Origin of the sequence: Stenotrophomonas sp. NPDC077420, assembly GCF_044543385.1 — a bacterium.
In the GTDB taxonomy this organism is placed as follows: domain Bacteria; phylum Pseudomonadota; class Gammaproteobacteria; order Xanthomonadales; family Xanthomonadaceae; genus Stenotrophomonas.
The window spans coordinates 224,080-279,034 of the sequence record NZ_JBITVZ010000005.1 but is presented as its reverse complement, the minus strand read 5'-3'; the positions used below and the strand labels follow the sequence as shown (position 1 = coordinate 279,034).

55 protein-coding genes and 2 tRNA genes (1 of these 57 cut by a window edge) are annotated in these 54,955 nt (G+C 66.7%); 31 read left to right on the top strand and 26 right to left on the bottom strand.

The genetic code is table 11. The features are described 5' to 3' along the window. Positions 1-179 precede the first annotated feature (179 nt). The 4 genes from ACIGII_RS07730 to ACIGII_RS07715 all read left to right on the top strand — a co-directional run bounded on the left by ACIGII_RS07730 (position 180) and on the right by ACIGII_RS07715 (position 4,747). Entirely contained in the window at positions 180-1,058 is an 879-nt protein-coding gene (locus ACIGII_RS07730) for a tryptophan 2,3-dioxygenase (protein WP_399636349.1), read from the top strand. A gap of 243 nt (positions 1,059-1,301) precedes the next feature. Next, positions 1,302-2,804 (top strand): peptide MFS transporter, encoded by a 1,503-nt coding sequence (locus ACIGII_RS07725; RefSeq protein WP_399636347.1) that lies wholly within the window; start codon positions 1,302-1,304, stop codon positions 2,802-2,804. Between the two features lie 8 nt (positions 2,805-2,812). Further along, positions 2,813-3,418 (top strand): thioredoxin family protein, encoded by a 606-nt coding sequence (locus ACIGII_RS07720; RefSeq protein WP_399636344.1) that lies wholly within the window; start codon positions 2,813-2,815, stop codon positions 3,416-3,418. Positions 3,419-3,625: 207 nt separating this feature from the next. Continuing rightward, entirely contained in the window at positions 3,626-4,747 is a 1,122-nt protein-coding gene (locus ACIGII_RS07715) for a hypothetical protein (RefSeq protein WP_399636342.1), read from the top strand. Between the two features lie 303 nt (positions 4,748-5,050). On the opposite strand, the gene ACIGII_RS07710 is transcribed toward ACIGII_RS07715, so the two are convergent. Continuing rightward, positions 5,051-5,548, bottom strand: coding sequence for a MarR family winged helix-turn-helix transcriptional regulator (locus ACIGII_RS07710; RefSeq protein ID WP_399636340.1), 498 nt, complete (start codon positions 5,546-5,548; stop codon positions 5,051-5,053). A 130-nt stretch (positions 5,549-5,678) separates the two neighbouring features. Between ACIGII_RS07710 and hppD the strand changes: the two genes are divergently transcribed. Together hppD and hmgA are read left to right on the top strand one after the other, a co-directional pair. Next, the gene (gene hppD / locus ACIGII_RS07705) at positions 5,679-6,794 is read left to right on the top strand and encodes a 4-hydroxyphenylpyruvate dioxygenase (protein ID WP_399636337.1); all 1,116 of its coding nucleotides are present in this window, start codon (positions 5,679-5,681) and stop codon (positions 6,792-6,794) included. Positions 6,795-6,817: 23 nt separating this feature from the next. Next, the gene (gene hmgA / locus ACIGII_RS07700) at positions 6,818-8,119 is read left to right on the top strand and encodes a homogentisate 1,2-dioxygenase (RefSeq protein ID WP_399636334.1); all 1,302 of its coding nucleotides are present in this window, start codon (positions 6,818-6,820) and stop codon (positions 8,117-8,119) included. 21 nt (positions 8,120-8,140) lie between these two features. On the opposite strand, the gene ACIGII_RS07695 is transcribed toward hmgA, so the two are convergent. Further along, positions 8,141-8,683, bottom strand: a complete 543-nt coding sequence (locus ACIGII_RS07695; protein WP_399636331.1) for a hypothetical protein — start codon at positions 8,681-8,683, stop codon at positions 8,141-8,143. Positions 8,684-8,814: 131 nt separating this feature from the next. Between ACIGII_RS07695 and ACIGII_RS07690 the strand changes: the two genes are divergently transcribed. Together ACIGII_RS07690 and ACIGII_RS07685 are read left to right on the top strand one after the other, a co-directional pair. After that, complete coding sequence (locus tag ACIGII_RS07690) at positions 8,815-9,438, top strand: hypothetical protein (protein ID WP_399636329.1); 624 nt, start codon at positions 8,815-8,817, stop codon at positions 9,436-9,438. A 77-nt stretch (positions 9,439-9,515) separates the two neighbouring features. Continuing rightward, positions 9,516-10,466, top strand: coding sequence for a sodium:calcium antiporter (locus tag ACIGII_RS07685; RefSeq protein ID WP_399636326.1), 951 nt, complete (start codon positions 9,516-9,518; stop codon positions 10,464-10,466). 52 nt (positions 10,467-10,518) lie between these two features. Here ACIGII_RS07685 and ACIGII_RS07680 read toward each other — a convergent pair whose 3' ends face one another. From ACIGII_RS07680 to ACIGII_RS07645, 8 genes are all read right to left on the bottom strand, one after another. After that, positions 10,519-10,953, bottom strand: a complete 435-nt coding sequence (locus tag ACIGII_RS07680; protein WP_399636325.1) for a Na+/H+ antiporter subunit G — start codon at positions 10,951-10,953, stop codon at positions 10,519-10,521. Next, on the bottom strand, positions 10,950-11,234 hold the full coding sequence (locus tag ACIGII_RS07675) for a K+/H+ antiporter subunit F (protein ID WP_399636322.1): 285 nt from the start codon (positions 11,232-11,234) through the stop codon (positions 10,950-10,952). Before ACIGII_RS07675 ends, ACIGII_RS07680 begins: the two co-directional genes overlap by 4 nt. Beyond that, positions 11,231-11,737 (bottom strand): Na+/H+ antiporter subunit E, encoded by a 507-nt coding sequence (locus ACIGII_RS07670; RefSeq protein ID WP_399636321.1) that lies wholly within the window; start codon positions 11,735-11,737, stop codon positions 11,231-11,233. Before ACIGII_RS07670 ends, ACIGII_RS07675 begins: the two co-directional genes overlap by 4 nt. Further along, entirely contained in the window at positions 11,734-13,269 is a 1,536-nt protein-coding gene (locus tag ACIGII_RS07665) for a monovalent cation/H+ antiporter subunit D (protein WP_399636318.1), read from the bottom strand. Before ACIGII_RS07665 ends, ACIGII_RS07670 begins: the two co-directional genes overlap by 4 nt. After that, on the bottom strand, positions 13,266-13,652 hold the full coding sequence (locus ACIGII_RS07660) for a Na+/H+ antiporter subunit C (protein ID WP_399636315.1): 387 nt from the start codon (positions 13,650-13,652) through the stop codon (positions 13,266-13,268). The genes ACIGII_RS07665 and ACIGII_RS07660 overlap by 4 nt, the downstream gene beginning before the upstream one ends. Continuing rightward, the gene (locus ACIGII_RS07655) at positions 13,652-16,480 is read right to left on the bottom strand and encodes a monovalent cation/H+ antiporter subunit A (RefSeq protein ID WP_399636312.1); all 2,829 of its coding nucleotides are present in this window, start codon (positions 16,478-16,480) and stop codon (positions 13,652-13,654) included. The genes ACIGII_RS07660 and ACIGII_RS07655 overlap by 1 nt, the downstream gene beginning before the upstream one ends. A 387-nt stretch (positions 16,481-16,867) precedes the next feature. Then, positions 16,868-17,353, bottom strand: coding sequence for a DUF962 domain-containing protein (locus ACIGII_RS07650; protein WP_399636309.1), 486 nt, complete (start codon positions 17,351-17,353; stop codon positions 16,868-16,870). Between the two features lie 248 nt (positions 17,354-17,601). Further along, positions 17,602-18,528: a phosphoribosylaminoimidazolesuccinocarboxamide synthase gene (locus ACIGII_RS07645; protein ID WP_399636306.1), complete on the bottom strand. Its 927-nt coding sequence runs from the start codon at positions 18,526-18,528 to the stop codon at positions 17,602-17,604. Positions 18,529-18,671: 143 nt separating this feature from the next. Between ACIGII_RS07645 and ACIGII_RS07640 the strand changes: the two genes are divergently transcribed. The 4 genes from ACIGII_RS07640 to yegS all read left to right on the top strand — a co-directional run bounded on the left by ACIGII_RS07640 (position 18,672) and on the right by yegS (position 21,573). Then, on the top strand, positions 18,672-19,001 hold the full coding sequence (locus tag ACIGII_RS07640) for a DnaJ family molecular chaperone (protein ID WP_399636304.1): 330 nt from the start codon (positions 18,672-18,674) through the stop codon (positions 18,999-19,001). 39 nt (positions 19,002-19,040) lie between these two features. After that, the gene (gene rpe, locus ACIGII_RS07635; protein ID WP_068854293.1) at positions 19,041-19,718 is read left to right on the top strand and encodes a ribulose-phosphate 3-epimerase; all 678 of its coding nucleotides are present in this window, start codon (positions 19,041-19,043) and stop codon (positions 19,716-19,718) included. Positions 19,719-19,720: 2 nt separating this feature from the next. Continuing rightward, positions 19,721-20,212, top strand: coding sequence for a GNAT family N-acetyltransferase (locus ACIGII_RS07630; RefSeq protein ID WP_399636303.1), 492 nt, complete (start codon positions 19,721-19,723; stop codon positions 20,210-20,212). A gap of 434 nt (positions 20,213-20,646) precedes the next feature. Beyond that, a complete protein-coding gene (gene yegS, locus ACIGII_RS07625) occupies positions 20,647-21,573 on the top strand; it encodes a lipid kinase YegS (RefSeq protein ID WP_399636301.1) in 927 nt (308 codons plus the stop codon). A gap of 46 nt (positions 21,574-21,619) precedes the next feature. Here the strand turns inward: yegS and ACIGII_RS07620 are convergent, their stop codons facing one another. Genes ACIGII_RS07620 through ACIGII_RS07605 form a run of 4 tightly spaced genes read right to left on the bottom strand, consistent with a single transcriptional unit; the run spans position 21,620 to position 25,230 of the window. Beyond that, positions 21,620-22,501, bottom strand: a complete 882-nt coding sequence (locus ACIGII_RS07620; protein WP_399636299.1) for an ankyrin repeat domain-containing protein — start codon at positions 22,499-22,501, stop codon at positions 21,620-21,622. Between the two features lie 36 nt (positions 22,502-22,537). After that, positions 22,538-23,416 carry an ankyrin repeat domain-containing protein gene (locus ACIGII_RS07615; protein ID WP_399636296.1) on the bottom strand — a complete coding sequence of 293 codons (879 nt, stop codon included), beginning with the start codon at positions 23,414-23,416 and terminating at the stop codon, positions 22,538-22,540. 35 nt (positions 23,417-23,451) lie between these two features. Continuing rightward, entirely contained in the window at positions 23,452-24,333 is an 882-nt protein-coding gene (locus ACIGII_RS07610; RefSeq protein WP_399636294.1) for an ankyrin repeat domain-containing protein, read from the bottom strand. Between the two features lie 36 nt (positions 24,334-24,369). Further along, positions 24,370-25,230: an ankyrin repeat domain-containing protein gene (locus ACIGII_RS07605; RefSeq protein WP_399636291.1), complete on the bottom strand. Its 861-nt coding sequence runs from the start codon at positions 25,228-25,230 to the stop codon at positions 24,370-24,372. A gap of 113 nt (positions 25,231-25,343) precedes the next feature. Between ACIGII_RS07605 and ACIGII_RS07600 the strand changes: the two genes are divergently transcribed. The 6 genes from ACIGII_RS07600 to ACIGII_RS07575 all read left to right on the top strand — a co-directional run bounded on the left by ACIGII_RS07600 (position 25,344) and on the right by ACIGII_RS07575 (position 32,928). After that, entirely contained in the window at positions 25,344-27,749 is a 2,406-nt protein-coding gene (locus tag ACIGII_RS07600) for an XVIPCD domain-containing protein (protein ID WP_399636288.1), read from the top strand. Positions 27,750-28,157: 408 nt separating this feature from the next. Then, positions 28,158-29,633, top strand: a complete 1,476-nt coding sequence (gene trpE, locus ACIGII_RS07595; protein WP_399636285.1) for an anthranilate synthase component I — start codon at positions 28,158-28,160, stop codon at positions 29,631-29,633. Between the two features lie 70 nt (positions 29,634-29,703). Continuing rightward, positions 29,704-30,282, top strand: a complete 579-nt coding sequence (locus ACIGII_RS07590; RefSeq protein WP_399636284.1) for an anthranilate synthase component II — start codon at positions 29,704-29,706, stop codon at positions 30,280-30,282. A 31-nt stretch (positions 30,283-30,313) separates the two neighbouring features. Next, the gene (trpD, locus tag ACIGII_RS07585; protein WP_399636281.1) at positions 30,314-31,351 is read left to right on the top strand and encodes an anthranilate phosphoribosyltransferase; all 1,038 of its coding nucleotides are present in this window, start codon (positions 30,314-30,316) and stop codon (positions 31,349-31,351) included. Positions 31,352-31,414: 63 nt separating this feature from the next. Further along, positions 31,415-32,218: an indole-3-glycerol phosphate synthase TrpC gene (gene trpC / locus ACIGII_RS07580; protein WP_399636280.1), complete on the top strand. Its 804-nt coding sequence runs from the start codon at positions 31,415-31,417 to the stop codon at positions 32,216-32,218. After that, the gene (locus tag ACIGII_RS07575) at positions 32,215-32,928 is read left to right on the top strand and encodes a haloacid dehalogenase-like hydrolase (RefSeq protein WP_399636278.1); all 714 of its coding nucleotides are present in this window, start codon (positions 32,215-32,217) and stop codon (positions 32,926-32,928) included. Before trpC ends, ACIGII_RS07575 begins: the two co-directional genes overlap by 4 nt. 185 nt (positions 32,929-33,113) lie before the next feature. Here ACIGII_RS07575 and ACIGII_RS07570 read toward each other — a convergent pair whose 3' ends face one another. Both ACIGII_RS07570 and crp read right to left on the bottom strand, forming a co-directional pair. Further along, a complete protein-coding gene (locus ACIGII_RS07570) occupies positions 33,114-33,875 on the bottom strand; it encodes a sulfite exporter TauE/SafE family protein (RefSeq protein WP_399636276.1) in 762 nt (253 codons plus the stop codon). A 77-nt stretch (positions 33,876-33,952) separates the two neighbouring features. After that, on the bottom strand, positions 33,953-34,618 hold the full coding sequence (crp, locus tag ACIGII_RS07565) for a cAMP-activated global transcriptional regulator CRP (RefSeq protein ID WP_399636274.1): 666 nt from the start codon (positions 34,616-34,618) through the stop codon (positions 33,953-33,955). Positions 34,619-34,789: 171 nt separating this feature from the next. Between crp and speD the strand changes: the two genes are divergently transcribed. After that, positions 34,790-35,584: an adenosylmethionine decarboxylase gene (speD, locus tag ACIGII_RS07560; RefSeq protein ID WP_017354544.1), complete on the top strand. Its 795-nt coding sequence runs from the start codon at positions 34,790-34,792 to the stop codon at positions 35,582-35,584. Positions 35,585-35,751: 167 nt separating this feature from the next. Beyond that, positions 35,752-36,069 carry a DMT family transporter gene (locus tag ACIGII_RS07555; RefSeq protein WP_399636271.1) on the top strand — a complete coding sequence of 106 codons (318 nt, stop codon included), beginning with the start codon at positions 35,752-35,754 and terminating at the stop codon, positions 36,067-36,069. Positions 36,070-36,329: 260 nt separating this feature from the next. Here the strand turns inward: ACIGII_RS07555 and coq7 are convergent, their stop codons facing one another. Further along, complete coding sequence (coq7, locus tag ACIGII_RS07550) at positions 36,330-36,974, bottom strand: 2-polyprenyl-3-methyl-6-methoxy-1,4-benzoquinone monooxygenase (RefSeq protein WP_399636270.1); 645 nt, start codon at positions 36,972-36,974, stop codon at positions 36,330-36,332. A gap of 181 nt (positions 36,975-37,155) precedes the next feature. Here coq7 and rplM point away from each other — a divergent pair, with 181 nt between their 5' ends. Further along, on the top strand, positions 37,156-37,584 hold the full coding sequence (rplM, locus tag ACIGII_RS07545) for a 50S ribosomal protein L13 (RefSeq protein WP_017354548.1): 429 nt from the start codon (positions 37,156-37,158) through the stop codon (positions 37,582-37,584). A 2-nt stretch (positions 37,585-37,586) separates the two neighbouring features. Continuing rightward, complete coding sequence (gene rpsI / locus ACIGII_RS07540; protein ID WP_399636267.1) at positions 37,587-37,979, top strand: 30S ribosomal protein S9; 393 nt, start codon at positions 37,587-37,589, stop codon at positions 37,977-37,979. A gap of 100 nt (positions 37,980-38,079) precedes the next feature. Here the strand turns inward: rpsI and ACIGII_RS07535 are convergent, their stop codons facing one another. Further along, the gene (locus tag ACIGII_RS07535; RefSeq protein WP_145478928.1) at positions 38,080-38,715 is read right to left on the bottom strand and encodes an RNA pyrophosphohydrolase; all 636 of its coding nucleotides are present in this window, start codon (positions 38,713-38,715) and stop codon (positions 38,080-38,082) included. A gap of 120 nt (positions 38,716-38,835) precedes the next feature. Here ACIGII_RS07535 and ACIGII_RS07530 point away from each other — a divergent pair. From ACIGII_RS07530 to bfr, 4 genes are all read left to right on the top strand, one after another. Beyond that, a tRNA-Met gene (locus ACIGII_RS07530) sits at positions 38,836-38,912 on the top strand. Between the two features lie 49 nt (positions 38,913-38,961). Next, positions 38,962-39,036 (top strand) — tRNA-Gln (locus tag ACIGII_RS07525). A 159-nt stretch (positions 39,037-39,195) separates the two neighbouring features. Next, positions 39,196-39,399 carry a bacterioferritin-associated ferredoxin gene (locus tag ACIGII_RS07520; protein WP_399636264.1) on the top strand — a complete coding sequence of 68 codons (204 nt, stop codon included), beginning with the start codon at positions 39,196-39,198 and terminating at the stop codon, positions 39,397-39,399. 165 nt (positions 39,400-39,564) lie between these two features. Continuing rightward, positions 39,565-40,035 (top strand): bacterioferritin, encoded by a 471-nt coding sequence (gene bfr, locus ACIGII_RS07515; RefSeq protein ID WP_399636261.1) that lies wholly within the window; start codon positions 39,565-39,567, stop codon positions 40,033-40,035. A 1-nt stretch (position 40,036) separates the two neighbouring features. Here bfr and ACIGII_RS07510 read toward each other — a convergent pair whose 3' ends face one another. Genes ACIGII_RS07510 through ACIGII_RS07500 form a run of 3 tightly spaced genes read right to left on the bottom strand, consistent with a single transcriptional unit; the run spans position 40,037 to position 44,883 of the window. Continuing rightward, a complete protein-coding gene (locus ACIGII_RS07510; RefSeq protein ID WP_399636371.1) occupies positions 40,037-42,325 on the bottom strand; it encodes an ATP-binding protein in 2,289 nt (762 codons plus the stop codon). 38 nt (positions 42,326-42,363) lie between these two features. After that, positions 42,364-44,265 (bottom strand): EAL domain-containing protein, encoded by a 1,902-nt coding sequence (locus tag ACIGII_RS07505; RefSeq protein WP_399636259.1) that lies wholly within the window; start codon positions 44,263-44,265, stop codon positions 42,364-42,366. Beyond that, on the bottom strand, positions 44,266-44,883 hold the full coding sequence (locus tag ACIGII_RS07500; RefSeq protein WP_399636257.1) for a DUF4126 domain-containing protein: 618 nt from the start codon (positions 44,881-44,883) through the stop codon (positions 44,266-44,268). It lies immediately after the preceding gene. Between the two features lie 181 nt (positions 44,884-45,064). Here ACIGII_RS07500 and ACIGII_RS07495 point away from each other — a divergent pair, with 181 nt between their 5' ends. The 5 genes from ACIGII_RS07495 to ampE all read left to right on the top strand — a co-directional run bounded on the left by ACIGII_RS07495 (position 45,065) and on the right by ampE (position 48,698). Beyond that, entirely contained in the window at positions 45,065-45,820 is a 756-nt protein-coding gene (locus ACIGII_RS07495) for a DUF6776 family protein (protein WP_399636254.1), read from the top strand. 4 nt (positions 45,821-45,824) lie between these two features. Next, a complete protein-coding gene (locus tag ACIGII_RS07490) occupies positions 45,825-46,286 on the top strand; it encodes a polymer-forming cytoskeletal protein (protein WP_399636252.1) in 462 nt (153 codons plus the stop codon). Between the two features lie 46 nt (positions 46,287-46,332). Then, positions 46,333-46,722, top strand: coding sequence for an iron-sulfur cluster insertion protein ErpA (gene erpA, locus ACIGII_RS07485; RefSeq protein WP_399636250.1), 390 nt, complete (start codon positions 46,333-46,335; stop codon positions 46,720-46,722). A gap of 63 nt (positions 46,723-46,785) precedes the next feature. After that, positions 46,786-47,691 carry an NAD(+) diphosphatase gene (nudC, locus tag ACIGII_RS07480; RefSeq protein WP_399636247.1) on the top strand — a complete coding sequence of 302 codons (906 nt, stop codon included), beginning with the start codon at positions 46,786-46,788 and terminating at the stop codon, positions 47,689-47,691. A gap of 113 nt (positions 47,692-47,804) precedes the next feature. Continuing rightward, on the top strand, positions 47,805-48,698 hold the full coding sequence (gene ampE, locus ACIGII_RS07475; RefSeq protein ID WP_399636244.1) for a regulatory signaling modulator protein AmpE: 894 nt from the start codon (positions 47,805-47,807) through the stop codon (positions 48,696-48,698). Here ampE and ACIGII_RS07470 read toward each other — a convergent pair. The 5 genes from ACIGII_RS07470 to ACIGII_RS07450 form a co-directional block, all read right to left on the bottom strand. Then, complete coding sequence (locus tag ACIGII_RS07470) at positions 48,695-49,108, bottom strand: DUF2752 domain-containing protein (protein ID WP_399636242.1); 414 nt, start codon at positions 49,106-49,108, stop codon at positions 48,695-48,697. The genes ampE and ACIGII_RS07470 overlap by 4 nt on opposite strands. 70 nt (positions 49,109-49,178) lie before the next feature. Continuing rightward, positions 49,179-49,457 carry a CD225/dispanin family protein gene (locus tag ACIGII_RS07465; protein WP_399636239.1) on the bottom strand — a complete coding sequence of 93 codons (279 nt, stop codon included), beginning with the start codon at positions 49,455-49,457 and terminating at the stop codon, positions 49,179-49,181. Between the two features lie 344 nt (positions 49,458-49,801). After that, on the bottom strand, positions 49,802-51,691 hold the full coding sequence (locus ACIGII_RS07460) for an MFS transporter (protein WP_399636236.1): 1,890 nt from the start codon (positions 51,689-51,691) through the stop codon (positions 49,802-49,804). A 52-nt stretch (positions 51,692-51,743) separates the two neighbouring features. Beyond that, positions 51,744-53,945 (bottom strand): YccS family putative transporter, encoded by a 2,202-nt coding sequence (yccS, locus tag ACIGII_RS07455; RefSeq protein ID WP_399636234.1) that lies wholly within the window; start codon positions 53,943-53,945, stop codon positions 51,744-51,746. Between the two features lie 64 nt (positions 53,946-54,009). Next, positions 54,010-54,955, bottom strand: the 3' portion of a protein-coding gene (locus ACIGII_RS07450; RefSeq protein ID WP_399636232.1) for a TonB-dependent siderophore receptor. The gene runs 1,112 nt beyond the window's last position; 946 of the gene's 2,058 nt are visible here — the last part of the coding sequence; its start codon lies off the right edge, out of view — the gene reads right to left on this strand; it ends in the stop codon at positions 54,010-54,012.

The window sequence follows — 54,955 nt, the reverse complement described above, 5'->3', positions numbered from 1 at the left end:
TTCAGTTGCATCAACGGTGCATGAGCGCCGTCCTGCGAGGGCTCGGGCACAGGCCTGCAGGTCGCCACTCCCGCGCTGAACACGGGTCTGCCCCGTGCTCCACACCCTGGCGTAGGGTGGATCCTGCGCAGGGCCCCAGCCACTGCGCTACGCTTTCACCCCCTCAAGCGGTCCCCGCCATGTCTGTCGACAAGAACCAACGCGATCTGGAAGCCGGCATCCACACCGACCTGGAAGGCCGCCTCACCTATGGCGGCTACCTGCGGCTGGACCAGCTGCTGTCGGCCCAGCAGCCGCTGTCCAACCCCCCGCACCACGATGAGATGCTCTTCATCATCCAGCACCAGACCTCGGAGCTGTGGCTGAAGCTGCTGGGGCATGAGCTGCGTGCGGCGATAGGCTTCCTGCAGCGCGACCAGGTCTGGCAGTGCCAGAAGGTGCTGGCGCGCAGCAAGCTGGTGCTGCGCCAGTTGACCGAACAGTGGTCGGTGCTGGAAACGCTGACCCCGTCCGAGTACATGGGCTTCCGCGACGTGCTGGGCCCGTCGTCGGGCTTCCAGTCGCTGCAGTACCGCTACATCGAGTTCCTGCTGGGCAACAAGAACGCGCAGATGCTGCAGGTGTTCTCGCACGACCCGGACGGCCAGGCGCAGCTGCAGCAGGTGCTGGACGCGCCCAGCCTGTACGAGGAATTCCTGCGCTACCTGGCCCGCTTCGGCCACGCCATCCCGGCCGGGTACCTGGACCGCGACTGGCGGCAGCCGCACGTGGCCGACGATGCGCTGCACCCGGTGTTCGAGCGCATCTACCAGAACACCGACCGCTACTGGCGCGAATACGCGTTGTGCGAGGACCTGGTGGACCTGGAGACGGCCTTCCAGCTGTGGAGGTTCCGCCATATGCGCACGGTGATGCGGGTGATCGGGTTCAAGCGCGGCACCGGCGGCTCCAGCGGGGTGGGATTCCTGCGCCAGGCGCTGGAGCTGACCTTCTTCCCGGAACTGTTCCAGGTGCGCACCACGATCCGCAATGACGACCCGATGCCGCCGGACGCCTGAGCGGACCCCGGCCCTCGATAAGCCTATTCATGTTTGCCGGCCGCGATGCCCTTACGGTGCGGCAGGCCCCGCCGTTGCTGCGCTGGCGGTCCGGTTCCGGTAGTTGCAGGTGCAAGTTCAGCGACCGTGCCGCCAGCTGCACACATCGGTGTGTATTTGACGTGAACGCCGTTGTTCTGGGATTCTCCCGCGTTGTCTCGCACATCGGACGTGCATGTCTTCCACCGAACCCAGGAATCCCGCATGAGCGTAGACGCCGCCGCGACATCCGTTCCCGAACCGGCGCTGCCGGAGTTCAAGACCACCCTCGGCCATCCACGCCCGTTGTGGATGCTGTTCATGACCGAGTTCTGGGAGCGCTTCGCGTTCTACGGAATCCGCTGGGCGCTGGTGCTGTATATCGTGGCCCAGTTCTTCGACGGCGACTCCGCCGGCCAGGCCGCCGCCAGCCGTACCTACGGCGCCTACCTGGCCCTGGTGTATGCCGCGGCCATCTTCGGTGGCTACGTCGCCGACCGGGTGCTGGGGTACCAGCGCTCGATCCTGACCGGCGCGGTGATCATGGCCGCCGGCCTGTTCATGGTGGCCATGCCCAACAAGGAAGTGTTCGAGTTCGGCCTGGCCACGATCATCATCGGCAACGGCCTGTTCAAGCCGAACATCTCCACCATGGTCGGCAAGCTGTATGGCCTGAAGGATGAGCGCCGCGATTCGGGCTTCACCATCTTCTACATGGGCATCAACGTCGGCGCGATGATCGCCCCGGTGCTGACCCAGTTCCTGGCCGAGAAGGTCTTCGGTACCGAAGCGATGCCGTCCTACAAGATGGTGTTCATCGCCTCGGGCATCGGCATGCTGCTCAGCCTGGTGTGGTTCTACGTCGGCCGCGCCGGCCTGAAGGGGATCGGTGCGCCGCCGGTCGGTGCCGAAGGCATGGGCCGCGTGGTGATGGTGTTCATCGGTTCGCTGGTCGCCATTCCGGTGGCCTACTTCCTGCTGTCCACCGGCGCCACCGCGCTGGCCTGGATCCTGGGCGTGCTGTTCGTGGCGCTGGGCGTGCTGCTGCTGGTGGAAGGCATCCGTGAGGGCAAGGTGCAGCGCGACCGTGTGATCGCCATGCTGATCATCTTCGCCTTCAACGTGATGTTCTGGATGTTCTTCGAACAGGCGGGCAGCTCCTTCACCTTCCTGGCCGACAACATCGTCAACCGCAACCTGGGCGGCTGGACCTTCCCGACCGCGTGGTTCCAGTCGGTCAATTCGGTGGCGATCATCACCCTGGCGCCGGTGATTGCCTGGATCTGGATCAAGCTGGGCCGCGCCAATCCGTCCATCCCGCGCAAGTTCGGCCTGGGCCTGCTGTTCAACGGCGCGGCCTTCGCGCTGCTGATGCTGGCGCTGTCGAGCATGGTGGTGGACGGCAAGATCCCGTTCTGGACGCTGTTCATGGTCTACGTCATCCAGTCGGTCGGTGAGCTGTGCCTGTCGCCGATCGGCCTGTCGATGGTGACCAAGCTGGCCCCGGTACGCCTGGTCGGCTTCGGCATGGGCGGCTGGTTCCTGTCCACCGGCATCGGCAACAACCTGTCGGGTATCTTCGCCGGTGCGGTCAGCGGCGAAGGCGGCATGACCGTCGAGTCCGCACTCACCGGCTACACCTTCGGCTTCTGGGCGTTGATGGGTTCGGGCGTGCTGTTGTTCCTGATCGCCCCGCTGATCAACAAGCTGATGCACGGCGTCAAGTGAGGTCTGCAATGCGCACGCACGCGTGGGGGTTGCCGTTGATCATGGCCGGCCTGCTGGCTGCCTGTTCGCCGTCGGCGCCCACCGCCGCCCCTGCGCAGCCACTGGACACCACCGAACAGTCGCCACCGGCAGCCGATCCCAGCCGGCCGGTGGCCTCGGGAAACACCCCGGCCGCGGCGGATGTCGCCGCGGTCGCCGGGCTCAACGCACAGTTCGACCCGGCCCGCGACCCGGTCGCGGACCTGGCCACGGCCAAGGTCGAGGCCCAGCGGGGCGGCAAGCGCATCGTGCTGGACGTGGGCGGCGAGTGGTGCTCGTGGTGCCACCTGCTGGATGCCTTCGTCGAAGGCGACGCGGAGATCCGCAGCTTCCGCGATGCCAACTATGTGTGGATGAAGGTCAACTACAGCGAAGACAACGAGAACGCGGCGTTCCTGTCGCAGTTCCCGGCGATCAAGGGCTACCCGCACCTGTTCGTGCTCGACGCGGAGGGCACGCTGCTGCACTCGCAGTTCACCGGCGAGCTGGAAGCTGACAAGGGCCAGCCGAAGGGCTACAACCGCGAACGCTTCTTCGCCTTCATGAAGGAATGGGCGCCGCCGAAGGCGCCTTGACCGGATGGAAAAATGCCGCGGCCTCCGCGGCATTTTTTTTGGGGGGATGCCACTCCGACCCACCCAGCCGCAGACCCCACCGGTAGAGCGGACTGTCAGTCCGCTGCTCCTGGCGCGCGGGTGAATCAACGGCAGCGGACCAACGGTCCGCTCTACAGTTGCCCGGTCTCCTGCCGCTATTTCCAAGGACCTCATGGATCGACGCGCATGCAGCCTGGAACTTCCGATAGCACCGTGGACGCACCGACCGGCGTGAGCCTGCCGCCAGCGGAGGTGCTGCTGGACGATGCGTCGGCCCATGCCGGCGAATCCGACATCCCGGACGTTGCCACCACCCTGTACCGCCTGCCGCTGGTATCGGTGCCGGACAACGTGCTGTTGAGCGCCGCCGTACAGAAGCTGGTCGAGCAGAAAGCCCAGCTGGACCAGCTGGCGCGCACCCCGGCGCTGGCCGGCCTGTTGCCAGCGGAGTGGCAGGGCAGCGGTTCGCGCGGCGTCGACCTGCAGGCCTTCGTGTTGTCGGTACTGCCCTACCTGCACAACGCGACCAAGGCAGAAACCGCGCCCGCGCGCCTGCCGCTCAAGCATGTGCTGGGCGACAGCGGTCGCTGGGACCACCGGGATGTGGCCGAGCCCAGGTCGCTGGCGTTCTTCCTGGCCAGCGACGACCGGGCCAGTGCCGGGGTGAAAGACCCGGCAGAAGCCTATCTGGTCGCGCCGCTGGGCCTGGCCTGGGCCCACGAGGGACGCACCCGCCCGGGCTTCCTGCGCCACATGGGCTACCCCAGCATGGCGGCACGGGTCCATGTGCTGCCGTACCCGGAGCCGGGCCAACTGGCGTTGTACGGCGTGGTTGCCAACGGCGTGCCGCAGACCTGGTGCGTGCTGGACCGGCGCAAGCTGCGCCCGCTGCTGGCGCCGTGGCTGAGCGTCCCGCTGCTGACCGCCTATGGCGTGGCCGCGCCCAGCGCGTGGCCCGCGTCCTACCCGGCGATCGACGAGGTGGCGCGCGCGCTGGCCGTGGCGCGCACCGGCAGGGGACCGGTGGAAGTGGACCTGGTCAAGGTGGCTGCCAAGGTCGCCGAGGATGCGTCAGGGGAAACCTGGATGCCGGTGAGCCTGCTCCAGGTCGGTACCTGGGCACCGCGCTGGCGCTATTTCCTGGCCACCTTCATTGCGCTGCCGGCGGCGCTGCTGGTGATCGCCGCCCTGGCCCTGCCCGGCGCGCTGGAAGCGGCGGCGGTGGCCGCGTCGCTGGGCCTTGCCGCCGGCGCCATTGGCGCGCTGGCCGCGCCGTGGGTGCATGCGCGGCGCAAGCACCTGAGTTGAAAGCGTGACGACCAACGGTCGTCACCTACCGGTCAGCGATCAAACGTCCCGGGGGGGGACCGACCGTTGCCCGGCAAATCCCGGCGGGTACCGACCGATGGTCGGCAAATCCCGGCGGGTACGGACCGATGGTCGGCAAATCCCGGCGGGTACGGACCGATGGTCGGCATATCCCGGCGGGTACGGACCGATGGTCGGCAAATCCCGGCGGGTACGGACCGATGGTCGGCATATCCCGGCGGGCACCGACCGATGGTCGGCATATCCCGGTAGGTACCGACCGTTGGTCGGTACGTGCTTCGGTCAACCTTCATCCATCCGCTGCAGCCCATCCCCGGCCAGGCGCAGGATCAGCGTCTCCAGCATCTGCTCTTCTTCCTCGCTCAGCACCGACATCAGCTTGCGGGTGATCTCGATCACCAGCGGGGCGATGGTCTCGTACACCTCGAAGCCGGCCGCCGACAGCGCCAGCACCGAACGGCGGCGGTCGTCCCCGTGGGTTTCACGCTTGATGAAGCCGCGCTCAAGCAGTCTGGCCACGGCGCGGCTCACCGCCACCTTGTCCATCGCCGTGCGGTCGGACACCTCGCTGGCCGACGACCCCGGGTACAGCGCCAGGATCGTGATCACCCGCCACTCGGGAATGGCCAGGCCGTACCGGTCCCCATACAGCTTGGCGATGTTGCCACTGACCCGGTTGGACAGGACGCTCAGCCGATAGGGCAGGAACTGCTCCAGGTCGAGCAGGGCGTGCGTGGCGCGGATGCTGTTGCTGCTGCTGCTGGGGTCGGCTGGGCTCATGCTGCGGTGCACCTTGCTGGTGGTTTCATGTGAAACTATAACCTTGTTTCCGGACTCCGCATTCTCGCGGGTCTGCCTTCCGCCCGCACCTGGTTTTTTTCCGGGGGTGGGCCGCTTTGGAGCCAGTGTCATGAGCAGCCAGCCCGCTACCGCCTCGCACGCCCCCAACCCCGGCATGCAGGTCACCACCTTCGAGAACCCGATGGGCATCGACGGGTTCGAGTTCGTCGAATTTGCCGCGCCTGCCGGTCGTGGTGCCGAACTGCACGACTACTTCCGCAAGATGGGTTTCACCGCCGTGCTGCGTCACAAGCAGCGCGCCATCACCGTATACCGCCAGGGCGATGTCAACTTCCTGGTCAACGAAGAACCCGATTCGTTCGCGTCGGATTTCGCCGAGAAGCACGGCCCGTGCGCCTGCGGGTTTGCCATCCGCTTCCAGAAGCCGGGCGACGAGGTGCTGCGCATGGCACTGGGCAATGGCGCCGAAGTGGTCGACTTCAAGCCGGACACCCGCGCCGTGCCGGCGCCGGTGATCAAGGGCATCGGCGACTGCATGCTGTACCTGGTGGACCGTTACGGCGCCGCCGGCAGCATGTTCGACACCGATTACGCGCCGATCGACGGCGCCGACCAGCGCCCGACCGGGTTCGGCCTGACCTTCATCGACCACCTGACCCACAACCTGTATTTCGGCAACATGCAGCAGTGGTCGGACTACTACGAGCGCCTGTTCAACTTCCGCGAGATCCGCTATTTCGACATCAAGGGCCTGAAGACCGGCCTGGTGTCCAAGGCGATGACCGCGCCGGACGGCATCGTGCGCATTCCGCTCAATGAGTCGTCCGATCCGAAGAGCCAGATCAACGAGTACCTGGACGCCTACAAGGGCGAGGGCATCCAGCACATCGCCTGCTTCACCGAGAACATCTACGAGACGGTCGAAGCGATGCGCGCGCAGGGCGTGGAGTTCCTGGACACGCCCGACACCTATTTCGACGTGATCGACATGCGCGTACCGGGCCATGGCGAAGACGTGCCGCGGCTGGCGAAGAACAAGATCCTGATCGACGCCGATCCGGAAACCAAACAGCGCAAGCTGCTGCAGATCTTCACCACCAACTGCATCGGCCCGATCTTCTTCGAGATCATCCAGCGCAAGGGCAATGAAGGGTTTGGCGAAGGCAACTTCACCGCGCTGTTCGAAAGCATCGAGCGCGACCAGATCAAGCGCGGCGTGCTGTAATCCACGAAAACGGACCTCCGACCATGCCCACCTCCCTCGAATCGCGCGGCTACCAGACCGGTTTCGGCAACGAATTCGCCAGTGAAGCGGTTCCCGGCGCGCTGCCGGTAGGCCGCAACTCGCCGCAGCGGGTGGCGCATGGCCTGTACGCCGAACAGCTGTCGGGCACGGCGTTCACCGCGCCCCGCGGCAGCAATCGCCGCAGCTGGGTGTACCGGATCCGCCCGGCGGTCACGCATGGGGAGTTCCAGCCCTATGCGCAGCCGCACCTGCACAGCGATTTCGCGCAGGGGGCGGTGTCGCCCAACCAGCTGCGCTGGGACCCGCTGCCGTTGCCGACCACGCCGACCGACTTCGTCGACGGCCTGTACACCATGGGCGGGAATGGCTCGCCCGACGCGCATGGTGGCGTCGGCATCCACCTGTATGCCGCCACTGCGGATATGCAGGGGCGCTACTTCTACGACGCCGATGGCGAACTGCTGATCGTGCCGGAACGGGGACGCCTGCGATTGCTGACCGAGCTGGGCGTGATCGAGATCGAACCGCAGCAGATCGCCGTGATCCCTCGCGGGGCGCGCTTCCGCGTGGAACTGCCGGATGGGCAGGCGCGCGGTTACGTCTGCGAAAACTTCGGTGCGCTGCTGAAACTGCCGGACCTCGGCCCGATCGGGTCGAACGGACTGGCCAACCCGCGCGATTTCGAAACGCCGCACGCGGCGTACGAAGACGTCGAGGGCGCCTTCGAGTTGATCGCCAAGTTCCAGGGCCAGCTGTGGCGTGCGGACATCGATCACTCACCGCTGGATGTGGTGGCCTGGCACGGCAACTACGCGCCCTACCGCTATGACCTGCGCCGCTTCAACACCATCGGCTCGATCAGCCACGACCATCCGGACCCGTCGATCTTCCTGGTGCTGCATTCGCCCAGCGACACCCCGGGCACCAGCAACATGGACTTCGCGATCTTCCCGCCGCGCTGGCTGGTGGCCCAGGACACCTTCCGGCCGCCGTGGTTCCACCGCAACATCGCCAGCGAGTTCATGGGGCTGATCCACGGCGCCTACGACGCCAAGGCCGAAGGTTTCGTGCCCGGTGGCGCCTCCCTGCATAACAGCATGAGCGGCCACGGCCCGGATGCTGCCACGTTCGAGAAAGCGTCCGCTGCCGACCTGAGCCGGCCCGACGTGATCAAGGACACCATGGCCTTCATGTTCGAAACGCGTGGCGTGATTCGGCCCACCGCGCAGGCCATGGACGCGGCGCACCGCCAGCGTGGCTATCAGCATTGCTGGCAGGGGTTGAAGAAGAACTTCCAGGCGTAATCACGTACGCGACGGCGGCGATCAGCTGGCGACCGCGCCGGGCTGCTCCAGCTGTGCCAGATGTGCCTCCGGCAGCACCTCGAACAGGCGCTGGCGTACGCGCTCGCAATAGCCTGCGGAGGTCAGCCCGGGCAGCGCGTCGAGGGCACTGCCCAGCGCGGCCACCACCTGCTCGTCGCTGCGCGCCTGCTGCAGGGTGTGCAACAACGCGGCGGCCTGCGGGTGCCGCTGCAGTTCGAGAATGCCCAGCAGGTAGATGCGCGCGGCCACCAGCGAGCGGCGGCGCTCGGTGACGGGCGCAGCACTGGCCGGCGCCGGGCCGGCAGCGGTCGGTGCAACCGGCACCGGCGCTGGCGTGGGCTCGGCCGGCGCGGCGGACACCAGATAGCCTGCCTGGATCAGCTGGATCACCATGGCCGATGCTTCCGGGCCGATCATCGCGGTGAGCTGGGACAGGTCGCGCTGCCCATCGCACAGGATCAGCAGGCGCCGCTGGCGCATGTCCAGGGGCGCGCGGTGGGCCTGCAGGGCGTCACGGGCGAGGTCGGTCTTGCGCGGTTGCATGGGCGTGGGTCGAAGCGGTGCAGGCCGAGCCTGAACGCCACAGGTGTAACGGTGATGACAAGCACGATATGTATGCACGCGCTGCACGTCCCCCACGCTAGCCTGCGAGCCACTGACAGGAGGGCGTGCAGATGAAGCAGCTGGCAAGCGTGTTGGCATTCGGTATGGCAATTGCGTTGGCGGGCTGCGACCGCCATCCAGAGCCCCCGTCGGCCGACGCCGACGCAGCGGTGGTGGAGCCGGCCGCAGACGCGAAGGCAGCTGCGGCACCCGCCACCACCGCCACTGCACCCGCCGCAGATGCTGCGGCGCAGGGTCCTGCGCGCCTGGATGGGTATGGCCCCCTGACCCTGGGTGCGACCCTCGATGAGGTCCGCACGGCCTGGAAGGAGCCCCTGCAGGGCGATGTCCCCGATGACTATTGCCACGCACTGCGCCCGCAGGGCAGCCAGGCCGATGACGTGATCCTGATGATCGAGGGCAAGCGGCTGGTGCGCTACGACGTGCGCAACGACCGCATCGTGGCGCCGGGCGGCGGCAAGGTCGGCATGTCGCTGGGCCAGCTGCAGACGCTGTACCCCGATCGCGGCGACCTGACCCCGCACAAGTACGACGAGAAGGGCCATAACCTGCGCGTGCGCCCGGCCACCGAGGGCGGGGCGATCGTCAACTTCGAGATCAACGGCGACGGCACCGTCACCGCCTGGCGGGTTGGCAAGACCCCGCAGGTGGATTACGTGGAAGGCTGCTCCTGAGCCACGGCACGGGGCCGGGTTGTACGCCGCGCCATGACTGGCCCTAGAATCGGGCCACGCCACCTGGGGATGCACTGATGATCGCTGCCACTGCCTGGTTCCTGTTGGGCCTGCTGCTGCTTGCACTCGGGGGCGACTCCATCGTCAAGGCCGCCTCCGGGCTCGCCCAGCGCTTCGGTGCTTCTCCGTTCGTGGCGGGGTTGCTGCTGGTGACCTTTGGTACTTCCCTGCCCGAGCTGGTGGTCAACGCCCGCGCGTTCGTGGTTGGCGCCGAGGAGCTGGCGCTGGGCAACGCGGTGGGCAGCAACATCGTCAATGTGGGCCTGACCCTGGCGCTGGCGGCACTTGCCGCGCCGCTGCTGGTGCGGGCACGCCTGCTCTCGCCGTTGCTGGTGCTGCTGGCGGTGGCCAGCCTGGCGGTGATCGTCTTCGGGTTGGACGGGGTGATCGCGCGCTGGGAAGGCGGCCTGCTGCTGCTGGGCTTCGTTGGGCTGCTGGCCTTCGTGCTGCGGTACGGTCGGCGCGAATCCGAGCCGGTACGCGACGCGATTGCCAGCTATGCGATGACCCGCACCGGCTTGTTCCTCAATGTGCTGCGGGTGGTGTTCGCCGCGGTGTGTCTCTACTACGGCGCGCGCTGGGTCGTGGGTGCCGCGCCGGTGATGGGCGCCAGCCTGGGCTGGTCGCCGCTGCTGGTGGGCCTGTTGCCGGTGGCGATCGGTACCGCGCTGCCGGAAGTCGCTGCCGCGATCATCGCCGCGCGCCGTGGCCAGGGGGACATGGTGCTGGGCCACGTGATCGGCTCCAGCCTGTTCAACCTGCTGGTCGTGGTCGGCGGCATGGCCGCGCTGCGCCCGCTGGCGCTGCCCGAATCGTTCGTGAAGCTGGAGTTGCCGGCAGCGATCGCCTTCGTGCTGGTGCTGTACCCGATGCTCAAGGGCGACCTGACCATCAGCCGGCGCGAGGGCGGCATCCTGCTGGTGGCGTTCGTCGCGTGGATCGCGCTGGAGCTTGCGCTGATCGGGTAGGGACACGCCGCGCGTGTCCGTCCATCACCGCGCGGACACGCATGGGGTGTCCCTACGTCTCCGGGGGCGCGACAGGATCCGTGCGCGTGGCGCCGCGTTCGTCGTCATCGCGCCCGTCTGGCACGTCGCGCGGCAACGGCGGCGGCAACTGCTCCCCCTTCGCGGTCTCATGCCCCGGCAGGCTCGGTCGCTTTTCCATCATCAGCGACAGTGCGGCCTTGGCCATCATGTGCGCGCTGATCGGTGCGGTGATGAACAGGAACACGGTGATCAGCAGCTCGCGTGGCTGCGGGTCCTCGCCCAGGAAGATGTGGTACAGCACCGAGCCGAGCAGCACGCAGCCCACCCCCAGCGTGCTGGCCTTGGTCGGCGCATGCAGGCGCTTGAAGAACGTGTCCAGCTTCACCAGGCCCAGTGCACCGACCAGGATGAAGAAGCAGCCAAACAACAGCAGCAGCGACAGCGCGACCTGGATGAAGGTGATCATTCGACGATGTCCCGGCGCAGCACGAACTTGCTCAGCACCACGGTACTGCCGAAGCCGAGCATGGCGATCACCAGTGCGGCCTCGAAGTACACCGCTGAATTCAGGTACATGCCGAACAGCATCAGTTCGGCGATGGCCGTCACCGAGAGCGTGTCCAGTGCCAGGATCCGGTCGGGCACGGTCGGCCCGCGCAGCAGCCGCCAGGTGGCCAGCAGCATGGCCAGCCCGACGACGTGCATGCACACCACGATGGTGGTCTGGATGAAGGTGAAACCGGTCATGGGAAGATCTCCATCAGCGGGGCTTCGTAACGCGACTTGATCTGCTGGATGAGCGCATCCGGGTCGTCCAGGTGCAGTACGTGCACCAGCAGGTAGCGACGATCATCGGAGAGCGCGGCCGAGACCGTGCCCGGGGTCAGCGTGATCATGCTGGTGAGCGCGGCGATGCCATGGATGTTGGCGATGTCCAGCGGCAGCCAGATGAAACCGGGATGGATGCGGCGCTCGGGACCCAGCACCTGGATCGCCACGCGGATGTTGGAGACCAGGATGTCCCACAAGGTCACGCAGATCAGCTTCGGCACCGGCCGCAGCGAGCCGATCCGGGCGAACTCGCGGTCCAGCCGCGCCGCGAACAACGGCACTGCCACGCCGAGCACCATGCCGAGCAGGATCTGGCCGACGGTGAAGCTGTCGGACATCAGCACCCAGAACGCCACCACCGTCACGCTCAGCGAGGGCGACGGAACCAGGCGGCGGTACAGCGATCGGCGGTGGTTCATGGCTGGCGGATCTCCGGCGGGGTGCCGCGCTCGGCGTCGACATACTGCGCCGGGTGCAGCAGCTGTTCGGCCATGGCGTCGGTGTACTGCATCAGCGGGTTGGCGAACACGCTCATGCCGATGCCATAGCAGAGCAGCAGCGCGGCGGCGAACAGCTCCACCGTGCGGGTAGGGGCCTTGCGTGGAGGCGGCGTGCCTTCCTCCACCGCCGGGACGCGCCAGAACAGCCGGATCCCGCCGCGGGTGATGCCCACGATGACCATCAGGCTGCTGCCCAGCACCGCGGCCCACACCACGCCGGTGTAGGGCGCGGGCATCCCCGCCAGCAGTGCCGCCTTGGCCAGGAAGCCGGACAGCGGTGGCAGGCCGGCGACGGATACCGCGCCGACCAGGAACAGCACCGCCGGGGTTTCCTTGCCCGGCATCGGCGCGATGATCTCCTTGCGGTCGCTGGCACCGCCGCGACGGCGGCGGATCAGGTCGGCGATGAGGAACAGCGCGGCGGCCACGAAGGTGCTGTGCGGCAGGTAGTAGAGGCCGGCCGACAGCACCTCGGGGGTACGGATGGAGAACGCGATGAACAACGTGGCCGCCGACACCACCACCAGGTAGGAGATCAGCACGCGCAGCCGCGCCGCGGCGAGCACGCCCAGCCCGCCCAGCAGCAGGGTGGCCACGCCCGCCCACAGCAGCCACTGGCTGCCATAGCCGGCCATCGACCCCGCGTCGTCGCCGAACCACAGCGTGCTCACCCGCAGCATCGCGTACAGGCCGACCTTGGTCATGATCGCAAACAGCGCGGCCACCGCCGCTGGCGCGCGTGCGTAGGCTTCGGGCAGCCACAGGTACAGCGGCATCAACGCAGCCTTGCTGCAGAAGACCAGCAGCAGCAGGCCCAGCGTGGCCTTGACCAGGATCAGGTGGGTGGGCGGTACCTCGGCGATACGCTGCGACAGCTCGGCCATGTTGAGCGATCCCAGCGACGCATACAGCAGGCCCAGCGCGATCAGGAACAGGGTCGAGGCAGTGACGTTGAACACCACGTAATGCAGGCCGATGCGCATGCGCAGGCCACGCCCGCCACTGAGCAGCAGCCCGTACGACGCGATCAGCATCACCTCGAAGAAGACGAACAGGTTGAAGATGTCGCCGGTCAGGAACGCGCCATTGAGGCCGACCAGCTGGAACTGGAACAGCGCGTGGAAGTGCGGCGCGCGCCGGTCCCAGCCCGAGCAGGCGTGCAGCAGGCAGGGAATGGCCAGCAGCAGGGTGGTCAGCAGCATCCAGCTGGACAGGCGGTCGGCGACCAGCGCGATGCCCAGCCGTGACGGCCAGTCGCCCAGCAGGTACACCGCGATGGTGCCGTCGGCAGTCTGCGCGAACAGCAGCGCCACCGACGCGGCCAACGCGGCCAGCGTGGTCCAGGCCACGGTGCGCTGCACCTTCGGCCCATAGCGGCGGTGTTCGACGAACAGCGAACAGGCGGCGCCGAACAGCGGAACCAGGATCGGCAGGATCACCGCATGGTTCATGCGCCACCCTCCCGTCCGGGCGCGGTGTCGGGCTTCTCGGCCGCTTCATCTTCGTGCGCGTCGACGTGGTCGCTGTGGTTGTCGCTGCGGCTGCGCATGGCCAGCACGATGCTCACCGCGGTCATCGCGAATGCGATGACGATGGCGGTCAGCACCAGCGCCTGGGGCAGCGGGTCGGTGTAGTTGCCCAGGTTGCTGTCCAGGCCTTCCTTCAGCACCGGCGCCTTGCCGGTGACCAGGCGACCGCCGGAGAAGATCAGCAGGTTGGTGGCATAGGAGAGGAAGGTCATGCCGAGGATGACGTCGAAACTCCGCGCGCGCAGCAGCAGGTAGATGCCGATCGCACCGAGCACGCCGATCGCACTTGCCAGGGCCAGTTCCATCAGTGCATCTCCCCGGTACGTGCCGAACGGCGGTTGGGATCGATCTCACCCTTGCGGGCAGTGCGGGTGCGCGAAGGCTTCACCGTGGCCATCATCGACAGCATCAGCATCGCCCCGCCGAACACCACCAGGTACACGCCGGTGTCGAAGCCGATCGCACTGGCCAGCGGTACCGTACCGATCAGCGGCAGCTCCAGGTCGAGGTGGCCGCTGGTCAGGAACGGCACGCCGAACAGCATCGAGGCGCTGCCGCTCACAATGGCGATCAGCAGGCCTGCGCCGATGCAGCGGATGTAATCAAAGCCGAAGCGCGATTCCACCGACGCGGTGCCCTGGATGACGTACTGGATCAGCAGCGGCACCGCCAGCACCAGCCCGGCGATGAAGCCGCCACCCGGCGCGTTGTGGCCGCGCAGGAACAGGAAGATCGACACCGTGAGGGTCAGCGGGAACATGATCTGGGCAAGGTCGGCCGGCACCGGCAGCTTGACCGGCGGCCCGGGCATGACCTGCTCCGGTGCCATCCGGGTGCGCCGCAGCATCGCGTGCACCACCAGCGCGGCGATGCCGAACACGGTGATCTCGCCAAAGGTATCGAAGCCACGGAAGTCCACCAGGATCACGTTGACCACGTTCTCGCCGTAGGCTTCGGGCAGCGCGCGCGCGACCAGTTCGCCGGCCATGGTGTTGGGGGGCAGGGTCATCGCGCTGTAGGCCATTGCCGCCAGGCCGCCGCCACCGATCACCGCGATCAGCGCGTCGCGCCGTTTGCGCCAGCGCGACTTCTCCGGCGGCGACTGCGCCGGCAGGTAGTTCATGCCCAGCAGCATCAGGACCAGGGTGACCATCTCCACCAGCAGCTGGGTCAGCGCCAGGTCCGGCGCGGACAGGAACACGAAGGTGAGCGACACCATCAGGCCCACGCCACCGACCACCAGCACCGCCAGCATGCGCTGCCGGTACACGAACAGCGCGCCCAGCGCGCAGGTGATCATCACCAGCCACAAGGCCCAGCCCAGCAGCGGAATCGGTTGCGGCGAGGGCCAGTTGGGCGACGCCGGGTTGGCCACGAACGGCGCGGCCGCCACCACGATGGCCACCACCACCAGCGCCATCAGCATGCGCTGCAGGCTGCCGTTGGCCAGGCCCTGGGTCAGCCGGTGGGCGAAGCCGAACACCAGGTCCAGCTGCTTGTGGAACAGGTTGCGGCCGGTACTCCGGGTGACCACCGCATACAGATCGATCAGTCTGCGCAGCCCGAAGTACAGCACGATGCCGCCCAGCACGCCGGCGATGCTCATCACCAGCGGCAGGTTGAAGCCGTGCCAGACCGACAGGCTGTAGGCCGGCATGGCCGGGCCCAGGATCGAGGACGCCGCCGCATGCAGCACCGGTGCGACGGTGATGGCCGGCGCCACGCCGACCGCCACGCACACCACCACCAGGACCTCCACCGGCACCTTCATGAAACGCGGCGGCTCATGCGGCACCCGGTCCAGGTCGAGCGGCCCCTTGCCAAAGAAGGTGTCGTGCACGAAGCGCAGGCTGTAGGCCACGCCGAACACGCCGGCCAACAGCGCCGCGATGGATACCGCGATGCGCATGGGTTCTGGACCCTGCGCGGTGATCGCCTCGGCAAACAGCATTTCCTTGGACAGGAAACCATTGAGCAGCGGAATGCCGGCCATCGCCAGCGAGGCGATGATCGCCAACGCGCTGGTGAACGGCATCAGCCTGCGCAGGCCCCCCAGCCTGCGCATGTCGCGCGTGCCGGTTTCATGGTCGATGATGCCGGCGGCCATGAACAGCGAGGCCTTGAAGGTGGCGTGGTTGAGGATGTGGAACACGCCGGCCACCACCGCCATCGGCGTGGACAGCCCGAACAGCAGGGTGATCAGGCCCAGATGCGAGATCGTCGAATAGGCCAGCAGGCCTTTCAGGTCGTGCTGGAAGATGGCGTTCCAGGCGCCGATCAGCAGGGTCAGCGCGCCGATGCCGCTGACCGTATAGAAGAACAGGTCGGTACCGGCGAGTGCCGGGTGCAGGCGTGCCAGCAGGAACACGCCGGCTTTGACCATGGTGGCCGAGTGCAGGTAGGCCGACACCGGGGTCGGCGCGGCCATGGCGTGCGGCAGCCAGAAGTGGAACGGGAACTGTGCGCTCTTGGTGAAAATGCCGGCCAGCACCAGGAACAGGGCCCACGGGTACAGCGCGCTGGCGCGGATCGCATCGCCGGCGGCCAGCACCGCGTCCAGTTCGAAGCTGCCCACGATGCGGCCGATCAGCAGCACGCCGCCGAGCAGGGCCAGGCCACCGCCGCCGGTGACCACCAGCGCCATCCGCGCGCCCTCGCGCGCGTCCTGGCGATGCGACCAGAAGCCGATCAGCAGGAACGAGCTGATGCTGGTCATTTCCCAGAACACCATCAGCAACAACAGGTTGCCCGACAGCACCATGCCCAGCATGGCGCCCATGAACAGCAGCAGGTAGCAGTAGAAGCGATGGGCGTTGTCGCGGGGGCTCAGGTAGTAGTGGGCGTACATCACCACCAGCGCGCCGATCGCCAGCACCAGACCGGCGAACATCCAGGCCAGCCCGTCCAGCCGCAGCGAGAAGGCCAGCCCGATCTGCGGCAGCCAGTCCCCGAAACTGCGCACCACCCCGCCTTCGAGGATGGCGGGGGTGAGGGCGGCGAGCAACGCCAGCCCGCCCACCGGTGCGGCCGCGGCCAGCCAGGCAGCAGTGGCACGGGAGCCGCGGCGGAGCACAACCACCGCAACCGCCATCAGGAAGGGCAGCGCGAGCAGCAGGAGCAGGGTCGGATTCATGCAGGGAATGCGGGATTCACGAGCAGGCCTTTCAGTCTAACAGGCGGGGATTTGTCGCCGATATACCCGATTACGCCATCAACTGCATGCAACGTGCGTGATTCATCTTTTTGCGGCAGCGGACGCGCTCCATTCGGGCCCGTTCAAGGCCGTATGGAACGCATCCCGCCCCGTTCAGTCCGTCCATGTGGCTCCCGTTCAGCCCAGCAACCACGGGGGCTGCGCCGGGATGCAGTGAGTATCAAGGGTGAACGCCCCGACGCCCCCCGAGTGCCACCCAGGGCCATGCTGGACCCGCTGCCGTGGAGCAGGGGTGAGCTTCATCTCGTTCAGGTTCGGCGGCCCGGAGGTAGTGCCACGCCCTGCGTGGCAAGCGCCGTCAATGCGTCAGTAACGCCATCCCATCTGCCGATAGCCCTTGGCCATCACCCAGGCCGGGCCGATCAACAGATAGGTCAGGTCGGTCAGGAAGCTGGGCTTGCGCCCTTCGACCTTGTGGCCGATGAACTGGGCGATCCAGGCGACCACGAACACGCCCAGTCCCAGCCAGCCCAGGTTGGCCAGGCCGATTTCCGCTTCCAGCAGGCGGCAGGTGCAGCCGCACACGAACAGCAGCGCCAGCATGCCCAGGCCGAGCCGGCGCGAAAGCTTGTTGTAGAAACACCACGCGGTGAACATCGCCAGCCCCGCCCACACCCCGTACTGGAACCAGGTGATCAGCGGCGGCACGCACCACAGCAGGGCAATTACCGACCACAGGATCGCCGGCACCGCCACCACGTGGATGCGCTGGTTGAGCGTGTTGCGGTGGTCGTCGGAATAGCTGGCGAAATAGCGATCGATGGGCCGCACAAGCTGGGTCGTGGTGGACATTGCGCCTCCGGAGTGACCACAGGATACTCCCGCCAGCGGACGGGTGGAGCGGGGTGGGTAGAGCGGACTGTTAGTCCGCTGCTCCGCCGCAGCCGACTGACAGTCGGCTCTACCCCGCAGCCGACTGACAGTCGGCTCTACCCCGCAGCCGACTGACAGTCGGCTCTACCTCGCAGCCGACTGACAGTCGGCTCTACCGTTGGAGTGCGGGCTGCCGCACTCCATGCCGCCGGATTCGACCGGCCGCATCAATCGACCGAAATACCCGCCAGCCGCTGCAGGGCCTCGGCGTACTTGGCCCGGGTGCGTTCGATGACCTCGGCCGGAATGCGCGGGCCCGGGGCGGTCTTGCCCCAGTCCAGCGTCTCCAGGTAATCGCGGACGAACTGCTTGTCGTAGCTCGGCGGGCTGGTCCCCACTTCGTACTCGTCGGCCGGCCAATAGCGCGAGGAATCCGGGGTCAGCATCTCGTCCATGATGTACAGGCGACCATCGGCGTCGGTACCGAACTCGAACTTGGTATCGGCCAGGATGATGCCGTGCTCGCGGGCGTAATCGGCGGCGAACTTGTAGATGCGCAGGGTGGCGTCGCGCACGCGCTCGGCCAGGTCCGCGCCGACCGTCTTCACCATCGCATCGAAATCGATGTTCTCGTCATGGTCACCGACGGCGGCCTTGGTCGAGGGGGTGAAGATCGGCTCGGGCAGCTGTTCGGCCTGGCGCAGGCCGTCGGGCAGCTCGATGCCGCTGACCTTGCCGGTGCGCTGATAGTCCTTCCAGCCGCTGCCGATCAGGTAGCCGCGGGCGATGGCTTCCACCGGTACCGGCTTGAGCTTGCGGGTCACCACCGCGCGCTTGGCATACAGCGCCGCGTCCACGCCCTCGGGCAGCACACTGGCCACGTCGATGCCGGTGAGGTGGTTGGGCATCAGGTGCGCGGTCTTGGCGAACCAGAAGTTCGAGACCTGGCAGAGCATTTCGCCCTTGCCGGGAATCGGATCGGGAAGCACCACGTCGAAGGCCGACAGACGGTCGGTGGCGACCATCAGCAGGTAGTCCCCCGGCGGCGTGCCGGCGGGCAGCCGTTCGCGCGGAATGTCGAAAACATCACGCACCTTGCCGCGATGGCGCAAGGGCAGGCCGGGGAGATCGGATTGCAACAACGTGGTCGGCACGGGCACTCCTGGGGCTTCGTCGAGACGGCTGTCCAGGGCACCCGGAGGGCCCGCAGGGACAGCGGGCGGCCTAGTGTAAAGCGGGTTGGGGCCGCTGTGACGTAAAATGAGGTTCCTTTGTTGCCCCGGCCGCCCCGACGACCATGCGCTGGTACGGAAAACTGCTTGGATTCATCGCCGGCGCCCTGCTTTTCAGGCCCAATCCGCTGTTTGGTGCCGTAGTCGGCCTGCTGATCGGGCATGCCTTCGATGCCGACTGGTTCCGGCTGAACAGGGAGAACCCGTACCGGGAGCTGGGGCTGACCTCCGAGGCCACCGATGCCGAGGTCGACCTGGCCTACCGGCGGCTGATGTCCCAGTACCACCCCGACAAGGTCGTCGGCGCCGCCCCCGAGCTGCGCCAGCAGGCCGAGCGCAAGTCGCGCCAGCTCAATGCCGCCTACGACCGTATCAAGACCCTGCGCAAGCGCTGAGCGCGCGCGGCCCCTCTCCACGTCCTGAAGGCCCCGGCCATGTCCAACTGCATCATCGCCCCCTCCATCCTGTCCGCCAACTTCGCCCGTCTCGGCGAGGAAGTGGACAACGTGCTCGCCGCCGGCGCCGACTGGGTGCACTTCGACGTGATGGACAACCATTACGTGCCGAACCTGACCATCGGCCCGATGGTCTGCCAGGCCCTGCGCAAGCACGGCGTGACTGCCCCCATCGACGTGCACCTGATGGTGGAGCCGGTGGACCGCATCATCCCGGACTTCGCCGAGGCGGGTGCCACCTACATCAGCTTCCACCCCGAGGCCAGCCGCCACGTCCACCGCACCATCCAGCTGATCCGCTCGCTGGGCTGCAAGCCGGGCCTGGTGCTCAACCCGGGCACCCCGGTGGACATCCTCGACTGGGTGTTGGATGACCTGGACCTGGTTCTGCTGATGTCGGTCAATCCCGGTTTCGGCGGCCAGGCCTTCATTCCCTCTGCGCTGGACAAGCTGCGCGTGGTCCGCCAGAAGATCGATGCCAGCGGTCGCGACGTGCGCCTGGAGATCGACGGCGGGGTCAAGGCCGACAACATCGGCGCGATTGCCGCGGCCGGCGCCGATGCCTTCGTGGCGGGCTCGGCGATCTTCAACGCGCCGATCAGCTACAAGGACGTGATCGACCAGATGCGCCACAACGTGGCCAAGGCGCGGGGCTGAGCATGGGTGCGCCGGCGCTGCAGATCCGCGAGGCCACCGCTGCCGATGCCGCGCTGATCCTGCGCTTCATCCGCGAGCTGGCGATCTACGAAAAGGCCGAATCGTCGGTGCAGACCGACGAGGCCGGCATCGTCGCCAGCCTGTTCGGCGCGGGTGCCAAGGCGCGCGCGCTGATCTGCGAAGCCGGTGGCGAGGCGATCGGCTACGCGGTGTATTTCTACAACTACTCCACCTGGCTGGGCCGCAACGGCATTTACCTCGAAGACCTGTACGTGAGCCCGGCCAGTCGCGGCAGTGGCGCCGGCAAGGCCCTGTTGCAGCACATCGCACGCCTGGCCGTGGCCGAGGGCTGCGGCCGCTTCGAATGGTCGGTGCTGGACTGGAATGAGCCGGCCATCAAGTTCTATGAAGCCGCCGGCGCCAATCCGCAGAGCGAGTGGACGGTGTACCGCCTCGAAGGCGAAGCCCTGAAGGCGTTTGCCGGCGGAGATTGAACGCCTATATGGCGAAGGCCATCATCGGGGCTATCAATGTCTGAGCTGTAGCCGATAGGTACACATGCCTTGCCACGAAGATGTCCCCGTAACAGAATCGATCCATCCAGCCCTCCAAGTACGCCCCCCTACTGATCGCGGGACGGCCGAAACGGGGGCTTTTTTTTGATCACGCTCCGCGGAGTGGTCCGCCATTCCGCAAGGCCTGGTCGAGCATATAGACGGGATGCGCTCGGTCTGCCCCCGGCCCCAAAAAAAAGACCGCACTCTTGCGAATGCGGCCCTGGGAATAGCGGGAGGCTGATCCTGCCTCCATCCATCGTCCCTGCTATGGACTTCCATTCTCCGGGCGATCAGTGACCGTTTGATGACGTTCACTGCGCCTGAGCCACCGGGCTGGTAGCCTGCGCCTCCCCCTCCCATGGAAGTGCGGTATGCGTGGTCCTCGCTGGCGTCTGATCCTCAATGGCAAGTCCACGGGCAACGTCGAGCTGCGCGAGGCGGTGCATGCGCTTCGCGAGCAGGGGGTGACGCTCGAGGCCCGGGTCACCTGGGAAGACGGCGACGCCGAGCGTTACGTGGCCGAAGCCATCGAGCACGGCGTGGATACCATCATCGCCGCCGGTGGCGACGGCACCCTGAGCGAAGTGGCGGAAACGCTGGCCCACCGCGACGATGCGGCGGACGCGCTGCCGACCCTGGGGCTGGTGCCGCTGGGCACGGCCAATGACTTCGCTACCGCGGCGGGCATTCCCGACGAGCCGATCCAGGCGCTGCAGATGATCCTCGCCCAGCCGGCATGCCCGCTGGACCTGCTGCGGATCGACGCCGACGGTGACCTGTGGTGGTGCGCGAACGTGGCCAGCGGGGGCTTCGGCACCGAAGTGACGGTGGAGACCGACGAGGGCCTGAAGAAGGTGCTCGGCGGGCTGGCCTACCTGGTGACCGGCATCTCCCGCCTGGGCCGGATCGAGCCCATCCAGGCCCGGCTGCGCACCCCGGATTTCAGCTGGGAGGGCGGCTTCATCGCGCTGGGCATCGGCAACGGCCGCCAAGCCGGCGGTGGCCAGGTGCTGTGCCCCGAAGCGCTGGTCAATGACGGCCTGCTCGATCTCACCGTGATCCCGGAGCTGAGTGGCGAAGTCGCCTCGACCCTGGGCGCATTGATCCGTGGCGGCAAGCAGGGCGCGCTGGAGCAGGTCGCAGAACGCACCCGCGCGCCGTGGGTGGAAATCGAGGCCGACGAGCCGATGACCCTCAACCTGGACGGCGAACCGGTGCGCGCGCGCCGCTTCCGCATCGACTGCGTGGCAGCACGCGTGCGCATGCACCTCCCGCTCGACAGCGCGCTCCTGCAGTAGGCTGTTGCCGCACCGCTCGCCGTAGAGCCGGGCCCTGCCGGGCTGCTCAGAGCAGCGGAATATCCTCTTCCCTGGTCGGGAAGCCAAACGCCTCCCGCTTCTTGCGAATGTGCTCAGGCATCGGCGGACGCGGGATGTTGCGCGCGATCAGCCATTGCTGACATTTCTTCTGCCACGGAAGCAGATCGGGTGTTGTGATTTCCCAGTAGATGTCTTCGACCATCTTCTGCCTGGCGGTGCCATCCGATCTACTGGCCGACTGCTTCGACATCGTGGGGTCCGCGCCATGCTCAAGCAGCCAGTAGGCAGAATCGAATCCCCCTCGTCTTGTGTACCAGCTCAGAACCGTGTCATCGCCCATGCTCAGGCTGGATTCGTTGATGTTCGCGCCGTTCTCAATCAGCGTCTGGATGTTCTTCCACTGGTTCCCACTAAGGAATGCCTGAAGCAGGAGAGTCTCATTGTTGATGTTGCGTGTGTCCGGGTCGCCGCCATGTTTGAGCAGAAGCTCTAGGTAGCTTGGATCGTCCATTTTGGCTGCGTAGACCATGGCATTGTTGAAGTGAATCATCTCTCCATTCATGTGCTTGGACTCACGCACATTAGGATCAGCGCCCGCCTCAAGTAGCGCCCTCAGCCCCGCCAAGCTGCGGGCGCGTAGTGGCCACGCAATCAGTGGTATGCCATCGCGGCGTGCAAAGGAAGAGTCGGGATCTACGCCTTCATCTTTGATCAAGTGGCGGATGGTCTCCGCGTCCCCAGTCTCGGTTGCGACGGCAAGCTGCAACGCTTTGCCGTTGAAATAGTCGCCAGCGCCATGTGAAGACGACGCCGCGCAGCCACTGACCATGAGCAAAGTAAGTAGCGCCATGGCGGCGAGTGCAATTTTCCTGAAAACGGTGGTTGCAGGGGGCGAAACCAGTCTCAATTCTCGTCCTCGAAAGGGGGCAGGATGGGCAAGTCTTTAGAGAAGAGGCACGTCTTCTTCTTTGGTTGGGAACCCAAACGCTTCACGCTTCTGCCGGAGGCCGTCCGGCATGGGCGGCGGTGGAATATTCCGAGCGACCAGCCACTGCTGGCATTTCTTCTGCCAGGGCAGGAGATCTGGCGTGGTCACACCCCAATAGATGTGCTCCGCCATGATCATTCGATTGGGCTTGCCCGACGTTTTAGGCGGGGTAAGCATGATCGTCGGATCCGCACCATGCTCCATCAACCAGTACGCATGTTCGAAGGCGCCGCGAGTGGTATACCAGCTCAACACCGTATCGGCGCTTCCCCGATTTGCCTCATTGATGTTCGCACCATTCTCGACCAGGAGTTTGACGTTCTTCCACTGGTTGCCAGAGATGAAGGCCTGGAACAACAAGGTCTCGTTGGCAGAGTTACGAGTGTTGGGATCCCCGCCATGCTTGAGGAGCAGCTCAAGGAAGCGTGGATCGTCCATCTTGGCGGCGTAGACCACCGCGTTGTTGAAGCGGAGTTCGCGACCCTCCACTTGCTTCACCCGACGCGCGTTCGGGTCGGCGCCGTTTTCCAGAAGTGCGCGCATTCCCTCCAGGTTCCCTGCGCGCAGGGGCCATGCGACCAAGGGAATACCGTCGCGCTTGGCGAAGACACTGTCGGGATCGACCCCTTCATTTTTGATCAGTCGGCGAATGGTTTGCATATCGCCGGTTTCGGTCGCGATAGCCAACTCCAATGCCTTCCCATCGAAGTGGTCATCGGCGCCATGCGAAGAAGCTGCCGTGCAGCCACTGAACACAAGAAGCATCAGCCATGCGGTTACCGCCAGCGCGGCCTGCACTACATGAGTTGCTTCAACCTGTGGCAAGCCTTTCAACGCCGGTGCTCCGAGGATTCAGGATAGATGCCTTGTCAGAGAAGGGGGACGTCCTCTTCTCTCGTGGGGAACCCAAAGGCTTCACGCTTCTTGCGGATGTGCTCAGGCATCGGTGGACGCGGGATGTTTCGTGCGACCAGCCATTCCTGGCACTTCTTCTGCCAAGCCAGAAGTTCGGGCGTGGTGACGCCCCAGTAAATCTCCTCAACCATCATCTGTCGCGATGGAAGGTTGGATCCAGCGGGCGGGCGCGACGGAATGGTCGGGTCTGCGCCATGCTCCAGCAGCCAATAGGCAGAATCAAATCCACCCCGGCTGGTGTACCAACTCAGAACCGTGTCATCTCCCTTGCTGAGGTTGGACTCGTTGATGTTCGCGCCATGCTCCAGCAACGTCTGGATGTTCTTCCATTGATTGCCGCTGAGGAACGCCTGCAACATCAGCGTTTCATTGGCAGAATTGCGCGTGTTTGGATCTCCACCATGCTTCAGGAGCAACTCCAGAAATCGCGGGTCTTCCATTTTCGCGGCGTAGACCATCGCGTTGTTGAAGTGAATCTCTCTGCCGTTCATCTGTTTCACTTCGCGCGCATTCGGATCGGCCCCGTTGTCCAGCAGTGCGCGAAGGCCTTGCAGATTGCCTGCGCGGAGCGGCCACGCCACGATGGGGATCCCATCGCGACGCCCGAACGTAGAGTCGGGATCGACCCCCGCATCCTTGATCAAGCGGCGGATGGCTTCCGCGTCACCAGTCTCGGTAGCGACGGCGAGCTGCAACGCCTTGCCGTCGAAATAGTCGCCAGCGCCATATGAAGAAGATGCCGTGCAGCCACTGACAAGAAGTATAGTCAGAAATGCGATGGCAGCGGATGCAATCTTCGCGGCATGGAGTGCTTCAGGAGCGGGAAGTATTCTCAACTCTGGGGCTCGGAGAGGTTGAGGAGGGGCGCATTCTTAAAGAAGAGGAACATCCTCTTCTCTCGTTGGGAAGCCAAAAGCTTCGCGCTTCTGTCTGATTCCGTCTGGCATTGGCGGACGCGGGATGTTGCGCTCGATCAGCCACTGCTGGCACTTCTTCTGCCACGGTAGAAGATCCGGAGTGGTGATGCCCCAGTAGATGTGTTCCGCAACGAACATGCGGTCCGGCTCGCCGACTGATGACTTGAGCATCACACTCGGGTCCGCGCCGTGCTCGAGAAGCCAGTAAACGTGCTCGAAGGCGCCACGTCCGCTGTACCAGCTGACAGGGGTATCGGAAGGGCCGAGGCTGGGCTCATTCACGTCCGCGCCGCCCTCGACCAACTGCTTGACGTTGCTCCACTGGTTGCCGCTGATGAATGCCTGGTAGAGCAATGTTTCGTTGTTGGAGTTGCGCGTGTTGGGGTCGCCACCATGCTGCAGGAGCAATGCGAGAAAGCGCGGGTCGTCCATCTTGGCGGCGTAGACCATGGCATTGTTGAAGTGGACCACCTCACCGTTCATCTGCTTCACCAGCCGCGCATTGGGGTCTGCGCCGTTTTCCAACATGGCGCGCAAGCCATCCAGGTTCTTGGCCCGCAAGGGCCACGCCAGCAGTGGAACGCCATCGCGGCTGGAAAATGACTTGTCGGGTTCAACACCGTCGTCCTTGATAAGCCGCCGAATGGCATCTACATCGCCGTCTTCGCTGGCGATCGCCAGCTTCAAATCGCTCCCTGAGAAATACTGGTCTGCACCATGTGCGGACGTCGCGGCGCACCCACTGAGCGCAAAAAGTGTGAGCCATGCCGCACTTAGAAGCGTTTTTGTCATCAAGTTGTGAAGGCTCGCGCGCATGATCATCCTGATGTTGAGCCCCTGAAGGGGTGACATTAGCAAAACGTTCTGTTATTCGATAACCAGCGCGGTTCGGGGGGGGCGCGCGCCTTCACTGTGCAATGGAGCTTGCCATGAGTGGTCCCGATACTGAAACGCGCGCCCGCGCCATCCAAGAACAGAGTCGTCTTGTCGAGCAGCTGCGTGAAAGCGGCAACGATAGCGAAGCGGATCGTCTGCAGGAAACCTACCATGCGAGCGAGATGGCGGGTCTTGCCGCCGATGTCTATCAATCAGCCAAGGGCGATGGCAAACCACCTGTCGGTTGGATCCGCGCCAGTGCTGATCCGGAGGCCCTTCGAGCCGCTGGCATCAATATGACAGATGAAGAAGTTCGCAATCATCTCAGTCCCACGCAGTCTGGGTTCCGCGCAGAGATTTACGTTCCTGACAAGGGCGTATTGGGTGAGGGGGCCAAGCCGGTCGTCGTATTCAAAGGCTCGACAGGCGAAATCATCGATCCTTCCGTTCCGAGTGGTCGGCGCGAATCTGGCGGCGAGGACTTCCTCAACAATGGCCAGCAGGGTATCGGCATGCGTAGCGATTACTACGATCGCGCCATGACGCTGGCGGTACGTCTGCAAGACCGGGTCGGCAACAACTTCGAAATCGCCGGCCATTCGCTCGGCGGCGGCATGGCCTCCGCCGCCTCCGCCGTCACCGGTGCCCGCGCCACTACCTTCAATGCCGCCGGCCTGCATCCCGACACGCCCGCGCGTTTTGCCAAAGAAAACGGTCTGCCGACCTTCAATCCGCAGCAGACAGTGCACACCTACCAGGCCGCTGGCGAGGTGTTGAATGATGTACAGAACGGCATGCAGAAGCTCAGCGACGAACAGCGCGGGGGCTACGGTGTGCTCGCCAATGAGATGGGAATGCTGCTGAAAGAGCCGGCCATGCAGAAGCTGGTCGGCGACAAGCTTCGCGAGATGATGCCGGCGGGGGCGCAGACCTCGGCCGCGCAATTCGTCGAACAGCTGGCAACCAAGCCTGGGCAGGAGGCGCTGCGAAACATCCCGGTGGCGGCGGGCAAGCTTGAGTTGTTGCTTGACTCCAAGATGGTCGACCAAAGTGCCAAGGACGCCAGCATCGTCGACCGCCCGAACGTGGCCGCACCCAGCCAGGTGGCCGAGCTTGCTGGCCCGCTGTCACACGCGCTGCATGCCACTGGCTACGGTATGCGCGGTGGCCGCATCATCGGCGAGCAGGTCGAGCGGGTCGGCGCAGCTGGCGCGCACGTGCTGGACAGGGCGGGCGACGGTGCCGAGGTCGTGCTCAAGACCCAGGGCATGGCGATTGGCCAAGTGGTGAACTTCGGGTCTGTCACCCTGCAGGTCAGCACCAAAGCCAGCACCACTGTGATTGCGTCCGGACGCGAGCTGACCGGCGGCATCGAAGCCACCCTGCATAGGGCCGAATCGCAGGCGCGCTCGGGTGGCATGTCGGCACTGTCGTGGATAACCGACAAGGTCGGCCTGGACAGCGTGTCCGAGCGTCTGGCCAAGGAAGCCGAGCGCACCCGCAACGACGGCGAACACCGGGCACAAAGCGCCACCCGCCACGCGCAGTCCGACGCAGATGGCATCCGTGCGATGGGCGACCGCAGCGCCGCCGCCATTGGCCACAATGGTCAGTGGGTGGCGGGCAAGCTACAGAACGGGTTCGCCACCGCCGGCGCCTATGTGGACAGCGGTTACGATCTGGCTGCGTCCCATGTGAAGGGCATCAGCGCGCACGCTCCGGCCGTCTTCGCTACGGTGGGCGGAGCAGGGGCCGGTCTCACCACGGCCGCGGCCACCCACGTGCCGGCGGGGCCGCCACCGCTGGCGCTGCACAACCTCTCAAACCTCGCCAAGTCTGCGCGGGTGATCGAGGGGCTCAGCCCTTCCTTCGGCGAGGCGGCAGCGCGCCACGGCATGGCCGATACCGTCATTCCGAGTCTCGATGCCGAGCTGATCAAGCAGGAAGCGCGGGCGCGCGCGCTGCTGGAGCAGCATGAGCGCATCCAGCACCCGACGGAGAAGCACGCGGCCGTCGCCGCCGAGCCGTCCACGCTGGTGGTCGGCATCAACGATCCCGGCCACAGGCAGTACCACATGTTCCAAGGCGCCCAAGCCGGGGTGCACGGCATCGATGCCGCCCACAACCGCGTGCCCGACCTGCAGAGTGACCAGCTGGCCGGTGCGCTGGCGGCGAAGGCCACGCAGGAGGGTCTGGAGCGCATCGAGCGGGTCGTGCTCAGCGAGGACCGCACCCGCGTGTTCGCGGTAGATACCCAGGATCTCACCTCCGTGCACCGCCACCTGGCGCAGGTGGACGTGGTGGCCGGCCGGCAGCAGCCGCTCAGCGTGAGCACCGAGCAGGTGGCCGAGGTCAACCGCCAGCAGGAACGCGCCGCTGCTGCCCCGGCGCTGGTGGCTGACCTGGGCGCCGAACAGCAGCGCGAGCAGGAGCAGCAGGCGGCGCGCCGGATGGGATGAGGCGGGGCAGGTGGGGACCGGCGGCGGCCGCTGGAACGGCAGGAACGGCGGGATTGGTTGGAACGGCGGGACCGACGGGAACGCCTGCACCGGCGGGAATGCCTGGAACGGCCGCAACAGCTGGAACGGCTGGAACGGCTGGAACGAGGGTAGTGCCGACTGTTAGTAGGCTGCTTGACCGGGCAGCCGACTAACAGTCGGCGCTACCTCCGCCACCTCCGCCTGAGGCCATTGTCCATCCGGCCGCGCCACGGCCCGGGTTCCATCCGGTGGCGCCAATGCGGTACAGTCGCCGGGTGTCCATTCTGACGACCCCGCATACCCTTTCTTCCGCTCGCCGTGGTTGGCGATGGTGGCCTGTTGCCGTCGTCCGTCCCGCCACCGCCGTTTCCCGGAAGGAAAGTCGTCTTGATCACGCTCGAGCAGTTCCAGCAGCAGGCCGCTGAAGGCCACACCCGCATCCCCGTCGTCCGTGAAGTGCTGTCCGACCTGGACACGCCGCTTTCGGTCTATCTGAAACTCGCCGACGGCCCGCACACCTATCTGTTCGAATCGGTCGAAGGCGGCGAACGCTTCGGGCGCTATTCCATCATCGGCCTGCCGGCCCGCCGCGTGTACGCCTTCCACGGCCACACCCTGACCGTCAGCGAAGCGGGCCAGGTGGTCGAAACCCGTGACGTGGCCGACCCGTTCACCGAAGTGGAGGCGCTGCGCAGCGCCCATTCGGTGCCCAAGCTGGCCGGCCTGCCCGGCTTCACCGGCGGCCTGGTGGGCTGGTTCGGGTTCGAATGCATCGGCTACATCGAACCGCGCCTGGCTCCGCCGCGCGGCCGCGACGAGCTCGGTACCCCGGACATCCTGCTGCTGCACTCCGAAGAACTGGCGGTGTTCGACAACCTCAAGGGCCGCCTGTACCTGATCGTGCACGCCGACCCGGGCCAGCCCGGTGCATGGGACGAGGCGCAAACGCGGCTGGACGGCCTGGTGGCCAAGCTGCGCGCACCCGGCGCGGGCTACCCGGTGCCGATCACCCGCGACGTGCTGGACGAAAACGACTTCGTGTCCGGCTTCACCCGCGAAGGGTTCATTGCCGCCGTGGACAAATCCAAGGAATACATCCGCGCCGGCGACATCTTCCAGGTGGTGCTCAGCCAGCGCCTGAGCGTGCCGTTCAAGGCGCGCCCGGTGGATGTTTACCGTGCACTGCGCGCGCTGAATCCGTCGCCGTACATGTACTTCCTCGACACCGGCGACGTGCAGGTGGTCGGCTCCTCGCCGGAAATCCTCGTGCGCCTGCAGGACGGGGAAGTGACCGTGCGCCCGATCGCCGGTACCCGCCCGCGCGGCGCCACGGTGGAAGAGGACAACGCACTGGAAGCCGAACTGCTGGCCGATCCGAAGGAGCGCGCCGAGCACCTGATGCTGATCGACCTGGGCCGCAACGACGCCGGCCGCGTTTCCAAGGCCGGCACGGTGGAAGTAGGCGAGCAGTTCGTGATCGAACGCTACAGCCACGTCATGCACATCGTCAGCGAAGTGACCGGGCAGCTGCAGCCGGGCCTGAGCTACGCCGATGTGCTGCGTGCCACGTTCCCGGCCGGCACGGTCAGTGGCGCACCGAAGATCCGCGCGCTGGAAGTGATCCGCGAGCTGGAGCCGATCAAGCGCAATGTCTACGCCGGCAGCATCGGTTACATCGGCTGGCACGGCGATGCCGACACCGCGATCGCCATCCGTACCGCGGTGATCAAGGACGGCCGCCTGCACGTGCAGGCCGGTGCCGGCATCGTCTACGACTCGGACCCGGGCAATGAATGGGACGAGACCATGAACAAGGGCCGCGCATTGTTCCGCGCCGTCGCCCAGGCCGCCAAGGGCCTGTAATTCACCCGGTTGCCGGCCAACGGCCGGCGCTACCGATTCCGTATTGCATCCTTGATTCCAGGAATTTGCCATGTTGTTGATGCTCGACAACTACGACAGCTTCACCTACAACCTCGTGCAGTACCTGCAGACGCTGGGTGCCGAAGTAAAAGTGGTGCGCAATGACGCGTTGAGCGTCGATGAGATCGCCGCGCTCGCGCCCGAGCGCATCGTGATCTCGCCCGGCCCGTGCACGCCCAACGAAGCGGGCGTATCACTGGAGCTGATCCGGCGGCTGGGGCCGACCACGCCGATCCTGGGCGTGTGCCTGGGCCACCAGGGCATCGGCCAGGTGTACGGCGGCGATGTCATCCGCGCCGGCACCATCATGCATGGCAAGACCTCGCCGATCCGGCATGAAGGCAAGGGCGTGTTTGCCGGCCTGCCGGACCGCTACCAGGCTACCCGCTACCACTCGCTGGTGGTGGACAAGACCACGCTGCCGGACTGCCTGGAAGTGACCGCCTGGACCGAGAACGAGGACGGCACCATGGAAGAGATCATGGGCCTGCGCCACCGCGAACACCCGGTGGAAGGCGTGCAGTTCCACCCCGAATCGATCCTCACCGAGCACGGCCACGCCCTGCTGAAGAACTTCCTGCAGCGCTGAGGCGCCGCATCCGTACTGCAAAGGAATCCACATGACCTTCTCCCCCCAGGAAGCCCTGCAACGCACCATCGAACACCGCGAGATCTTCTTCGACGAGATGGTCGACCTGATGCGCCAGGTGATGCGCGGTGAGGTGTCGCCGGTGATGACCGCCGCGATCCTCACCGGCCTGCGGGTCAAGAAGGAAACCGTGGGCGAGATCGCCGGTGCTGCGACGGTGATGCGCGAGCTGGCGCTGGCCGTGCCGGTCGAAGACCGCACGCATCTGATCGATATCGTCGGTACCGGTGGCGACGGCTCGCATACCTTCAACATCTCTACCTGCGCGATGTTCGTGGTGGCGGCGGCGGGCGCGAAGGTCGCCAAGCATGGCAACCGCAGCGTCTCGTCCAAGTCCGGCAGTGCCGATGCGGTCGAAGCACTGGGCGCGATCATCGAGCTGCGTCCGGAGGAGGTGGCCCGCGCGATCAGTGAAACCGGCATCGGCTTCATGTTCGCCCCCATGCACCACCCCGCCATGAAGGTGGTGGCCCCGGTACGGCGCGAAATGGGCGTGCGCACCATCTTCAACATCCTCGGCCCGCTGACCAACCCGGTCGGTGCCACCAACGTGCTGATGGGCGTGTTCCATCCCGACCTGGTCGGCATCCAGGCACGCGTGTTGCGCGAGCTGGGCGCCGAGCGCGCCATGGTGGTCTGGGGCCGCGACAACATGGACGAGATCTCGCTGGGCGCCGGTACCCTGGTGGGCGAGCTGCGCGATGGCAAGGTGCGCGAGTACGAGATCCACCCCGAAGACTTCGGCATTGCCATGTCGGCCAGCCGCAACCTCAAGGTGAGCGGGCCGGAAGAATCCATCGCGATGCTGCGTGGAGTGCTCGACGACCAGCCCGGGCCGGCGCTGGACATCGTGGCGCTCAATGCCGGCGCGGCGCTGTACGTGGCCGGCGTGGCCAGCAGCATCGCAGACGGCCTGGCCCGTGCCCGTGCGGCCATCGCCGACGGCAGCGCACGCCAGCGCATGCAGGATTACGTGGATGCCACCCAGCGCATCCGCCACGCGGGCTGAGCCCGATTTCACGCTTTGCTGCCGGCTGGCCGATAATGGCCGGCCTGAAGGACCCCGAACGACATGAGCGACAAGAGCGACATCCTCGAGACCATCCTGGCCCGCAAGGCCGTTGAAGTGGCCGAGCGCCGTGCGCGGGTTCCGCTGGAAGCGCTGCAGGCGCGCCTGGCCGAGGCCCCGCCGGTGCGCGGCTTCGCCGAGGCGCTGCGCGCGGCGATCGCGGCCGGTGACCCGGCGGTGATCGCCGAGGTCAAGAAGGCCAGTCCCTCCAAGGGCGTGATCCGCCCGGACTTCCACCCGGCCGATATCGCGGTCAGCTATGAATTCGGCGGTGCCAGCTGCCTGTCGGTGCTGACGGATGTGGACTTCTTCCAGGGCGACGATGCCTACCTGCAGCAGGCGCGCGGGGCCTGCACGCTGCCGGTGCTGCGCAAGGACTTCGTGATCGACGCCTACCAGGTCTACGAAGCCCGCGTGCTGGGTGCCGACTGCATCCTGCTGATCGTGGCCGCGCTGGAAGACCGCCAGCTGGCCGAGCTGTCCGACCTGGCGATGCAGCTGGGCATGGACGTTCTGGTGGAGGTGCACGACATCGACGAACTGGAGCGCGCCATCCAGGTGCCGGTGCCGCTGATCGGCATCAACAACCGCAACCTGCGCACCTTCGAGGTGTCGCTGCAGACCACCCTGGACATGCGCCAGGCCGTCCCGCGCGACCGTCTGCTGGTGACCGAAAGCGGCATCCTGGGCCCGGACGACGTGGCGCTGCTGCGCGGCAACGGGATCAATGCGTTCCTGGTCGGCGAGGCCTTCATGCGGGTGGAAGAGCCCGGCGAGGGCCTGCGTCAGCTATTCTTCAGCGCATGACTGCGATCTACCCGACTCCGCGCGACGACGCGCCGCTGGTGGTCTTCGACTTCGACCACACCCTCTACGACGGTGACTCGGGCAGCCACCTGTTCGCTTCGCTGATCAAGCGCAATCCTTTGCGGCTGCTGGCCGCACTCCTGGTGACGCCGCTGGCCGGACCGCTGGTGGCGATGCTGCCGACCCGGCGTACCGGCATTTCGGTCTATGTCTGGATCGCCACGTTCGGCCTGCACCGGGCGCGCGAATTCAACCGGGTCATCGACGCCTACGTGCTCAAGCATGAGGCACAACTGCGCGCCAAACTGCTGCCGCAGGCATTGGAGGTGTTCGCCGCGCACCGCGCGCAGGGCGACCGCGTGGTGGTGGCCACCGGCGCGCCGCCGGAGCTGGCGCGGGCAATCCTGGCCTTCGTCGCCCACCAGGGCGTGCCGGTGATCGGCAGCGAAGTCGGGCCACGCCTGGGCGCGGTCGGCGCCACCCGCCACTGCCATAACGAAGAGAAGATGCGCATGCTGCGCGAGCGCGGCTATGGCGACATCGACGTGGCCTATTCGGACAGCACCGCCGACCTGCCGCTGCTGCTGGCCGCGAAGGAGCCGGTAGTGGTGAACCCGAAGGTGTCCAAGGTCGCGTACTTCCAGCAGGTGCTGAAGCCCGGTACCCGGATCCTCAATTGGGGTTGCGTGGATCGCGGCGGCGACCGCTGAGGTCGCTATCTGCGGGGCCGGCCGACGGCCGGCGCCGCAGAGGCGTATCGACCAACGGTCGATACCTACCGGGTGCGTCTTGCCGGGATGTGCAGCGGGCGCCCCGGCCCCACCCCGGTGGGACCCCCGGCCTCACGCCGGTAGCGCCCTACCGTTGGTAGGGCGACGGCGCACAGCGCCGCGCGTTACCCCGCCAGCCAGCCGTGCACCGCGCCGCCGATCTGGTACAGGCTGATCGACAGCACCAGCACGCCCACGGCCACCAGCACCCAGCGCTCCTTGACCCGCTTCACCAGCACCGCGGCCAGCGGCGCGGCCATCATGCCGCCGATCAGCAGGCCGGCCACGATGTTCAGGTATTGCAGCCCCATCGACAGCAGGAAGGTGATCGACACCGCCAGGGTCACCACGAACTCGGCGGCATTGACCGTGCCGATGGTGGTGCGCGCCTGCCCGCCACGGGCGAGCAGGGTGGAGGTGGCCACCGGGCCCCAACCGCCGCCGCCGCTGGCGTCCAGCAGGCCGGCGAAAAAGCCCAGCACCGGGACCCGCTTCACTTCCTGGCGCGGCACCAGCCGCCCAGCCGCGCGCAGCAGGATGAAGATCGCCAGGACCAGCAGATAGGCGTAGATGAAGGGGCGGATGGCCTCGCCCGGCAACTGGGTCAACACGTAGGCGCCCACCACCCCGCCGACCGCGCCGGGCAGGGCCAAGCGCAGGAACAGGCGCTTGTCCACATTGCCGGCGACCAGGTGCGAAACGCCGGAGGCGCCTGTCGTGAACACCTCGGCGGTATGCACGCTTGCGCTCACCGCTGCGGGCGGAATGCCCATGCTGAGCATCACCGACGAGGACACCAGCCCGAACGCCATGCCCAGCGCGCCATCGACCAGCTGCGCGCCAAGCCCGATCAGGATGAACCAGTAGAATTCGCTGCCAGGAGTCATGCCATCACCCTAACGGCAATGCGTGAACGACGCTGTCATGGCCGTCGGTAGCGCCGGCCGTTGGCCGGCAACCGGAATCACCGGGTGCCGTACAGCACCACCGTCTTGCCCCGGGCATGCAGCAGCCCGTCGCTCTGCAGCTTCTTCAGCACGCGGCCGGCCATCTCACGCGAGCAGCCGACCAGCCGCGCCAGCTCCTGGCGGGACACCCGCAGCTGGGTGCCCTGGGGGTGGCTCATGGCTTCCGGCTCGCGGGCCAGATCGTGCAGGGTCCGTACGATACGGTCGGTGACATCCAGGAACGCCAGCCGGCTGGCCTTGCGGCTGGTGTCCAGCAGGCGCTTGGACACCTGCTGCCCCAGCGCGTACAGCAGCCGTGGGGCATCGGTGGAGAGCGGCCCCAGGAACAGCTGGTGCAGGCGCTCGTAGCTGATCTCGGCCAGCTCGCAGGGGGTACGGGTGCGCAGGATCACCTCGCGGCGTTCGGTTTCCACGAACAGGCCCATCTCGCCCACGAACTCGCCCGAGCCGAAGTAGCCCAGGACCAGCTCACGGTCGTCATCTTCCTCGGCAATTATGGAGACCGAGCCGCTGATGACGTAATAGAGGGTGCCGGCAGGGTCGCCAGGGCGGAAAACATCGGTGCGGGCCGGGTAACGGCGTCTGTGGCTGTGGGCCAGAAAGCGGTCAATGGTGGCGATGTCCAGGGCCAATGGACTTGTGGCAAGGCGCACAGATGACACGTTGAGGCGCTCCCTTTGCTCATGAACAATTCACGGCTATGTGCCGCGAGCTTAACGATCAGGGTTGTGAAGGGCAAACCCCAACACAGCAACTTGTTTCAATGCAAGTTTCGCCCTCGATCAGTTTGCCCCATAATTGATCCTTTCCCACCACACACAGGATCGACCGCCGTGGTCAAGCCGTTGCCTCGCCTGAGGTTGCAGGGTTTCAACAACCTCACCAAGGCGCTGAGCTTCAACATCTATGACGTGTGTTACGCGCGCACCGAAGAGGAGCGCCAGCGTTACATTGAATACATCGATGAAGAGTACAACGCCGATAGGCTGACTCAAATCTTGACCGATGTCGCCGAGATCATCGGCGCCAACATCCTCAACGTCGCGCGCCAGGACTACGATCCGCAGGGCGCGTCGGTGACGATCCTGATCTCCGAAGAACCGGTGATCGACAAGAAGCTGGCGGGCAAGGAGCTGATCTCCGATGCCGTGGTAGCGCACATGGACAAGAGCCACATCACCGTCCATACCTACCCCGAAACCCACCCGCAGGAAGGCATCGCAACGTTCCGCGCGGACATCGATGTGGCTACCTGTGGCGTGATTTCGCCGCTGAAGGCGCTGAACTACCTGATCGAGAGCCTGGAATCGGACATCGTGATCATGGACTACCGCGTCCGTGGCTTCACCCGTGACGTGAAGGGCAAGAAGCACTACATCGATCACAAGATCAACTCGATCCAGAACTTCCTGGCCAAGAACATCAAGTCGCGTTACGAGATGTTCGACGTCAACGTCTATCAGGAAAACATCTTCCACACGAAGATGCACCTGAAGGACTTCGACCTGGACCAGTACCTGTTCGAGGAAAAGGCCAAGAACATTTCGTTCAAGGAACGGATGAAGATCGAAGCGCTGCTCAAGCGCGAGATCGAAGAGCTGTTCCACGGGCGCAATCTGTCCGAGTAAGACCCCGCGACACCGTTCGGGCCCCGGCCCGGATGGCGCCGCACCAGGCGGGACGTCCCGCTCTGTGGAACATCTGTTTTGCGCAGAATCAATGTTCCACGGCATGCTACCGACGACGGTCCGGTGTGAAGACACCGGGCCGTTTTGCTTTTGTTTAGGAGGCACCCATGCCCTGGATCTACCTGCTGCTGGCCGGCATCTTTGAAATCGGCTTTGCGATCGGAATGAAGTACTCGGACGGCTTCAGCAAACCGTTGCCTACGCTCGCCACGGTGGGCGCGGCGCTGGTCAGCCTGTACCTGATGAGCCAGGCGATGAAGAGCATCCCGGTCGGCACCGCCTACGCGATCTGGACCGGCATTGGCGCCTTGGGCGTGGCCACGCTGGGCATCTTCCTGTTCGGCGACAGTGCCTCGGCGCCACGCCTGGCCTGCATCGGCCTGATCGTGGCCGGGGTGACCGGGCTGAAACTGGTTTCGGGGTGAGCCCGCCTTCGGCGCCGCCCTACCAACGGTAGGGCGCTACCACGTGCCTCCCGCCACGGTGGATCCATGGCCGCCGCGGATTCCCGGCGGCGCATCGCCGATCACCATGCATCCCGATCACGCCGGATCCCCGTCACGGTGGATCGCCGATCACGCCGGATTGCCGATCACCGCGGCCCCCGATCCCGCTGGATCGCCGATCAACGCGGACCCCGATCCCGCCGGAGCTGCGGTAGGTATCGACCGTTGGTCGATACGCGTTACAACCGGTACGCGATGGTCTTCATGGCCTTGGATGCCAGGGCCATCACCCCCGGGATCGGGAAGGGCAGCTTCCGCGCGCCGGCGTGTTCGGCATGGTCGGCGTGCCTGGCCTCGTCGATCTTCATCACCTTGAGGATCTCGCGGCTGCGCTGGTCGACCGGAGGCAGGGTGTCCAGATGTTCGTCCAGATGGGCTTCCACCTGCCGCTCGGTTTCCACCACGAAGCCCAGGTTCCAGCCATCCCCGCGCAGCCCGGCCAGGGTGCCGATGGTGTAGCTGCCGGCGTACCAGATCGGGTTGAACAGGCTGGGACGGCTGTCCAGCTCACGCAGGCGCCGGGCGCACCAGGCAAGGTGATCGGTTTCTTCCTGGGCCGCTTCCAGCAGGTGCGCGCGGGTTTCCGGCTCGCGCGCTACCGCGGCCTGGCCGAAATACAGGCCCTGCGCGCAGACCTCGCCCACATGGTTGATCCGCATCAGGCCTGCCGCATGGCGGCGGGCAGGCGCCGGCATCGGCGCGTCCGGCGTCGCTTCGGCCGGGTAGGGGCGGCTTGCCGGCGGGTTCCCGAACACCGTGTCCAGGGCACGCTGGGCCTCGGTCAGCAGGTGGTCGAGCGGGGTGATCTGGCGGAGCACGGTCATGCGGGAAGGCGTCGCAGCGGGGGAGGCTTGATTCTGGCCCCCGGGAGCGGCCCTGCCAACCCGCCGCCGGGGCGATTTGCATGTGCGCGGGATGGCCGGTACAATCCCGCCTCTTCACAACGCGTGGCAGAGTTCCGGCCGCTCCATGGCCGCAATGAGCCCGACCTACCTGAGTTCTTCCATGAGCACTTTCACTGCAAAGTCCGAGACCGTCCAGCGCGACTGGTATCTCGTCGACGCCTCCGGCAAGACGCTGGGCCGTCTGTCCACCGAGCTGGCCCGCCGTCTGCGCGGCAAGCACAAGCCGGTCTACACCCCCCACGTTGATACCGGTGATTACCTGGTTGTCATCAATGCAGAAAAGATTGCCGTCACCGGCAACAAGCTGCAGGACAAGCTGTACCACCGCTTCACTGGCTACATCGGCAACCTGAAGACCGAAACCCTGGCCCAGGCGCTCGAGCGCCACCCGGAACGCGTCATCGAAACCGCCGTCAAGGGCATGCTGCCGAAGGGCCCGCTGGGCCGCGCCATGTACCGCAAGCTCAAGGTGTACTCGGGTTCCGAGCACCCGCACGCCGCTCAGCAGCCCCAGGTTCTGGATATCTAATCATGGCTATCACTCAAAACTACGGCACCGGCCGCCGCAAGTCCTCCACCGCCCGCGTGTTCCTGCGCAAGGGCGCCGGCACCATCACCGTCAATGGCCGTCCGCTGGACGAGTTCTTTGGCCGTGAGACTGCACGCATGATCGTGCGTCAGCCGCTGGAACTGACCAAGAACACCGAATCGTTCGACATCGTGGTCACCGCCGCTGGCGGCGGCACCACCGGCCAGGCCGGTGCGATCCGCCTGGGCATCGCCCGCGCGCTGGTCGAGTACGACGAAACCCTGAAGTCCGAGCTGCGCAAGGCTGGCTTCATGACCCGTGACGCCCGTGAAGTCGAGCGTAAGAAGGTCGGCCTGCACAAGGCACGTCGCGCCACCCAGTTCTCCAAGCGCTGATCCATCGCGCCTGGCGTGGGATCCTTCGGGATCCCGCTGGGAGGAACGCAAAAGCCCGGCTTCGGCCGGGCTTTTGTCGTTCCAGGACCCGAAGCGCGGCTCAGACCGCGCCCGGTTCGCCCTTGGCCTTGCTGCGGGGCCAGTAGCCGCCGCCCCGCTTGGGTGCCGGTGCGCGCTTGCGTGGGCGGTCGTGCCCCGCTGCATTGCCGGGCATCCACGCTTCCTGCGCCGACCGGGGCATCGAGTCGACGCCGCTGCCGGCCACGCCCCGCGCCAACGGGGCCAGGTGGCGCAATGCCCGCGCGTACACGCCGCGCTTGAACATCACCACGTGTTCCACCGGGTACCAGAAGTCGACCCAGCGCCACTGGTCGAACTCGGGGCTGTCGGTATGGTCCAGTTTCACGTGCGATTCGTCGCCGGCCAGGCGCAGCAGGAACCACACCTGCTTCTGGCCGATGCAGACCTGCTTCTCATTGCGGCGGACAGCCCGGGCCGGCAGGCGATAGCGCAGCCAGCCCGGCGTCGCGCCAAGCACTTCCACGTGCTCGGGCAACAGGCCGGTTTCTTCATGCAACTCGCGATACATGGCTTCGACCGGCGTCTCGTCGGTATTCATGCCGCCCTGCGGGAACTGCCAGCCATCCCGGCGCACGCGTCGTGCCCAGAACACCTGCCCGTCCTGCCGCATCAGCACAATGCCGACGTTCGGTCGATAGCCGTCCGGATCGATCACGATGCGGACTCCTAGAAAATCTACTGTCCGGGACTGTGACACGCCCGCTGCCCACTCACAAGCGCGGTGAAAAAGTGTTGACAGATTCCGTTTACATCCCCAGAATTGCCGGCTCACCAGGGCTATGTAGCTCAGCCGGTTAGAGCACAGCACTCATAATGCTGGGGTCGGTGGTTCGAGTCCACCCATAGCCACCAAGTTCGCTTGGTTTACTGGTGAAAAAGTGCAATAATCGCACGCCTGTTTTGCCCCGTCGCCAAGCGGTAAGGCACCTGACTCTGACTCAGGCATTCGGTGGTTCGAATCCATCCGGGGCAGCCAAACACTGAAAAGACCGATCGAAAGATCGGTCTTTTTTTTTGCCTGAACGGGCGGCAGGCTGAACGGTATCGAGAATGATTCATTTACGAAATTGACAACCATTCTCGTTTCGATTGGAATAGTCAAAGGCCGATCCGGGCCTGTCTGACGAGTCCGCACGTGTACGTCTGCATCTGCAACGGGGTTACCGACCACCAGATCCGCGAAGCCGCCCAGAGCGGTGTCGCCAGCGTGTCCGAGCTGACCATGCGCACCGGCTGCGGTGCCACCTGCGGCTCCTGCCTGGACATGGCGGCCGACCTGCTGAGCCGGGCGCGCAACACCCATGACCTGCCGCTGCCCGTGCTGGGGTTGGTTGCCTGACGGCAACCGCCAGGGCTACCCGACCAACGGTCGGGTACTACCGGATCGTTTCAGCACGCGGGATGGCATTCCGCCGAAAAGCGCGACCGAGCATGATTCGCGTTCCCTCATTGTGTGCGGGGACGCGCTACAGTGCCCGCGTTTTCACGCTGCAGGAGCACGCTCATGAAAGGCGACGCCAAGGTCATCGAATTCCTCAACAAGGTCCTCTACAACGAGCTGACCGCGATCAACCAGTACTTCCTGCATGCCAAGATGCTGAAGAACTGGGGTCTGAAGGAACTGGCCGACCACGAATACAAGGAGTCGATCGAGGAGATGAAGCACGCCGACGTGCTCTCCGACCGCATCCTGTTCCTTGAGGGACTGCCGAACTTCCAGGCGCTGGGCAAGCTGCGCATCGGCGAAAACCCCACCGAGATCCTGCAGTGCGACCTGGCGCTGGAGCGTGAGGGCACCGTGACCCTGCGCGATGCGGTGGCCTACGCCGAATCGGTGGGCGACTATGTCAGCCGCCAGCTGTTCGTGAAGATCCTCGACAACGAGGAAGAGCACATCGACTGGCTGGAAACCCAGCTGGAGCTGATCGAGCGTATCGGCGAGCCGAACTACCTGCTCACCAAGCTGGAAGAGTGACTCACCGCGTCGCGGTGGCGCGCACGCTGGCCTGGTAGCCGGCCAGCGCCAGCCGCGCACGCGCGTACTCGGCAATCAGCAGCGCCACGGCCACGGCCGGGCGCTCCAGCGTGCCGGCGCGGGCGTCGTGTTCGATCCGGCGCGCCGCGACCGACAACGCCATCGCCCCGACGTTCGCACTGGCCGATTTGAGGCTGTGCGCCAGCGCGCGCAGCTTTTCCAGGTCGCCGGCGACCGAGGCGTCCTGGAGCTGCCGGATCAACGGCGGGGTGTCTTCCAGGAAGACGGCGATGATGATGGCCGTCTCGGCACCGATCACGTCCTGCAGCTCGTCCAGCACCGCCGCATCCAGGATGACGGGCGCACCCTCGTCGCTGCCCTCGTCGGCCACCCGCGCGGGCAACGGCGGCGGCAGCGGAGTCGGAGCTGGCACCCCTGCCGGCGCAATGCGCAGGTCTGCGGCGTGGTCGTCCATCGTCAGCTGCCAGCGCAGCAGGCAGGCCTGCAGCGACTCGCGGTTGACCGGCTTGGAGAGGTAATCGTCCATGCCCGCCTGCAGGCAGCGCTCGCGGTCGCCGGCCATGGCGTTGGCGGTCATCGCCACGATCGGCAGGCGGCGGCGACCTTCGGCCGCTTCCTGCTCACGCCAGCGCCGGGTGGCGCCGTAGCCGTCGAGCACCGGCATCTGGCAATCCATCAGCACCAGGTCGAAGGCGTGGTCCTGCAGCTGCTGCAGGCCCTGTTCGCCATCGCCGGCGGTGGTGACGGTGCAGCCGAGCACCTGCAGCAGGCGCTGGGCGACCAGCAGGTTCACGCTGTTGTCTTCCACCAGCAGCACGCGCAGCCCCAGTTGCGGCGCATCCACCGGGCCGCTGTAGGGGTCCACGCTGGCCAGCAGGGGCGCCGGGCGGGCGCTCACCACTGCCGGGCGCAGCAGCGCGTGCAGCTCGGCGTCGCCGGCATCGCGCGGCAGGACCTGGGCGTGTTCGCGCAGCAGCGCGGGCAGCGGCTCGCTGCCCTGCAGCCACACCAGGCGCGGCGATGGCGTGCGGGCGTCCTGCTGCACCGCGCGGTGCAGCGCGGTGGCGCCGTGGCGCAGCGCGTGCGTGTCGGCGATCACCCAGACCAGGTCCGGTTCGATGCCCGCACGTACCGGCGCGCGCAGCACGTCCAGTGCGGCCGAAGCGCTGTCCAGGGTATGCAGGCGGATGTCGTGGTGCTGCAGCACGCGCTGCAGGCGCTGCACCAGCAGCGGGTCTTCGCTGACCAGCAGCGCGCGCGTGGTGACCGGCGCGGCCGGCAGGTCGCCGGCTACCTTCAGCAGCGGGATCTCGAACCAGAACGTGGCGCCGTGGCGCGGGGTGGAACTGACGCCGATCTTGCCGTGCATCAGGTCGATGATGCGCTTGCAGATCGCCAGGCCCAGGCCGGTGCCGCCGTAGATGCGCGTGGTGGAGGCGTCGGCCTGGCTGAAGGACTGGAACAGCCGGGCCTGCAATGCACCATCGATACCGATGCCGGTGTCGATCACCTCGAAGCGCAGCTGGTGCTGGCCGGCGGTTTCGCCCTGGCGGGTCACGCGCAGGCGGATCTGGCCGCGCTCGGTGAACTTGATGGCGTTCACCATCAGGTTGCCCAGTACCTGGCGCAGCCGCACCGGGTCACCCCGCACCGACAGCCGCACCGCCGGGTCCAGTTCCAGCGAGACCGCAAGGCCTTTGGCCTCGGCGCTGCGCTGCATGAGCTGGACGATGCCTTCCAGCAGTTCGCGCAGGTTGAAGGTGGTGATCTCCAGGTCCAGGCCTTTGGCTTCCAGGCGGGAGTAATCCAGGATGTCGTCGACGATCCGCAGCAGCTGCTGCGAACTGACCGTGGCGGTCTGCAGCATCTGCCGCTGGTCGGTGCCCAGCTGGCCGCGCGCGATCAGGTCCAGCATGGGCAGGATTCCGTTGAGCGGGGTGCGGATCTCGTGGCTCATGGTGGCCAGGAACTCGCCCTTGGCCAGCGCCGCGGCTTCGGCGGCCTGCTTGGCCTGCAGCAGCTCCTGCTCCAGCAGGTCCTGCTTCTGCATGGCGCGCTGCAGGTGGTCGCGTTCACTGGCCACTGCCTCGTGCCGGCGTTGGCCGAGGGCCAGCTGCGCCTGCAGCTCGCGCCAGCGACTGACTGCTGCCAGGGCGGCGATCACGCCAACGGCGGCGGTGCCGGCGGCGATGATCGCCCAGGGGCCGTTGGCGCCGGCCGCCGCCATCCCGCTGGCGGTGGCGGCCAGGGCCGCGGCGATCGCGGCCAGCCAGAGTGCGAAGGGAACCCGTCCTTGGGCCGCCATGGTCAGAGCACCGCGGTGTGGAAGTCGAAGTTCAGTTCGCTCCCGGCCGACTGCACCATGTTGCCCTGGATGTAATCGACCCCGCCCATCCACATGGCGGCGGCCGCCTGCGGGTCTTCGATCTGCTGCCCGATGATCATTGCCCCGGCCCGGTGCGCGGCATCGATCGCCGCGCGCAGCTCATCGCGGGTCTGCTGGTTGGCGTGGCTGCTGGAGAAGCGGGCGGCCATGCGCACGAAGGCCAGCGGCAACTGGCCCAGCAGCGCGTTGGCCTCGGCGCCCGGTTCGAACTGGCTCAGGCAGAAGCGCACCCCGGCCGCGCTCATCCGCGAGCAGAACTGCTGCAGGGTCACGGTGTGGATCAACGCATCGGGCAGGCGCACGTCGATGATCAGGGAGCTGCCAGGCAGTCCGCGCTGCTGCAGGGTTTCCAGCAGCCAGTCGGCAAAGGCGTCGCGCGCCAGCGTGCGCAGCGACTGCGACACGAACAGGCTCAGCGGCTGGGTCGCGTGGCGGTACAGGTCGAGCAGGCCCAGCGCATGGTCCAGCACCTGCTGGTCCAGGTCGGCGATGCGCCCGGCCGCTTCGGCCGCCGGGATCACCTGGCCGGCGTTGAGCACGCTGCCATCGGCCTGGCGCAGGCGCAGCAGCACCTGGTACTGCGCGGTGTTGCCGCCGGCCACCGCCACGATCGGCTGGTACGCCGGTTCGAGCTGACCCTCGAGCATGGCCAGGTGTTCCTGCGCGGCAACGTCCTCGCGGCGCACGTGCGCGGCCACGCCGGATGGCAGCAGCCGCGCCTGCAGCGTGGTGCGCTCCACCGCTTCCAGCGCGGTGCCGGCATCGCCGAAGCCGCCGGACAGGCGCGCATGTCCAACCACGCCGCGCAGGTGCACCGATTCCTCGTCGCGGATCACGAACGAGCGCGCGGACAGCTCATCGCGCAGCCGGTGCGCCATCGCATCCAGCGATTCCTCGTCCAGGCCCCGGGCCAGCACCAGGAAACTGTTGTCGTTCAGGCGCGCCAGCAGGTGGGGATGTGCGTTGTCGGCCAGGCGTTGCGCAGCCTGCACCATCAGCCGCTCGAACGCGGCGTAGCCATAGCGTTCGCGCAGGCCCAGCGCGCTGGCCACCTCGATGAAGAACAGGCCGCCCTGGTCGCCATGGGCCAGCGCGGCGGACAGCTGCTGCATCACATGGTGCCGGGTCGGCAGGCCGGTCTCGGGGTTGTTCATGGCCGGCGCGCCGTGTGCGCCCGGCTGCATGGCCGCCTGCGCGCGGGCGCGGCGGATGCGGTTGGATACCGCGGCGATCAGGTGGCGGGGCCGGATCGGCTTGCTCAGGAAGTCGTCGGCGCCGCTGTCGAGCACCTCGAACTGGCGCTCCGGGTCCGGGTCGCCGCTGAGGAACACGATCGGCAGCAGCTGCTGGCCCGGCTGCTGCCGGATCAGGGCGGTCAGGCGCATGCCGTCCAGGCCCGGCAGGTGCAGATCCATCAGGATCAGGTCCGGGCGCTGTTCGTTGATGACCTGCTGCACGCCTTCGGCGTCGCTGTGCACGATCGCTTCCATGCCCGCGCCATGCAGCACGCTCTGCGCGAACAGCGCCTGCGAGCGGTCGTCCTCCACGATCAGCACGCGGTAGGGCGCTTCACTGCCCAGCGGCAGCTGCTCGGCTTCGTCCTGCCACTGCGCCGGCGGCAGAATCGGCGGCACCGGTGCGGCGGACGCGGCCGTGCCCGGATTGAGCGGCACTACGTTGCTGGGCACGCGGACCGCCGCGGACGCCGCCGCGCTGGCCCACCGCTGCCAGTGGTCGGCGGGCGGAGTTTCGGCGCGGGTGGCGCGGGTGGATGCAACAGCGTTGTCTTGGACGGCCATCAGTACTCCCTGTCTGCGGCGCAATTATGCGGTATCGCGGGTGGCTGGATCGCGGCTGGCCGGTTGTCGCAGCAGCCAGCGCATGCCCTTCCACAGCGTGCGCCACACCAGCCAGACCACCAGCGCGCCGATCAGGCTGCAGGCGATGACCACCACCAGCGCGACCCACGGGTGCGCCAGCGCCAGCGCCAACCCGCCGACCACCACGGTGTCTTCCGCCGCCGACGCCACCCAGTTGCTGGCCGGCTCGGGCGAGGTGTTGAGCAGGGCGCGGGTGCCGGACTTGAGGCCATGGCTGGCCAGCGCCACGCCGGCCCCGGCCGCCAGCACCGAGGGGCTGAGCTCGCCGCTGGGCGACAGCGTCGCCGCGGCCAGGAACGCACCGGCGGGCACCCGGGCCAGGGTCTGCACCAGGTCCCAGGCCGAGTCCACTCCGGGAATCTTGTCGGCCACGAATTCGGTGATGGCCAGCGCCGCCGAGGTGCCCAGCACCCACCAGGATTCGGTGGCCTGCAGGGCCGGCGGCAGCTCCACCCAGCCGAGCAGGCCCGCCAGCCCGACCCCGAACACGGTCAGGTACACGCGGATGCCGGCCAGCCAGGCCAGCAGGATGCCGATCACGAACAGGTGGGCCTCGGTCATGCCAGGCGCTCCGGCGACAAAATGTGCACAGGCCCACACTATCGGGGATGACGTGGCTGAACGCCACTGTCCGGGCCGGGGCAGGGGCGAAAAATGTGCCACCGGTGACTTACACTAGGAAGTCGCTCATCCCGTCAGGGGTCGTGTCGGCATCGCCCAAGGCGCTGCCGCCGTATCAGACATGAACAATCCGACACCTTCCCGCATCCAGATCCGACGCCCGGGGGCGGCCGCAGCGCCTGATCGCCGCCGGCTGCTGATCGTGGCCGGCGTGTGGCTGGCCAGCCTGGTCCTGGCCGCGCTGCTCGGCGCCTGGCTGGGCAGCCCCGGCGGCGACGTCGGTCGCCAGCTGGACGCCGCGCAGGCACGCGCCGACACCCTGCAGAAGCAGGTGGTGGAGCTGCAGCAGCGGCAGGCCACCCTGCAGGCATCGGACCGCATCAGCCGCGCCGCCAACAACGAAGTCCAGGCCTCGCTGGGCGAACGCGATGAAGAAATCGCCGGCCTGCGGGCCGACGTGGCGTTCTACGAACGCCTGGTCGGTGCGACCAGCCAGCGCAAGGGTCTGAACACCCATTCGGTGGAATTTTCGCCTGAGGCGGGCGGCACCTGGCAGTACGCGGTGGTGCTGACCCAGAACCTGAACCGTGGCGCGATCAGCCAGGGCCAGATGCGCTTCACGGTCGAAGGCGTCAAGGACGGCAAGTTGACCTCGGTCAGCTGGGACGAGCTGCACCAGCGCACCAAGGTGCCGGGCCAGGATTACTCCTTCCGGTACTTCCAGCAGCTCACCGGCAGCATCATGCTGCCCACCGATTTCACCCCGCAGCGCGTGCGGGTCACGCTGGGAAGCGGCGCGGGGGGCGCCACCCAGGTCTTCGACTGGAAGCAGGCCGGTGCACCGGCGGCGGCAGCAACGGCAAAAGAAGGGGAGTAAACCGATGTTTGGCAGCAACAAATCCAACCGCGACGGGCATCTGGTCGTGGATGCGCTGATTGGCGCGCAGGTGGTGATCCGCGGGGACGTGGAATTCAGCGGTGGCCTGTACGTGGAAGGCACCATCCTGGGCAAGGTGATCGCGCAGGAAGGCGCCACCACCGCCACCCTGACCCTCGCCGAGCAGGGCAGCATCGAAGGCGAGATCCGGGCTCACGTGGTGGTGCTCAGTGGCCGCCTGGATGGCGATGTGCATGCCAGCGAGCGGGTCGAACTGACCCCCAGCGCGCGGGTCACCGGCAACATCCACTACCAGGTGGTGGAAATGAACGCCGGCGCCCAGCTCACCGGCCGCCTGATCCACGGTGGCGCGCAGATGGCGCTGCCACCGCCGGCGGACGACAGCGCGGCGAAGGAGGGCAAGGAAGGCAACGCCCGCAAGAAGCTCGCCGACGCCATGGCCTGAATGGCCGGCGCTTGAAAGCGTGCCCATGCACCCCCATGCTGGGGGCATGAGCACGCTTGTTTCCCTGCCCGGCGCCCCTGCCGCCGCGCCGAACTACCAGTCGCTGGACCGTCCGCTGAACTTCACCGAGGCCGCCGCGGCCAAGGTCAAGGAACTCATCCAGGACGAGGCCAGCGATTCGCTGGCCCTGCGTGTCTACATCCAGGGCGGTGGCTGTTCCGGTTTCCAGTACGGTTTCGAGTTCGACGAGAACCGCGCCGAGGACGACCTGGCCGTGGACACCAACGGGGTCACCCTGCTGGTCGATCCACTGAGCCTGCAGTACCTGATGGGCGCGGAAGTGGACTACACCGAGAGCCTGACCGGTGCGCAGTTCGTGATCCGCAATCCGAACGCGAAGACCACCTGCGGGTGCGGCAGCAGTTTCAGCATGTGACCCGCCGGGCGGTGCGTGGCCGTGCCGCTTGCTGTTCCGGTTGAATCGCGGCAGGCTTCAGGGATGTCCAACATCTCCCTGCCGCTTGCCGGTTTTGCATTCACCACCGATCCCCTTGAACGTGCCGATACGCTGCGCGACGACGCCGATGCGTTGCTGCGGCTGTGGCCGCAGGCGCATGTGCTTGTACTCGATCCTGATGGCCGCGCGCTGGCCGGCAGCGACGGCCAGCCGCTGGCACTGACCGGGGCAGAGGTTGGTGGCGGGCCGGGCACGGCCATCTTCCTTGGCCTGCGCGGTGAGCAGGCCTGGTTCTCGGTGGAATCGGCCGCCGTCGACGTCACTGCACCGCAGCGCGTGGACCTGCGCGAAGCGGCCACGACCTGGTCGGCCGCCGATGCCAGCGCGTTCTGCTATGCCCGCGGCATGGCCTATTGGCAATCGCGCACCCGCTTCTGCGGCGTCTGCGGCGGTGCCGTCGCCTTCACCCGGGGCGGCTTCATCGGCCGCTGTGCCAAATGCAACACCGAGCACTACCCCCGCGTCGACCCGGCGGTGATCGTGGCGGTGGAAAACAATGGCCGGTTGCTGCTCGGTCGCCAGGCCAACTGGGCGCCGCGCCGCTACTCGGTGCTGGCCGGGTTCGTCGAACCGGGTGAATCGCTGGAACAGACCGTGGTCCGTGAAGTGTTCGAGGAAAGCAAGGTGCGCGTGCGCCAGTGTCATTACCTCGGCACCCAGCCGTGGCCATTCCCCGGCGCGCTGATGCTGGGCTTCAGCGCCACCGCCGACGACGACGTGCCTGTCGTGGACGGCGAGCTGGAAGACGCGCGCTGGTTCAGTGCCGAGGAGGTGGGGGCGGCGCTGGCCCGCGACGACGACGACGACGGGGTGGGCATCCGCCTGTCGCCGCCCATCTCCATTTCACGCAGCCTGATCGAGCACTGGTACCGCAACCAGGTGAGCTGATCCGGCACCCCGTTGCCGTTGCCTGAACACGAGGCGGCATACATTACCTGTAGCCCCGGGCAATAGCCGGGCCCCAAGGCATAGTAGCGCCCAGACACCGAACGGAGGCCGTCATGTTCACCACCCTGGTCGCAGTACTGGTCGCCTTGGCCCTGGGCCACGTCGCACCTGCCGCGGCCGTGGCGCTGCGGCGGTTCGGCAGTTACCGCCGCTGGCTGCAATGGCTGGACGCGCACGCCGGCGACACCGGCTTTTGGCGTGGCCGCCAGGGCTGGCTGCTGGCGGTTGTCCCGTTCGTGGTGCTGCTGGCTCTGCTGCAATGGGCGTTGCATGACCGGTTGTTCGGCCTGCCGTCGCTGCTGCTGGGCATCGCCACCCTGGTGATCTGCTGGGGCCCGCGCGACTTGGACCGCGACGTGGAAGCGGTGATCGACGCCGACGACGCACACGCGCGGCATGGTGCCATCGGCCAGCTCCAATCCGCTGGCGGCAGCCTGCACGAGGACGTGCCTTCGCTGGTGGAAGCCACCGTCCTCAACGCATTGCGGCGCTGGTTCGCCGTGCTGTTCTGGTTCCTGCTGCTGGGCCCGGTGGGCGCGCTGGCCTACCGCCTGCTCGCGCTGCTGGCGGTGGGGCCGATGCGCTCGCTGGCCGACGTGGAGACCGTGGTGGGCGCACGCCAGGTGCTGTCCTGGCTGGAATGGCCGGTCGCGCAGTTGATGTCACTGTCGATGGCGTTGGTCGGCAACTTCGATACCGCATTCAAGGCCTGGCGCGAAGCACACGGCAACCGCTGGGTGGCCTCAACCGGTTTTCTCGGTGCGGTGGCGCGGGCCAGCGTCAGCGCCGAACTGCGCGAAGATGCACACGACTACAGCGATGCGGGCATGGTGCCGGTGTGGCGCCGCCTGCCGGAGCTGCGCGATGCGATGAGCCTGGTCTGGCGCATGCTGCTGCTGTGGATGGCAGCGCTTGCGTTGCTGGTCATCGCCGGTTGGGTGACCTAGGGCGCCAACAGCGCGAACGGCATCCACGGCAGGTTGCGCAGCACGGCATAGCCGACCAGCAGTACCAACCAGAAGGTGGGATTGGCCAGCACCCGCATCAGCGGGTCCAGTGCGCGCATGTGCACGCCTGCGTTGTTGAGCAGCATCAACAGCAGGAAGGGCAGCGAGATCACCAGCAGTGGATTCATCGCCATCGCGCCGGACCAGTCGAAGTGGACCAGCGAATACAGGCAGCGGGTGCTGCCGCAGCCGGGACAGTACAACCCGGTCAACGCATACAGCGGGCAACCCGGCAGCGGGCTGTTGCCGGCATACGGGCTGACATGGCGCAGGACTACGGTCGCGCCCACGGCCAGCCCGGCGGTGATGGCCAGGGGTGCCCAACGGGACAAGGTGGAACGGGAAGGCATCTGCATGACGGCAGAACGGCCCGAGCCGGTCGCCCCGTGCGGGCGCCGGACCGGGCCGTTCCGGGCGCAATCAGGCGTCCACGCCGCTCATCGCGCCGCCAACGCCCATCACCACCACCAGGATGATGTAGAGCACGATGGCCACGACGCCGATGATGGCCGACCACATGGCCCACTTCTTCGCGTTGTTCGACGATTCCTGTGCGCCGGCGATGTCACCCGAGGCCAGCTTGCCATTGACCTGGGCGGCATACACGATCGAGACGATGCCGGCCGGCAGGCAGCAGAACAGGGTGGTCAGGATGGCCCAGACCAGGTGGTTGGGGACTTGCGGGGCAGTGGCGTTCATCAGTGAAGCTCCATTTTCTCGGGTGGGTTGAACGAAGGGTGTTTCACAGGTTGGAAAGAGCGCCCAGCGCAACCACGCCCAACGGCAGGCCGCAGAACAGCGTTGTCAGGATCGCCCGACGCGTGGCGGCGGTGGATGATGCCGGCACGTCTCCATTCCATTGGTTGTCTCCCGGCATCTCCCAATGCCGATTGACACCCCCTATGGGCGGTAATCTAACCGATGTTCTCGGCAATGTATGCGTTTACATGCCGGCCGCACGGCATTTCTTTCCGTGCGGCGGCGGACGGTAGTGGGCTGCCTCGCGGGCGTTGGCCACCCGTTCCATCGGCGTTTGCGGCTTTTCAGGCGTGATCGCCGCGCAGCGCCCGCACCTGCGCTTCAAGCCCGTCGGCAGTCGCGGCGGCGCCGTCGACCGGTGCGGCAGCGATCACCTCGATGTGCGCGCGCAGGCGGCGCGGCACCCGCATCCGGCCCAGGCGGGTGTCGCGACGGCTCCACATGCTGGCCCACATGCCGCGGAGTGCCATCGGCACCACCGGCACCGGCCGCCGCTCGAGGATCTTTTCCACGCCGGACTTGAAGGCGGCCATCTCGCCGTCGCGGGTGAGCGCGCCTTCGGGGAAGATGCAGACCAGTTCGCCCTCGGCCAGTGCGCGGTCGACCTCATCGAACGCGGCCTGCATCAGCGCCGGGTTCTCGCGCGCGCCGGCAATCGGAATGGCCTTGGCGGTGCGGAAGATCCAGCGCATCACCGGGATGTTGAAGATCTTGTAGTACATGACGAAGCGCACCGGGCGCGGGATCGTCGCCGAGAGGATCAGCGCGTCCATGTAGCTGACATGGTTGCAGACGATCAGCGCGGCGCCTTCATCCGGCACGTTGGCTTCAATGCCATGCGGGCGCAGGCGGTACAGGAAGCGCACCATCACCCAGCTGAGGAACCGCATCAGGAATTCGGGCACGATGGTGAAGATGTAGACCGCCACCACCGCATTGGCGATCGCCAGCGCCAGGAACAGCTGCGGGATCGTCCAGTGCAGGAATTTCTGCGTGGCCAGCGCAATCATCGCCGCGGCGACGATGAAGCCGGAATTCTGGATGTTGAGCGCGGCGAACACGCGCGACATTTCCGACTTGGGCGTGCGGCTCTGGATCAGCGCGAACAGCGGCACCACGAAGAAGCCGGTGAACAGGCCGATGCCCACCAGGTCGATGATGATGCGAACGCTGCCCGGCGCCGCCACGAAGGCGGCCACGCCCAGGCCAGCGGTGGTGGCGGTTCCGGCGCGCGCGAAGTACAGGTCCAGCATGAAGGCGGTCATGCCAAAGGCGCCCAGCGGCACCAGGCCGATTTCGACGGTACGCCCGGACAGCTTTTCGCACAGCAGCGAGCCCACGCCGGTGCCGACCGAGAACAGCGCCAGCGCGAAGATGTACAGGGTCGGTTCGCCGCCCAGGTTGACCACTGCGTAGGTCGGCAGCTGCGAGGTGAGCATGGTGCCGACGAACCAGAACCAGGACACGCCGAGGATCGCGTTGGCCACGGCCTTCTGCTTCTTGGCCAGGCGCAGCACCGCGAGCGATTCGGGAATGGGATTCCAGTTGATCTTCAGGTCCGGCGCGCCGGCGTCCACCCTGGGAATCATGCGCGCGGTGATGTTGCCGGCAATCGCCAGCGCGATCACCGCCGTTGCCGCCACGATCGGGCCGTAACTGCCGGCCAGGGTGAAGATGATCCCGCCGCTGATCATGCCGGTGAGGATGGACATCGAGGTGCCCATCTCGACCAGGCCGTTGCCACCGGTGAGCTCTTCGGGCCTGAGCACCGAGGGCAGCACCGAGTACTTCACCGGGCCGAACAGGGTGGACTGCAGGCCGGTGCAGAACAGGGCCACCAGCAGGACCGGCATGCTCTGGGTGAGGAAGCCGACTGCCGCCAGCGACATGATCGCGATCTCCATGGTGGTGGTGATCACGATCAGGCGCGATTTCTCCAGCTTCTCGGCGATCTGCCCGGCAAGTGCGGAGAACAGGAAGTAGGGCAGGATGAAGATCGCCGGCGCCAGCGTGGTGTACAGCGACTGCTCTTCCTGGCTGATGCCAAGGTAGAACAGCAGGCCGATGATGGCCTGGCGGTACACATTGTCGTTGAATGCACCCAGCGACTGGACGATGAAGAAGGGCAGGAAGCGGCGCTGCTTGAGCAGGGCGAACTGGCTGTGGCCGGACATGGGATCTCCTTGCGAGCCGGCAGCCTACCATGCAGCCGGGCAGAGCCCGGCGCTAGGTGTGATCGGCCCGCCGCCCGCGCGGCGCTGGCCCGCTGACGTCATTGGCGGCCGCGCGCAGCTTTGGCAGCAGGCGCAGCATCAGGCCGATCTGGGTGCGGATCAGCTGCAGCTTGGGCGGCATGTCGTCGCTCAGCTGCTCCAGCTGTTCGGCCAGGGCGCGGTCGCCGTCGTTGCCGTCTTCGGCGACCGGCTCACGCCGCTCCAGCGCACCGGCAATCTGCTGCATGGCCTGCTGCACGCGTTCGCCGCTGGAACGCGCCAGCGGGTCCTGGGCGTAGCTGTCCAGCTGGGCGCGATGGGCGCCGAGCGCCGAAAGGTGACCCAGCAACGTGTTGGACAAGGCGAGGAAGCGGAACCCGGCGTCGAGGTTGCCACGGACGTGGCCGGGTTCACGCAGCATGTTGGACAGGGCGGTGGACAGCGCAACGTCGGCGTTGTGCATGTCGCGGCGGGCGATGCGGTAGGCCAGGTCGTCCTGCATGCCGCTGCCGTACTGGCCCAGCACGGCCTGGAGGTAGCCGGCGCAGCGTTGCAGCACCCGGGCCATGACCAGGTCCAGGCGGCGGCCCTGCCAGTCGGGCAGGATCAGGAACGCGGCAGCGGCGGCGATGGCGCAGCCGAGCAGGGTATCGACCAGGCGCGGCCAGATCAGCAGGAAGCCGTCGCCGATCAGGTTGAAACAGGTCAGCGCCATGACGGTGATGGCGGCCGAGGCAACCAGGTAGCGGTCGCTGCGGGTGAAGAAGAACAGCAGGGCCGAGAGCAGGGCGATCAGCAGTTCGATGCGCAGGTCCTGGAACAGCTGCAGCAGCGCCCAGGTGAGGATGAGCCCGATCAGGGTGCCGGCGATGCGCTGGGCGAGCCGCTGCCGGGTGGCGCCGAAGTTGGGGCGGCAGACGAATACGATGGTGAGCAGCACCCAGGAGCCGTTCTGGGTATTGAACAGGCGGATGGCGATGAAGCCGACGATCAGGGCAATGGCCATGCGCAGGCCGTGGCGGAACAGCACAGAGCCGGGGGTGAGCTGCTGGCGGATGCGTACGCCCATTTCGCGCAGGGTGTGCGGGTTGGTGTCGCGCAGGCGGGTGTCGACGTTGTCGAGGGTGGACTCGGACTGCGCGGCCTCGGACAAGCGACGTTCGATGCTCTGCAGGTTGTGGCCGAGCAGTTCCAGCGACGACAGCAGGCGTTGCCATTGCGGGTTGTGCTGGGCGCGCAGCCAGGCGAGCGAGTCGGTGAGGTCGGCGGTGGCCTGGCGGGTGCGCTGGCCGTAGTCGAATGGACGGCGCAGGCGGATGGCGGTGCCGAGGCTGGCGCAGGCCTCGCCCTGCAGCGACAGCAGGCGTTGGCAGCGGTACAGCACGTCGCTGTGGAAGAAGGCGTCGGCGAGGGCGCCGTAGGGGTAGTGGGAGGAGCTGGCACGCTCGTGGAAGTCCTGCGCCATGTAGTACAGGCGCAGGTACAGGCCGGACTGCACGCCGGGGCGACCGGAGCGACCGAAGCGGGCGAGGATGGCGGTCTTGGCGGTATTGAGGGCGTCGACGACACGGCGGTTCTGTTCGGCCAGGGCAAGTTGGCGTTTCTGTACGTCGGCGTCACGGATCGGTTCGAACAGGTCGGCCTTGAGCTGGAGGTAGCGGCCGAGCTCGAGGTACAGGCGGGCCAGCCGTTCGCGCACGGGGCGGTTGGCGAACAGGGCCGTCCAGAGGATGGAGAGCAGGCCGTACCAGAGGGCGCCGGCCAGCAGGTGGCTGACGGCGCTGAAGGCCTGGGCGCGATCGGCGGCGCCGTGCTGCTCGAGGCCGATCATGGTGTAGATGGCCAGGGTGACGGTGGCCTGGGCGATGGAGGCATAGCGTTCGCCGAGCGCGCCCAGCAGGGTCAGGCCGAAGGTGGCCAGGGCCAGCGCAGCGATGAACACCCAGGGCCAGGCAAACAGATGGACCACGGCAGCGGCAGCGGCGATGAAGCAGAGCAGCGAGAGGGCGACGGATTTGGTCCGGCCCCACCAGTTGTCGTCGGTCTCGGCAATGGCGCTGGCGATGATGCCGAGGAACACGCCGGGCAGGGCGGGCAGCTGGTCGAGGTGCCAGCACACGCCCATGGCCACGGACAACGCAATGAACACCCGCAGCCCGTAGCTGGCCTTCTCATGCGCCCACAGGCGACTCAGGCGGGATTCTCGGGTGGACATGCGGACTCATGGGGCGATGACGCCTCATTATTGCGTCATCGCGGTGAAGCCTGCATGGCCGCCGTTACAGATCGAACCGCACGCTGACCGCGAACGTGCGCGGCAGGCCGATGCCGGCGTTGGACCAGTACTTCCGGTTGGTGAGGTTTTCGACGCTGGCACGCCAGGTGACCGGGTGGCCGTTGGCCTGCATGCGGTAGCCGACGCCGGCGTTGACCAGGGTGTAGTCGGGCAGCTTGAGGCTGTTGTCGGCGTCGTAGTACACGTCGCCGTAGTAGCGGGCCAGGGCGTACAGGCCCAGGCCTTCCACCTGCGGCACGTTGTAGTCGGCGTGCACCACGCCGTTCCAGCGCGCTGCGCCGGTGGTGCGGTTGCCTTCCTGGGTACTGCTGTCGGGCGAGAGCTTGTCGTAGGTCGGGTCGAGCCAGGTCACGCCGCCGCCGAGGGTGAAGGCATCCGTGAGGCGCACGTCGCCGCTGACTTCCACGCCCTCGTACAGGGTGATGCCGTCCTGCACCAGCAGCTTGCCGCCGCTGGTCAGGCGGTCGATGTTGGCACCGCGCTCCAGGCGGAACGCGGCCGCGTTGGCGTTCCAGCGTGGGTACTCGATCTTGGCGCCGATCTCGAACTGCTTGCTGATGGTCGGGTCGAGCACGTCGCCGGCGTTGAGGTAGTCGCTGCCCACCCGGCTGCCCGCTTCCAGCGATTCGACGTAGCTGGTGTAGAACGTGACTGCATCGGCCGGCTTGAACATCACCGCGTAGGTCGGGGTGACCGGGTAGGTGTGGTAGGCACCCTGGGTCTCGAAGTCGTTGTACCGCGCCCCGGCCAGCACCGACCAGCCGTGGCCGACATCCACCGTATCGCTGACGAACACCGCCTGCTGTACGGTTTCGCTGCCGCGGGTGAGGGCCTGCGAACCGACGGCGTCATGGCGCAGGGTGGGGCGCTGGTAGAGGTTGCCACGGCCGATGGTGTTCCATTCGTATGGGCGGTCCCAGCCCAGCCCG

Excerpts from the sequence above, each read along its gene's own strand:
- nudC (WP_399636247.1), top strand. The coding sequence starts at position 46,786 with ATGTCCAACATCTCCCTGCCGCTTGCCGGTTTTGCATTCACCACCGAT.
- ACIGII_RS07470 (WP_399636242.1), bottom strand. The coding sequence starts at position 49,108 with ATGCCTTCCCGTTCCACCTTGTCCCGTTGGGCACCCCTGGCCATCACC.
- ACIGII_RS07590 (WP_399636284.1), top strand. The coding sequence starts at position 29,704 with ATGTTGTTGATGCTCGACAACTACGACAGCTTCACCTACAACCTCGTG.
- bfr (WP_399636261.1), top strand. The coding sequence starts at position 39,565 with ATGAAAGGCGACGCCAAGGTCATCGAATTCCTCAACAAGGTCCTCTAC.
- hppD (WP_399636337.1), top strand. The coding sequence starts at position 5,679 with ATGAGCAGCCAGCCCGCTACCGCCTCGCACGCCCCCAACCCCGGCATG.
- ACIGII_RS07570 (WP_399636276.1), bottom strand. The coding sequence starts at position 33,875 with ATGACTCCTGGCAGCGAATTCTACTGGTTCATCCTGATCGGGCTTGGC.
- ACIGII_RS07655 (WP_399636312.1), bottom strand. The coding sequence starts at position 16,480 with ATGAATCCGACCCTGCTCCTGCTGCTCGCGCTGCCCTTCCTGATGGCG.
- rplM (WP_017354548.1), top strand. The coding sequence starts at position 37,156 with ATGAGCACTTTCACTGCAAAGTCCGAGACCGTCCAGCGCGACTGGTAT.
- ACIGII_RS07665 (WP_399636318.1), bottom strand. The coding sequence starts at position 13,269 with ATGAACCATGCGGTGATCCTGCCGATCCTGGTTCCGCTGTTCGGCGCC.
- trpD (WP_399636281.1), top strand. The coding sequence starts at position 30,314 with ATGACCTTCTCCCCCCAGGAAGCCCTGCAACGCACCATCGAACACCGC.
- ACIGII_RS07650 (WP_399636309.1), bottom strand. The coding sequence starts at position 17,353 with ATGTCCACCACGACCCAGCTTGTGCGGCCCATCGATCGCTATTTCGCC.
- ACIGII_RS07465 (WP_399636239.1), bottom strand. The coding sequence starts at position 49,457 with ATGAACGCCACTGCCCCGCAAGTCCCCAACCACCTGGTCTGGGCCATC.
- ACIGII_RS07730 (WP_399636349.1), top strand. The coding sequence starts at position 180 with ATGTCTGTCGACAAGAACCAACGCGATCTGGAAGCCGGCATCCACACC.
- ampE (WP_399636244.1), top strand. The coding sequence starts at position 47,805 with ATGTTCACCACCCTGGTCGCAGTACTGGTCGCCTTGGCCCTGGGCCAC.
- ACIGII_RS07685 (WP_399636326.1), top strand. The coding sequence starts at position 9,516 with ATGATCGCTGCCACTGCCTGGTTCCTGTTGGGCCTGCTGCTGCTTGCA.
- ACIGII_RS07715 (WP_399636342.1), top strand. The coding sequence starts at position 3,626 with ATGCAGCCTGGAACTTCCGATAGCACCGTGGACGCACCGACCGGCGTG.
- yegS (WP_399636301.1), top strand. The coding sequence starts at position 20,647 with ATGCGTGGTCCTCGCTGGCGTCTGATCCTCAATGGCAAGTCCACGGGC.
- rpsI (WP_399636267.1), top strand. The coding sequence starts at position 37,587 with ATGGCTATCACTCAAAACTACGGCACCGGCCGCCGCAAGTCCTCCACC.
- ACIGII_RS07555 (WP_399636271.1), top strand. The coding sequence starts at position 35,752 with ATGCCCTGGATCTACCTGCTGCTGGCCGGCATCTTTGAAATCGGCTTT.
- ACIGII_RS07600 (WP_399636288.1), top strand. The coding sequence starts at position 25,344 with ATGAGTGGTCCCGATACTGAAACGCGCGCCCGCGCCATCCAAGAACAG.
- ACIGII_RS07500 (WP_399636257.1), bottom strand. The coding sequence starts at position 44,883 with ATGACCGAGGCCCACCTGTTCGTGATCGGCATCCTGCTGGCCTGGCTG.
- ACIGII_RS07575 (WP_399636278.1), top strand. The coding sequence starts at position 32,215 with ATGACTGCGATCTACCCGACTCCGCGCGACGACGCGCCGCTGGTGGTC.
- ACIGII_RS07605 (WP_399636291.1), bottom strand. The coding sequence starts at position 25,230 with ATGCGCGCGAGCCTTCACAACTTGATGACAAAAACGCTTCTAAGTGCG.
- ACIGII_RS07670 (WP_399636321.1), bottom strand. The coding sequence starts at position 11,737 with ATGAACCACCGCCGATCGCTGTACCGCCGCCTGGTTCCGTCGCCCTCG.
- ACIGII_RS07640 (WP_399636304.1), top strand. The coding sequence starts at position 18,672 with ATGCGCTGGTACGGAAAACTGCTTGGATTCATCGCCGGCGCCCTGCTT.
- coq7 (WP_399636270.1), bottom strand. The coding sequence starts at position 36,974 with ATGACCGTGCTCCGCCAGATCACCCCGCTCGACCACCTGCTGACCGAG.
- trpC (WP_399636280.1), top strand. The coding sequence starts at position 31,415 with ATGAGCGACAAGAGCGACATCCTCGAGACCATCCTGGCCCGCAAGGCC.
- ACIGII_RS07490 (WP_399636252.1), top strand. The coding sequence starts at position 45,825 with ATGTTTGGCAGCAACAAATCCAACCGCGACGGGCATCTGGTCGTGGAT.
- ACIGII_RS07495 (WP_399636254.1), top strand. The coding sequence starts at position 45,065 with ATGAACAATCCGACACCTTCCCGCATCCAGATCCGACGCCCGGGGGCG.
- ACIGII_RS07725 (WP_399636347.1), top strand. The coding sequence starts at position 1,302 with ATGAGCGTAGACGCCGCCGCGACATCCGTTCCCGAACCGGCGCTGCCG.
- ACIGII_RS07460 (WP_399636236.1), bottom strand. The coding sequence starts at position 51,691 with ATGTCCGGCCACAGCCAGTTCGCCCTGCTCAAGCAGCGCCGCTTCCTG.
- ACIGII_RS07660 (WP_399636315.1), bottom strand. The coding sequence starts at position 13,652 with ATGGAACTGGCCCTGGCAAGTGCGATCGGCGTGCTCGGTGCGATCGGC.
- ACIGII_RS07630 (WP_399636303.1), top strand. The coding sequence starts at position 19,721 with ATGGGTGCGCCGGCGCTGCAGATCCGCGAGGCCACCGCTGCCGATGCC.
- ACIGII_RS07720 (WP_399636344.1), top strand. The coding sequence starts at position 2,813 with ATGCGCACGCACGCGTGGGGGTTGCCGTTGATCATGGCCGGCCTGCTG.
- yccS (WP_399636234.1), bottom strand. The coding sequence starts at position 53,945 with ATGTCCACCCGAGAATCCCGCCTGAGTCGCCTGTGGGCGCATGAGAAG.
- ACIGII_RS07710 (WP_399636340.1), bottom strand. The coding sequence starts at position 5,548 with ATGAGCCCAGCCGACCCCAGCAGCAGCAGCAACAGCATCCGCGCCACG.
- ACIGII_RS07695 (WP_399636331.1), bottom strand. The coding sequence starts at position 8,683 with ATGCAACCGCGCAAGACCGACCTCGCCCGTGACGCCCTGCAGGCCCAC.
- ACIGII_RS07690 (WP_399636329.1), top strand. The coding sequence starts at position 8,815 with ATGAAGCAGCTGGCAAGCGTGTTGGCATTCGGTATGGCAATTGCGTTG.
- erpA (WP_399636250.1), top strand. The coding sequence starts at position 46,333 with ATGAGCACGCTTGTTTCCCTGCCCGGCGCCCCTGCCGCCGCGCCGAAC.
- ACIGII_RS07680 (WP_399636325.1), bottom strand. The coding sequence starts at position 10,953 with ATGATCACCTTCATCCAGGTCGCGCTGTCGCTGCTGCTGTTGTTTGGC.
- hmgA (WP_399636334.1), top strand. The coding sequence starts at position 6,818 with ATGCCCACCTCCCTCGAATCGCGCGGCTACCAGACCGGTTTCGGCAAC.
- ACIGII_RS07675 (WP_399636322.1), bottom strand. The coding sequence starts at position 11,234 with ATGACCGGTTTCACCTTCATCCAGACCACCATCGTGGTGTGCATGCAC.
- rpe (WP_068854293.1), top strand. The coding sequence starts at position 19,041 with ATGTCCAACTGCATCATCGCCCCCTCCATCCTGTCCGCCAACTTCGCC.